The organism is Geomonas terrae, from assembly GCF_004791675.1.
Lineage (GTDB): Bacteria > Desulfobacterota > Desulfuromonadia > Geobacterales > Geobacteraceae > Geomonas > Geomonas edaphica.
On sequence record NZ_SRSC01000001.1, the window covers coordinates 634,387 to 692,057 of the forward strand.

Sequence of the window (57,671 nt, forward strand, 5' to 3'; positions counted from 1 at the left end):
GCGTCGAGCGTTGCGGTAACGGCCTGGGGGGAGCCGGGGGAGCCAAGAGCGACCACCTCTCCCCCCTCCACCCACTCACCGCTGCTATCGGCGATGATACGCACGAGCGGGTTGTCCCACTGCGCCGGGTCCTCGCTGTTGCCGACCACCACGGCCAGTTCGCCGGCGTCGAGCAGCAGGAGCGAGCCGACCGGGTGGATGCCGACGCAGCCGACGAAGAGTTTCAAGAGCGCCTGATCGTAGGATCTCCCGCTCTGGGAAAGCATCACCCTGAGCGCCTTGTGGGGTGGATAGGCGTTCCTGCCGCTCACCCGCGATGAGGTAAGGCCGTCGTAGCTGTCCGCGATGCTGATGATGCGCCCCAAAAGCCCCAGCTTCCGGTACCCGACCCGCGGGTAGCCCGAGAAATCCGCCATCAGGTGGTGCTCGAAGATCCCGGTGATGATGCGGGCGGAAAGATCGTCGAGCCCCTTCAGGTTCATCACCTTCCTCGCCCCGTACAGGGGATGCCGTTCCATCACCTCCCGCTCCTCGGCGGTAAGCTCCCCTGGCTTGTCCAGCAACTCCGGCGGCAGATCGCAGTACCCGATGTCATGGAAGAGCGCGGCAAGCCCCAGTTCGTAGAGATGGAACTTGTTCATGCCGAGGCGCTTGCCCATCACGAGGGAGAGGATGCAGACGTTGGCGGCGTGGTGCTGGGTGGAGCGGTCGTGGGAACGCATCGTGCTCAGCCCCAGGAGGTCGGCCTCGTGGGTGTAGAGGAGGTCGATCACCTGCTGCACCACGCGCTTCGATTCCCTAAGTCGCAGACGGCGCCCGGAAGCCACCTCCGCCGCGACCTCATCCATCGTCACCAGGAGTTTTCGGTACAACGGGCGAGCCGTGTGTCCACCGCCCCTCACCCGGCGCTGCCGCGTCGAGATGGTCAGCACCTCTTCCGCACGCAGGATATCGAACTCCAGCCCGGTGATCCCCCGCTCTTTGACGGCATCTAGGAACCGCTGGTGCGGGTCGTCGCCGGCTTCCGGCTCACGCAACAGGTACGCGAGATGCTGCACGTCCTCCGCGCTCACCTCGGGAGCGAAGGTGATTCTCCCGAGTTGGTGGCGCTGCATGAGCTCGATGATGTAGCGGGGCCCCTCGAAACTCGCGATGTCCGGCTTCAGCCGCAACTCGCCCAGGTACAGATGCGCTCCGGTCAGCTGGAGAGAGGCGTCCTCGCTTCTCCCGGCAATCTCCCGCACCACCGCAAGCAGGTTCGTCACCCGCTGCAGGACGGCCGCGTGCCCCGGGCTGTAGTTGGCGCAATTCTTCAAAAGGACGAAGAGGTGCGAGACCAGGGTTTTTCCCAGCCGCGCCATTTCAGCTCCCAGACGTTCCCGGTCTGTCTCGACGCTCACGACCACGCGCTCCCCCTCATCTCTTTCTCCCGGCCTTGGCCGCCCTTGCTTCGCTCACCGCCTGGTCGATAAGCTCGCGCAACTCCCCCCCTCTTTTCTGGCTGCGCGCCTCCTCCAGAAGGGGGAGGACAGCGGAACCGTTGACGCGCGCAAGCCCAGCCAGGGCGAGCTGCACCGCCTCCTTTTCGTTCCCTTTGTTGAACCAATAGCGTTTCATGAGCAGCTCGCGCAGCATCGGGATGGCACGCTCCTGCCCCAGCTCGCCAAGTGACTGGCATACCGCCATCCGCTCCGGGAAAGGACGCTCCTGGAAATCGTCGGCCGCGGCCAGGGCTACGATCGGTTTCAAGGCGAAGGGTAGCCGCTCACGCGCCAGCACCTGGAGCGCCTTGATGCGCAACGCGCTTGACTCGTCGCGCAGGTACTTGAGGATGTACGGCTTGGACTTTTCGTCGTCGGTGCGTTCAAGAAAACCAAGCACCTCGCGCCGGATGCGCGCCTCCCGGTTCGAGGTGAGCCCGAGGATCATCCTGAGCGCCTCGGGTGTCCCGATCAGGGAGAGGATCAAAACGAGGTTCCGTACCAGGTACCAGCGCGGGTCGCTCAAGAAGGGGCGGAAGACCGCGGGATCCTCGCGCCCGAGTTCGACCAGTACCTCGATCAGCAGCTTGCGCACCTTGAGCTTTTCCACCCTTCCGAGCAGTTCACAGATCGGCCCGAGGGCAGGGAGCCCAAGAATAAGGAGCAGCTCCTTCAGTTCGCCGTAACCGGTCCGGGCATCGGTGGTGTCCAGGGCGACCTGCAGCGTCTGGACCGTCGCGTCGGAGAGGACCGCGGCAAGCGCCGCTTCGAGCGGGGCCCGCTGTTCTTCTGTGATACCGCTGCGCTGCCGCATCCGATCGAGGAATCGAACCAGCTTCAGGGCATGCCCCATGTCGCCGCCCAGGAGCAAGGTGACGGCAAGGGTTTCCATCATGGAGATGAAGTCGCGGTAGAGTTCGGGGTCCCGGGTCCCCGCCACCGTCGCGGCCAGGACGCCGATGACGTCGTCAAGTCCGTTGCAACGCCCCTCGGCTTCCAGTGCCCCCTGCAGCCATTTCTCCTCGTCGGCGTTCAGCATGAGGAGATGCTTCGGTATCATCCTCGGTGCGGGAGGGGGCTGTTCCAGGAGCGCCTGGCGGATGCGCTCCAGGGCCTCGCGCTGGTCACCGGATGTGCCGGAATCCTCGGCCGGAGCACCCTCACGGAAATCCTCCTCGGTCAGGTAGCCTATGTGCTGGAGGTTACGCTCCCAGAGCCGGGTGACGATATCGTCGTCGTGACTCAGGCGGTCGAAGCCGGCGATCCCGAGGAAGGCGGTGAGCTCCGCACTCTGCACCCCCTGGTCGAAGAACAGGGCCCTTATGCCGTCGGCGTAGAGGCGACTCGCAATGCTCTCCTTGGGATCGGTGTTCTCGTACACCTTGGCGCCCTGGCAGCGAAGGGCGAAAGGGTCGACCTCCAGGCTCAGCTCGCCGTAACGCGCGAGATGCACCGTCATCCTGGTGCCGAGTTCGGAGATGAACCCGATGAGGACCGGGTTGTTCGGCAGATAGATCCTGAGCGCCTTGGAGGTCTTCACCATGGTCTGGATGATCTGCACCACCGAGGCGTGCTCCTCCTTGCCTATGGTGTCTTCTTGTTGCAGCGTCTCTTGCGTCATGCCCTTCCCCGGCGGCTGCCGTACCTCATGTGTGTCCGGCCTGAGTCGTTCTCATCTTTGCCCCGGGTAGTATACGCGGCGGGAGGGGGGCATGTAAAGACGACGTTCTCATGAAAAACGCGGAAAAGGTGCAAAGGGGAGGCTCCTGCTCGAAAGCGGGAGAGGGACCAGCCAGAGGCTGTCGTCGACCGGGTAAAAAAAAGGGGGGACAACCTTGCGGTCACCCCCCCCTTTACTGCCACGTTGCGGCTTTTATTACATCATGCCGCCCATGCCGCCCATACCGCCCATGCCGCCCGGCATCGCCGGCATTGCCGGCTCTTCCCTCGGCTTGTCGGCGATCATGGCCTCGGTGGTCATCATGAGACCGGCCACGGAAGCGGCGTTCTGCAGCGCGCTCCTGGAGACCTTGGTCGGGTCGATGATACCGGCCTGGATCATGTCGACGTAAACGTCTTCGGCCGCGTTGTAGCCGAATGCCTCCTGGCCGTTTTTAACCTTGTCGACCACGATGGAGCCGTCGACGCCCGCGTTCTGGGCGATCTGACGGATCGGCTCCTCGAGGGCACGCTTGATCACGTTCACGCCGAACTGCTGCTCGGGGGCGAGTTTGAGGTTGTCCAGCACCTTGAGGGCGCGCAGGTAAGCCACGCCGCCGCCAGGGACGATGCCCTCGTCGACTGCCGCGCGGGTCGCGTGAAGAGCGTCCTCGACGCGTGCCTTCTTCTCCTTCATCTCGATCTCGGTAGCCGCACCGACCTTGATCACGGCGACGCCGCCTACCAGTTTCGCCAGACGCTCCTGGAGCTTCTCGCGGTCGTAGTCGGAGGAGGTCTCCTCGATCTGGGCACGGATCATCTTCACGCGCCCCTGGATGTCCGCCTCGACACCGTAGCCGTCGATGATGGTGGTGTTGTCCTTGTCGACGGTGATCTTCTTAGCCTGGCCGAGCATGTCGAGGGTGGTGTTCTCGAGCCTGAAGCCGACTTCCTCGGAGATGACCTTGCCGCCGGTGAGGATGGCGATGTCTTCGAGCATCGCTTTCCTGCGGTCGCCGAAGCCCGGAGCCTTGACGGCGCAGACGTTCAGAACGCCGCGCAGCTTGTTGACCACCAGGGTGGCTAGCGCCTCGCCCTCGATGTCCTCGGCGATGATCAGCAGCGGACGGCCGGACTTGGCGGTCTGCTCGAGAACCGGGAGGAGATCCTTCATGTTGGAGATCTTCTTGTCGTGGATCAGGATCGCGACGTTGTCCATGGCCGCTTCCATGCGCTCCGGATCAGTCACGAAATACGGGGAGAGGTAGCCGCGGTCGAACTGCATGCCCTCGACGGTCTCAAGGGTGGTCTCCATCGCTTTGGCTTCCTCGACGGTGATGACCCCTTCCTTGCCGACCTTCTCCATGGCCTCGGCGATGATGTCGCCGATGGTCTTGTCGTTGTTGGCGGAGATGGTGCCGACCTGTGCGATTTCCTTGTGGTCCTTGATCGGCTTGGAGATGCTCTTCAGCTCGGCTACCAGCGCTTCCACGGCCTGGTCAAGACCGCGCTTGATCTCCATCGGGTTGTGGCCGGCAGCGACCAGCTTGGCGCCCTGGCGGTAGATGGCCTGGGCGAGAACGGTTGCGGTGGTGGTGCCGTCACCGGCGACGTCGGAGGTCTTGGAGGCGACTTCCTTCACCAGCTGCGCGCCCATGTTCTCGAACTTGTCTTCCAGCTCGATCTCTTTGGCGACGGTCACGCCGTCCTTGGTGATGAGCGGTGCACCGTAGGACTTCTCGATGACGACGTTGCGCCCCTTCGGGCCCAGGGTCACCTTAACGGCATCTGCCAGGGTGTTGACGCCTTTGAGGATGCAGTTGCGTGCTTCCTGGTCGAACTTGATGATCTTTGCTGCCATTGTATATATCCTCCTTGAATTTTATGAATCGCGATGCGCGTGATGGCGCGAGCTGGCAGGAATTACTTCTCGACGACGCCGAGGATGTCGTCCTCGCGCATGATTAGGAAATCCTCCCCCTCGAGCTTCACCTCGCTCCCTGCGTACTTGCCGAACAGCACCTTGTCGCCCACCTTGAGATCGATCGGGTACACCTTGCCGTCCTCGCCCCTCTTCCCGTTGCCGACTGCCACGACTTCGCCCTGCTGCGGCTTTTCCTTGGCGGTCTCCGGGATGTAAAGCCCACCGGCGGTCATGGTAGCTTCCTCAACCCTCTTCACGATGATACGGTCCTGCAGCGGTCTAAGATTCATGCTTTTCCTCTCCTTTCTTGAGATGCATATGATCTCTTGATATTGAAAAAAATATTAGCACTCAAAACTACTGAGTGCTAAAGACCTGCTAAATATAAACAGCATGCCCTCAAAAATCAAGGGCGCTCTCCAAATTATTTTTCCGCGTGTTATACCCGCGTCACCACTTCCTTTTCGCCAGTTCCTCCGCGTAAAACTTCTGGTACAGGATCTCCCATTCCCGGCTTCCGGGAACCTTGGCCTGGCTGTAGGAGGAGAGCTTCGCGCGCACCGCCTGGTCCACCTGTTCCATGATGGAGAAGAACCCCTCGATGGACCCCTTGATCGCTTCCAAGGCGCGCCGCTCGTCCGGGAAATCGGCCAGGTCGTCGTTGTAGAGCTTGTCGTATATCTTGTGGGCTATGTGCGAGATGCGGTCTTCAGAGATGTGCATGGTGAGCTCCTTGGTCTGCTTTACCTGCCGGGACGGTTATCACAGGACGATCTTCCTCTCCTTGGCCAGCTTGTCCTTGATCATCCTCAGCATCTTGTGCCGATCGATCCCCGCCCCTCCCGTCGCCTTCAGGGTCTGTTCGAGAAGCGCCTCCGCGTCGCGCTCCAGGTCCTCTTCCCGCTTCAGATCCTGCGCGATGGCCGCTTTGATGGCGGTGAGCACGGCGCTGCGCCCCTGCTTTTGCTCCACAAGTTGGGCTCGTTCCAAATCGCCCAGAACCTTCTCCGCCAGACGTGCGACCTGCTCCTCTTTTAGACGCATCTTCCCTCCCATTTATGAGGATATTTCGTTCGGCGCATTCTACGTCAACCGGGCAAAATTGCAACACTTTTGGGGCCCGAGGGTCAGCGATTCACATTAAAGAAAACAATGTTGATTTCACATTGGGGCAACGCTACAATACAGCCACTTACTCGCTCTCTCTGCGTTGTCCGTGAGGTTATTAACGCCCCTGCGGAATAATTTATTGTACGGGAGCCTGTTTCGGTCGTGGTGAGCTGCCCCATTGCGCGGGAATTGCCTAAAGCGACCTACAGGAGCCCACCTGAATGGGAACTCGCTGTGAGGCCCCCCCAACCAAACGACAAGGCGGAGAGAGCTGTAGCACTGAGGGGATCCGGAAACGGATCCCCTTTTTTCGTCTTGCACTAAGCCCCATATGGATATATAGCAGGAGTTGCTCCGCCTCCCGTCGTCGACAAAACGCAAAACGTAGAACGGCTGTTAAGGAGGCCGCATGACTCCCCACTTCCTCCCCAGGCTCGTCAACCCACCCTTTGGCGACCCCGGTGTCTACGTCGACTTCCAGTTCGCCCGGCGTGCACTCCTCTTCGACCTGGGCGAGATCGCCTCCCTCGGCGCCCGGAAGATTCTCCGGCTTACCGACGTCTGTATCTCCCACACCCACATCGACCACTTCATCGGCTTCGATCTGATGCTGCGCATCATGCTCGGCCGGGATATGAAGCTGCGCCTCTTCGGGCCGCCCGGCATCCTGAGCCAGGTCGAGCACCGGCTCGCCTCCTACAGTTGGAACCTGATCCAGAGTTACCCGACCGAGTTCGTCATCACCGTGATCGAACTGCATCCCGAAGGGCGGGCGCGACGCGCCCGCTTCAGCTCACGGCGCGTTTTCACGCGGGAAGAAGAGGAAGAGTTCACGTTCCGGGACGGAGTCGTCCACGAGGAGGAGAACCTGAGGCTCACCGTCACCTTTCTGGAGCACAGCATCCCCTGCCTCGGCTACGCCTTCGAGGAGAAGCTGCACGTGAACTTCATGAAGAACAAGCTTGCCGCACTCGGCCTGCCCGTGGGCGCGTGGCTCTCCGAGGTGAAGCGCGCCGTGTTGCGCGGCGCGCCGGACGATACCGTGTTCAAGGTGACGGGACCCGAAGGCAAGTTGCGCGAGCTCTCCCTCGACGAGTTGAAGGAGCAGGTACTGCAAGTAGTCCCGGGAGAGAAGATCGCCTACGTGACCGATACCGCATACACGCCGGAAAACCGGCGCCGCATCGTGAAACTGGCACGCAGGGCCGACTACTTTTTCATCGAGGCGGTTTTTCTCGATGCCGACCACGAAAGGGCACGCGAGCGGGCGCACCTGACCGCCAGGCAGGCCGGAACGCTCGCACGCGAGGCGGGTGCGGCACGCGTGATCCCCTTCCACTTCTCCCCGCGACACCTGGGCGCCGAAGAGCAACTGCGTCGGGAAGTGGCGGAGGCCTTCGGAAGCTGACCCGAACCCGCCCCCTCACCCCGGTCCTCGCGCCGAAACGCTTCGGTCCGCGAAGGCGGAAGAGAACCTGGGGGGGGTGAGAGTCGCACGCTGCGCCGAACAAAAAAGGGGGCCCCGGTACACCGGGTCCCCCTTTTTCTACTTATGAATAACGCGATACCTAATCGATCCTGAGAGCCACGAAGAGGGAGGCGTCGCCCCTTTTGAGCAGCATCTTCAGGTAACCACCCTTCTTCACGGCCGCAATAGCCTTGCTGTAATCCTTCACGCTGGTGACCTTGACGCCGTTGATCTCCCGGATCACGTCCCCCTCGGCGATGCCGGCACGCTCGGCGAGGCTATCCGCATCGACGTCGGTAACAAGCACCCCCTTCTCGCCCTGGAGCCTCAGCTGCTGTGCACGCTCCGCCGAGAGATCGGCCACCTTGAGGCCGAGACGGTCGCCGCTCACCGCGGCGTCTTCCTCCTCGCCGTCCTTCAACTTCTCGATGGTGACCTGCAACGGCACCTGCTTGCCGTCACGCAGCACCACGAGCTTCACCGTTCTCCCCACCGCCGTTGCGGCAACGCGGCGCGGCAGCTCGCTCATCTCCTTGATGTGGTGACCGTCGTACTCGAGGATGATGTCCCCACCCTTGACACCGGCCTTCTCGGCGGGGCTGTCCTTGATCACCTCGGCAACAAGCGCCCCCGCCTCCCCTTCCATACCGAAGGACTGGGCGAGATCCTGGGTCACCTGCTGCACCGACACGCCGAGCCATCCGCGGGTCACTTTGCCGCTCTCCTTCAACTGGGGCAGGATGTCCTTGGCCATGTTGATCGGGATGGCGAAACCGATCCCCTGGCCGCCCGAGACGATGGCGGTGTTGATCCCGATCACCTCGCCGTCGGTGTTGAAGAGGGGACCGCCGGAGTTGCCGGGGTTGATCGAGGCGTCGGTCTGGATGAAGTCGTCATAGGGCCCGCTGCCGATGACGCGCCCCTGCGCGCTGATGATCCCCGCGGTCACCGTCTGCGCGAGACCGAAGGGGTTGCCGATCGCCATGACCCAGTCGCCGACCTCGATCTTGTCGCTATCCCCCAAAGGTGCCACCGGCAGGTGTCCCTTGGCGGCGATCTTTATCAGTGCGAGGTCGAGCTTGTCGTCGCGTCCCTTAACCTCGCCCTTGAATTCGCGGCCATCAGAAAGCTTCACCTTGATCTCGTCGGCGTCTTTCACCACGTGGTTGTTGGTGATCAGGTAACCGTCGTCACTGATGATGAAGCCGGAGCCCATGCTCCTTTGTTTGTAGGGGTGCTGCCTGGGCGTCTCGAAGAACTTTTCGAAGTAGTCCTGGAAGGGGTCACCGCCTGGACCTACGTTCGGGTGCTTCTTCATGCCTACCGTTTTGGAAGTGCTGATGTTGACTACCGCCGGCTTTAGTTTCTTGGCCAGCTTGGCAAAGTCGGGGGTTAGGGTCGCGGCTCCCGCGACTGCGGAGAAAAGGGAAGAGAGGAATAAGCTTAACACCAGGAATCTTGCTACGATTGCTGCCTGCATGGCTACCTCCTGAGGGTTTGAGTAGGGTAAAGCTAATACCGCTCCCGGACTTTGTCAAGACTTCCGACACTCGACCGCTTCCAAAGAAAAAACGGACCCCTCCCGGTCGTGTTTCGACTGGAAAAGGTCCGTTTTATTCAGCAGGACAGGTGCCTTCGGCCTCTGCTTATTCTTCTTCTTTGAGGATGTAGCCTACGCCCCTCACGGTGTGGATGAGCTTCTTGTCGGCGTCGCGGTCGATCTTCTTACGCAGGTAGTTCACGTAGACGTCGATGATGTTGGTGAAGCTGTCGAAGGTGTAGTCCCAGACGTGCTCGGCGATCATGGTCCTGGTGAGCACCTGATGCGGATTGCGCATGAAGTACTCGAGCAGGCCGTACTCCTTCGCGGTAAGGTCGATCTCCTTGTCCTTGCGCCACACCTTGTGGGTTACCGGGTCGAGACGCAGGTCGGCGAAACGAATCTCGGCACCGCGGTCGAGCTCGCTCCTCCTCATCAGTGCACGGACGCGGGCGAGCAGCTCGGCGAACGCGAACGGCTTGGTCAGGTAGTCGTCGGAACCGGAATCAAGACCAGCCACGATATCTTCTACGGAGTCCTTTGCGGTCAGCATCAGGATCGGGGTGACGTTCTTCCGCTCCCTGAGCTCCTTCAGAACGGACAGGCCGTCCTTTTTCGGGAGCATCCAGTCGAGCACGATCAGGTCGAACGGCTTCTCCAGCGCAAGTTTCAGCCCCTCTTCACCGTCCGCCGCGGTGGTGACTTCGTACTGCTCTTCTTCGAGCCCGCGCTTTATGAAGCTGGCAACCTTCTTCTCGTCTTCAACCACCAGAATTTTCATGTTGTTTTCCCTCTCTTTGTTAAATATGTCGACCTCTAATCGTGCCTGATATCACCATGGAGCCGGCTCAGGATCTCTGCCGCGGACTCCTCAACGGATTTGTTGGTTACATCGATGACCAGCCATGCGGGGTGGTCCCGGTAAAAGCGCCGGCAGTACGCCAGCTCCTCTTCGACCAGCCTGAAATCCGCGTAACTGCCGCGCGGGCTCTGCCTGAGGTTTCTCAGGCGCGCCGAACGGATGTCTACCAGCCGCTGGGTGCTGATGATAAGGCCAACCACCCGCTCCGGCTCAACTTCTTCCAGCTCCGGCGGCGGTTCGATCCCCTGGATGATCGGGACGTTCGCCACTTTGTACCCTTTGTGCGCCAGGTACATGGAAAGTGGCGTTTTGGAGGAGCGGGACACCCCGACCAGAACGATGTCGGCCTTGTGCAGGTTGCGCGGCTCCTGGCCGTCGTCCTGCTTTACCGTGAAATCAACCGCCTCCATGCGGCGGTAGTACTCCGAGTTCATCTCGTACTGCAGGCCGGGAAGTTTCTGCGGCCTCATTTCCAGAAACTCGGCAAGCTTGAAGAGAAGCGGCGTGATGAGGTCCACCGCATCGAGCTGCCTTGCCTCGCATTCGTTTCTTACGAACTGCGCCAGTTCCGTGTTGACCAGGGTGTAGAAGATTATGCCGGGGGTCTTGGCGACCTCGTCCAGAGCCTTCAGGATGTCTTCCTGGTTCCTGATCTGCCCGACCCGGCGCAGCCGGACGTCCACGTCCTTGAATTGGGTCAGCGCGGCCCGCGCCACCCTCTCCACCGTCTCACCCGTTGCATCCGAAAGTAAATAGACGTGATACATCTTTAATCACCCAAAATCCGCGGCCTTGCGGGGTTCTTTCCGCCCGCCCAGCCAAATTCATTAGATATATACCATGTTTTTTCATTTTAGGCAAAACTAAAATTTAATGGGAAAAGCTTCTCGATTTTTCTTATCGACACATGCCCGAAAAATTTTAATTATAATTACGCCCGACTTTTTTTGGATGTCAAGGTTTTCATTGCCATTTCCTTTATTTCTCTGCTAGTTTAATCCGGCATTCGCAAACCCCAAAGGAGACAAAAACTCATTATGACCACGGACTGGGCCGAAATCGCCTGCGACGTCCCCGCCGAAATGGTGGACACATTAGCGGACTTCCTCGTCGAACTGACCGGCAACGGCGTCGGCATCGACAACATGCACCTCGATACCTTTTCCCTCGATTCCCTCGAGGATAGCAGCATCAAAACCGTCAAAGGGTACCTCCCTCTCGACGACTCCCTGGAGGACATGCGCATCAAGGTGGAGCAGTTCCTCGCCACGCGCGGACCCGAATTCGAGGGGTACGTCTACAAGCCCCCCGTCGTCACCGTCATCAAGAACGAAGACTGGGCCAACAACTGGAAGGTGCACTTCAAGCCGGTCCGTATCGGCAGGCGTCTGGTCATTAAACCGACCTGGGAGGAATATCAGGAGGTGGCAGGCGACTTGGTGATCCAGATCGACCCCGGCATGGCGTTCGGCACCGGTGCCCATCCCACGACCAAGATGTGCCTCGAGTCGATGGAGCGGATCGCCCTCGACCATTGCGGCGGCGTGCTCCCCTCCCCCGTTCTCGACGTCGGGACCGGCTCCGGCGTGCTCAGCATAGCCGCCGCCCTTCTCGGCGCCGGCGCCATTACCGCCGTCGACATCGACCCCGAGGCGGTGCGCGTCACCCAGGAAAATCTCGAACTGAACGGTGTGGCCGACCGGGTGGCAGCGTCCACCACGGACCTTGGCAAGCTCCCGGGCAGCTACCCCGTGGTGGTCGCCAACATCCTCGCCGAGGAACTCGTGCGCCTCTCCGACCAGCTCATCTCCCGCGTCGCTCCCAGCGGATGGCTCATCCTTTCCGGTATCCTGACCGAGAAGGAAGAGTTCGTCCTTGCCGGCTTTCCCTCGCTCACCCTCGTGGAAAACCCCAGGGAGGCCGAGTGGTCCTGCCTCACCCTGAGAAAATCTCAGTAGCGGATGCGCAGTTTTTTCCTGGGCGACAACGCCATCAGTGACGGTGAAGCCGTCGTCACCGGTGAGCTCTACCGGCACATGGCCCGCGTGCTGCGGCTCAAAGAAGGGGCCGAGGTTGAGCTCATCGATGCCGGCGGGGTGAGGCACTGCGGTACCATCGCGGAGGTGGGGGCAAAATCCCTCACCGTCCGCATCGCCGCGAGCGCCGCACTTGCCGAAGAAGAACCCGCCATCAGCATCACCCTCTACCAGGGGCTCCCGAAGGGGGAGAAGCTGGACCTCATCCTGCAAAAGTGCACCGAGCTCGGCATCTCCGAGGTGGTCACCTTCGACGGCGCGCGCTCCATTGTTAAATTTCGGGGCGAGAAGACGGCAGGAAAACTTGCGCGTTTCGAGAAAATCGTGCAGGAAGCGGCCCGGCAGTCGGGGCGTGGTACCGCACCGAGAATCGCGATAGGCGGAAATCTGAAGGAAGTGCTCAAGGAGTCGCGGCAGGATGTGAAGCTGCTCTTGTGGGAAGGGGAGGACGAGAACACGCTGAGGGAAACACTGGCCCGTCACACTGAGCCAAAGAGCGTGGCGATCGTCGTTGGCCCGGAGGGAGGGCTGAGCCCTGAGGAAGTAAAGGAGGCGCTCGCCTGCGGTTTCACCCCGGTCACCCTCGGCAAGCGGATCCTGCGCACCGAGACCGCGGGGCTTGCCATGGTCTCGATCCTGCAGTTCCACTGGGGCGACATCAGGTAAGAGAGATGGATAACCGTTGCAGCCAGCGATTCCGCTCTGCACCTCCTTCCCCCGGAGGGGGAGGGTCGGGGAGGGGGAAACTACCAGGAGGCTTGCTCAGCTGAGCGCCACCACCAACGCTGCAATGGCCAACACCAAAGAAACCGCCGTCGCAGCCATCAAAACTTTCTGACGGGCCAGCACCACCTTCAGCGTCTTAACGGCAAGTTGCAGGTGCCCGGAGGTCTCAAGAAGCGCCTTCTCCAGTTTGCGGTTCTCCTCGTGGAGCTGCTGCACCCTCGCCTCCAGATCGCTTGTCGCGCCTTCCCCCATGAAGCGCCCCTTGGCCCGGTTCGCCATCTCCACCACCACCGGGAGGTTCTCGAACACCCTCCCCCACGGGATCTTCGTCGCCGCGATCTTCGCCACGCTCCAGATACTCATCTGTACCTCCGTTATTTGCTTTCCGCGGGCCTGCACCGCCCTTGGTCTTGTCTTGGCCGTTATGAGGGGCGCGCTCGTTGCCTCGCCTTCCTCATCCACCCGTGACGATATCGAGAAACTGTCGCGCGAACAGCGGTCCCTTTGCCGCGTCCTCGTGCTTGAAGAAGACGAAGGCGTCACGCCACCCTTGCCTGTTGACCAGATCCACCCACTTCCCCAATTCCGCAGCCCCGTACTCCGGACGCCTGAGCCTCAGGTATCCCCACGCCGCAGTCGCCACCGCAGGCATCGCTTCGTCTTCCTCGCTGTCCACCAGACATAGCGCCGCATCGTTTCGCTGCATCAGGGAGAAGACCTCGTCGTCGAGCCAGGAGCGGTTGCGAAACTGAAGGGCGACCCGGCGACCTGGAGGGACCAGGGACAGAAAATCGTGCAGCAGGGGGACGTCCTTCTTAAGGCTTGGCGGTATCTGGAACAGCACCGCCCCCAGCCGCTCTCCAAGCACCCCGGCCACATCGAAGAAGTAAGAGACCGCGTCGTCGACCTCCCGCAGGCGCCGGACGTGAGTGATGCTCTGCGGCGCCTTGAGCGCGAAACGGAAAGCTTCCGGGACCTCACCGCGCCACCCTTCCAGCAGTGAGGGCTTCGGCATGCGGTGGAAGGTGTTGTTGATCTCGACACCGTTGAAGCTCGTCCCGTAAAAAGCGAGCATCTTTTGCCCTGCGAGGTGCTCTGGGTAGAAGCTCCCCTTCCATGCCGCGTACGAGAACCCGCTGGTGCCTACGTATAGAGCCATCTTCTCCTCCGCCCGGTCCCTTCCCGCTCCAGCTTCATATTTATACAACACCCCTTGCCCCGCACAAGGAGTTCTAATGGAAAACAGCGGGCGGCCAAGCTCATTTACGAAAAAAGGCGGGTTCACAGGAACCCGCCTTCTCAGCGCATCGATATGTACTGTCTTTTAGGAAATGAGCGTAGCGAGTTCGTCGCCGAACGCCTCGCGCTGCCAGCGCTTCAAAAGCGCGTTCTGCGAGGAACCGGGCTCAGCCAGGGCCTCCAGAAGCGTATTGTTGGCGACAAGACCGACGCCAAGGCCGAGCTGGGCCGACTTCGCCTCGCGCCAGACCTTGAGCTGCTTCACCTTTTCATCCTGGATCCGGTCCAGCACCGGACGACGCGACTGCTGGACCTGGGGGAGCTTATCCTGCGGCACCGCAAGGCCGGCGGCGATCGCCTGCAACAGGCCGCGACCCAGGCGTTCGATCAGCTTCGAGGACATGCTGTGGATGCCGACCAGCTCGAAGTTGTTCCTCGGCTGCTTCTCCGCCAGCTCGCGCAGCAGGTCGTTGCTCAGGATACGGAAGGGGGGGACGTCGGCGCTGCGCGCCTTCTCGTCGCGGAACTTCAAGAGCTCCTCGAGGACGGCAAGCTCGCGCGGCTTCATCTTGTTGGCACCCTTGAAGCGCAGACACATGAGCTCCCCTTCGCGCGAAGGGGAACGCACCCCGGCCACCAGCTCCGATTCCTCCTCCACCCAGGTGAGCCGCCCCTTGCCGACCAGCTCCTGCTCGAGCTGACGGTAAAGCGGGATGAGGAGGGAGGTGTCCTTCATGGCGTATTCCAGCATCTCCGGCGAGAAGGGACGCTTGCTCCAGTCTGCCTTCTGGTAACGCTTGTCCAACTCCACCCCGAAACGCTTCTTCAGCAGCGCCGCAAGGCCGAACTCGCTCTCGCCGAGGAACTGGCTGGCGATCATGGTGTCGAACAGGTTCACGACCTCGATGCCGAAGTCGCGGTACAGCGAGCGCATGTCGTAGTCTGCGCCGTGGAAGATCTTCTTGATGGCGGGGTTCGCGAAGATGGGGGCGAACACCCTCACATCGAGATCGGCCAGCGGATCGATCAGGCGGTTTTCCTGCTCGGAAGAGACCTGGATCAGGCAGACCTTCTCGGTGTAGTGGTGCAGCGAGTCGGCTTCGAGGTCGAAAGCCAGAACCGTCTCTTTCGCGAGCCGCTCGACGAGTTCATCCAGGGTCTTTTGGTCGGTGATGAGGTATGCCGCTGCGGGATTTGTAGCTTTATGTCTGTTCTGCAAAAGTCTCCGTCCGTTTCTGCATCTCTATATGCGGTCAAAATGGTTAGCTGGGCAGGATGCCGGCGGGCTGGGCCAGTCGACGCGCCAGCCGCAAAGATTACAACTTTTTCACCTTATACACAAGTGCCTGAATATCTTTTTTTGCGAAAAAACTTCTCGTTCAGGAAACGGTTTACCGCCCCGGGCCGATCTCGACCAGGGCCTGCACGGTGCGCTCCATCTCCTCTTTCGTTCCGATGCTGATACGCAGGCCGTGGCTGAGCTTCGGGTCGGTGAAGTGCCGCACCAGGATCTTTCTGTCGTAGAGCCCCTGGTAGACGCGGGTGCCGTCTCGGTCGGGAGGGGAAGCGAAGACGTAGTTCCCGCTGGACGGAATCACGTGGTAGCCGATCTTTTCAAGTTCGGCGCTGAACCAGGCGCGCGTCTCCTTGATCTTCGCTACGCATCCGCGGAAATACTCCTGGTCGCTCAGCGCGGCGGCCGCTGCGGTCTGGGCCAGGCGGTCCAGGTTGTAGTGGTCGCGGATCTTGTTGAGCGCAGCGATCACCTCGGGACGGGCGATGGCGAGACCGAGCCTCATGCCGGCGAGCGAATAGCTCTTGGAGAAGGTCCGGGTGACCACGACGTTGTCGAGCGAGCGCACGAGCTCGAGCGAGGTCTCCTCGGCAAAATCGGCGTACGCCTCGTCCACGACGAGTACCCCGGAGAGCCGGCCGGCCAGATCCGCTATGTAGTTTTGGCTGTAGGTGAAGCCAAGGGGCGCGTTCGGGTTGGTGAGGAAGAAGAGCTTCGCGTCGTAGCGCTCCGGAATCCCCTGCGGCTCGAACGCCTCGGAGAGCCCGAAGGTGCGCACCTTGGCACCCTGGATCTCGGCAAGCGTCCCGTAATAGGAATAGGAGGGATGGATGTAGGCGACCTCCTCCCCCTCCCCGGCAAAGGCGCGGATCAGGTTGTTCAGCACCTCGTCCGAACCGTTGGCCATGATGATCCATGAGGGATCAAAACCGTACAGCCGGCCGGCTTCCTCGCGGGCCTGGCGGCTCGCGGCGTCCGGGTAACGGCGCAGCCCCTCGCCGACCTCGGCGGTGATCGCCTCGATCACCCGCGGTGACGGCGGATAGGGGTTCTCGTTCGTGTTCAGCTTGATGTAGGAGGCCGCATCTTCGGGCTGGAAGCCGGGGACATAGCCTGCCATATCTGCGATGTTTTTTCGCAGGGCACTCATGGCAACTCCTTTGCTGGCAGATTCAGGGTGTGAATATAACCAAATTTCAGCGGGAAAGTCAAAGATCGCCGCGTTTAGTAGCGCTCGAGTTCCCGGTAGAGGGTGGTGCGTCGGACCGGCGTGAAGCCGGCGCCCTTGATCAGTTCAATCATCTGCTGCTGCGACATGCGGAAGCGACATCCCGCCGCGGCGACCACGTTCTCCTCGAGCATGGTCCCCCCGACGTCGTTCGCGCCGAAGAAGAGGGCGACCTGGGCCATCTTGGCCCCCTGGGTCACCCAGCTTGCCTGGATGTTTTTGATGTTGCGCAGCACGATGCGGGAGAGCGCCAGCACCTTCAGGTATTCGACGCCGCTCGCCGTCTCGCCGCCAAGCTCGGTGTTCCCCGGCTGATAGGTCCAGGGGATGAAGGCGGTGAAACTGCCACCCTCGGCCTGCAGGTCACGCACTCGGAACAGGTGCTCGACGACGTCCTCGATGCGCTCCTTGCTGCCGAACATCATGGTCGCCGTGGTGGACATCCCGAGTTTCGCCGCCTCGTGCATCACCGTCGCCCATCCCTGCCACCCTATCTTCTTCGGGGAGATTTCGGCGCGCACGCTGTCCACGAGGATCTCGGCGCCGCCGCCCGGGACTGAATCAAGCCCCGCCTCCTTGAGGCGTGCGAGCGTCTCGGGGACGGAGAGTCCGGAGAGCCTTGCGGTGTGGGTGATCTCCGCTGGAGAGAGCGAGTGGTTCTGCACGCCGGGGAAGCGACGCTTGATCTCGCGGAAGAGCTTCTCGAAATAGGTGACGTCGAGGGAGGGGTGCAGCCCACCCTGCATCAGGAGCTGGGTGCCGCCCTGGTCCACGAGTTCCTGGATCTTCGCCATGATCTCGCCGTTCTCCAGCAGGTAGGCGTCCGAGGCGTCGGCGTTTCTGTAGAACGCGCAGAACTTGCACTGCGACTCGCAGACGTTGGTGTAATTAACGTTGCGGTCGACCACGAAGCTCACGCACCCATCCGGGTGCATGCTGCGGCGGATAGTGTCGGCGATGCGACCGACGGCGACGAGGTCCCCCTCGGTGAGGCACCAGAGGGCCTCTTCACGGGTCAGTTCGGCGCCGGAGGCTACTTTTTCATTTATTGTTTTGAGCATGGTGAACCTGCCATTTTCTTTCGGCTCGCGGCAACGGGGTTGTGGACCCGGTGGACCTGGTGAGGCCGTGGAGCCGGTGGACCGTCCGTGGACGGGGATACTAGTAAACGTGCAGTTCGCGGTAGAGCGTGTCGCGCTCTACCGGGATACGCCCCGCCTTGCGGATCATGGCGACGATGGCGTCGCGGCTCATCGCCTGCGGCGTCTCGGCGCCGGCATCGTGGCCGATGCGCTCCTCTACCACGGTTCCATCGAGATCGTTGACGCCGAAGCAGAGCGAGACCTGCGCGATCTTCTCCCCGAGCATGACCCAGTAGGCCTTCACGTTGGCGAAGTTGTCGAGATAGATGCGCCCGACCGCGAGGGTCCGCAGATCGTCGACGCCGCTCGTGCCGCTGCCGCCGATCTTAAGCTCCGAGTGCTCGGGCTGGAAGGCAAGCGGGATGAAAACCTGGAAGCCACCGGTCAGGTCTTGCAGCTCCCTTAACTGACGCATGTGGTCGACGCGGTCGGCAACGCTCTCCAGGTGCCCGTAGAGCATGGTGGCGTTCGATTTCAACCCGGCCTCGTGCACCTGTTTCATGATCGAGAGCCACTCTGCGCCGCTTATCTTCTCGGGGCAGAGCTGGTTGCGGATTTCCGGGGCGAAGATCTCGGCGCCGCCGCCGGGAAGCGAACCGAGCCCGGCCTCTTTGAGCTTCTCGAGGGTCTGCGGGATGGTGAGCTTGGCAAGGTCGGCCAGGTAAGCGATCTCGACCGCGGTGAAGGCCTTCACGTGCAGGTCGGGAGAGACCGCCTTGATGGTAGCGAGCAGTTCCAAGTAGAACTCGAAGGGGAGATCGGGGTGCAGCCCGCCGACTACGTGGATCTCGGTTGCCCCCTGCTGCAGCGCCTCCTCGGCCCGGGCACGCACCTCGTCCAGGGACATCAGGTAAGCGCCCTTCTCGCCGGGCCTTCTGAAGAAGGCGCAGAAGCGGCAGCGGTTCACACAGATGTTGGTGTGGTTGATGTGGCGGTTGACGTTGAAGAAGACCTTGCGGCCGTTACGCCGCTCGTTCACGGTCTGGGCCAGTTCACCAAGCGCCAGGAGGTCGGGGTACTCAAAGAGAAAGAGCGCCTCGGCTTCGTCGATGCGCACTCCGGAATTCACTTTTTCTGCTATCGCTGCAAAGTTCATTGCTGCTTTTTCCTTTCTTGTCGGACGTCAGACCAGCCGGACCAGCCGGACCAGCCGGACCAGCCGGACCAGCCGGACCAGCCGGACCAGCCGGACCAGCCGGACCAGCCGGACCAGCCGGACCAGTCGGACCAGTCGGACCAGTCGGACAGGTCAGACGGGTCGGAAGTGGCGGACCGGCAAACTCACATGCCCGCCTATGCTTCGGCACCCCAGCGTTTGAAGAGATTGTGCTCGACCTGCACGCTGTCCAGCACCTTCCCCACCACGAAGTCCACCAGATCCTCAAGGCTTTGCGGCTTGTGGTAGAAGCCGGGCATCGCGGGGACGATACGCACACCCAACCGGGAGAGCTTCAGCATGTGCTCCAGGTGTATCGCGTTGAAGGGGGTCTCACGAGGCACCAGCACGAGCGGGCGCACCTCCTTGAGCATCACGTCGGCCGCACGCTCGAGCAGGTTTCCAGCGTTGCCGCAACTGATGCGGGAGAGCGTCCCCATGGAACAGGGAACCACGATCATGGCATCCGGCGCGGAAGAACCGCTGGCGATGGGGGCGAAAAGGTCGTCGCTGGCGTAGTAACGTAACCCGTCACCCTCATACCCAAGCCAGCCGCTCAACGGTTCCTGCACCTCTGTGTCCGTCCCGCCCCAGGAAAGCCCGCACTCCTCGCGCAGAACGGTGAACCCCGCCGCGGTGATCAGGACGCTGACCCGGGCCCCACACTTGAGCAGTTCCTCAACAACCCTCAGCCCGTACACACTGCCGGAGGCACCGGTTATGGCGACTACGAAATGCCGCTTGCTCACAGCGCACCTGCGGTCATCGTGTCCAGTAAAGTGGCGAAGAAGAGGGTCACGCTGATGTAACCGTTCATGTTGAAGAAGGCGGCATCGAGACAGGCGAGGTCCCCGCCGCGCAACAGGTAATGCTCATACAGCAGCATTCCGCAGGTGGCGACCACACCGGCCAAGAAGAAATGTCCGAGCCCGAGATGGAAGTACAGGCCGATCAGGAAGAGACAGGAAACGACGTGGAAGATGCGCGAGGTCCAGAGCGACCCGTTGACGCCTAGCCTCGCAGGAATGGAGTGCAGCCCGCTTTCACGATCGAAGTCCATGTCCTGCAGCGCGTAGAGGATGTCGAACCCGGCCACCCAGAACAGCACGGCGAAGGCAAGCAGGAAGGCGGGGAGGTCGGCGCTGCCGCGAATGGCGATCCATGCACCGAGCGGTGCACCGGCAAGACAAATGCCCAGGACCACATGGGCCAGCGAGGTAAAGCGCTTGCAATACGAGTAGAGCAGGATGAAACCGAGTGCCACCGGTGAAAGGTAGAGGCAGAGCGGGTTCAGCATGCGCGCCGCGAAGAGCATGAGCAGCACGGAAATGGCGATGAAGAGGAGCACGGCGCCGCGCCCCAGAAGGCCCGCCGGAATGGCACGCCCCGCGGTGCGCGGGTTTCTGCCGTCGATCTCGGCATCGATCACACGGTTGAGCCCCATGGCTGCAGTACGCGCCCCGACCATGGCGAGGATGATCCAACCGGCCTGGGCCAGCGTCGGCACCCCACGGGCGGCCAGTACGGCACCGGTGAAGGCGAAGGGAAGCGCGAAAATGGTGTGGCTGAACTTTATCATCTCCAGGAAAATTCTTACCCTGGCGTATATCGTCATCTCTACTCCTGCGTGACTGCTCATGAACTACCTTTCCCGCCCGTCGCTGTCGAAGAAGCCGTACTCACGCCACCTCTTCTCCACACGGGCGCTTACCGATGCATCCTGCCGTACTTTAACCGAAACAAGCCCCCCTTCCTCCGGAAGCTTGCCTGTCGCATCGACCCCGAGGCAGCCGTCGGGCGTCACCACCAGGTCGCGCGGAAATTGAACCGAGTTCAGGGCCTGCCAGAACCCTTCCGCAAGGGTCAGCTCCCCTTCGGGCCGATCCACGACCACCAGGAGTTTTCCCCGTTTCAGCCATCCCTCGCTGCGCAGCCTTTCCAGGACCCGTCGTCCGTCCCCCGGCGCCTTCTTTTCGATGGCGACGATGGCGCAGCCGTGAAAGATCCCCTCCAAAGGCATGACCAGGTCGGCTATCTCGGGACAGTCGCGCCGCAAAAACGGAAGCAGCAGCCGCTCTCCGGCCTTGGCGAGGTAGCAGTCTTCCATGGGCGGAGGACCGACCACGGTGGCCTGGCAGATGGGATCTTTTCTGTGGGTGATGCAGGTTACCCGCAGCAGCGGGACCTCTTCCCCCGGATCGTATGCGCCGGTGTGGTTCCCGAAAGGCCCCTCCCCCCGGGTCGCGCCCGGTTCGATGACCCCTTCGATCACCATCTCGGCGAAAGCCGGAATCAGGAGATCCGAATCGAGGCAGCGCGTCATCTCCACCGGCGCCCCTTCGAGGTAACCGGCAAAAGCGGCCTCGTCCACTCCTTGCGGCAGGGGAAGTGCGGCAGCCAGGGTCAATGCAGGGGACGCGCCCACCGCGATGGCGACCGGCATTGGTTTGCCCGCATCGCGGTACTGGCCCCAGTGCGCATGGCCACCGCTTCCCGACTTCCAGCGAATCCCCGCGGTCCGATCGTCGAAGATGCGCACCCGGTACATGCCGCAGTTGACGGCACCGGTGGCGTGGTCGCGCGTGAAGACTAGGGGAAGGGTGATGAAGCGCCCTTTTTCGCCGGGCCAGCTCTTCAGGAAAGGGTAACGTCCCAAGTCCGGAGTACGACAGACCACTTCCTGGCAGGAAGGGTCCCGCACCAAACGCGGCGCCGGGGCCAGGTCCGGAGACTCAAGCAGGTGTTCCATCTTGCCGGTCAGTTGGGAGAGGTTCTCAACCTGGAGCGCGAGCGCCATCCGCAGGGGTGAGCCGAAGAGGTTGGTTGCCAGCGGGTGTGAACTTCCCTTCACGCTCTCAAAGAGAAGCGCCTTGCCGCCGTTGGGGAGCTTGCTCTGGCGGTCCGTGATGCAGGCGATCTCCAGTTCGGGATCGACCTCCGCATCCACCCGCTGCAGTTCTCCCGCCGCGTCCAGCTCGGCAAGAAACCCGCGTAAGTCCCTGATGGCCATGCACACTCCGCAAATAACCTGAACTGCAAGTTTTTAACACTTCCACCGGGCGATGACAACGTTTTTCTTCCCCCAGACCAGGGCGCCCAAAGCATCCCGCGCAGCCCCCAGTCTCAGTCTCCGGAATGCGCAGCTGTTCATGAGCCTTCGCCCCGGACTTGGCAGACCGTGCTGCTAGCCAAGTTTGGTACAGCACCCCCCAAAGCTGCGCAAACGCTGAACATCAACTTTTTGAAAACAGCGAGCAAAATTTCTCCAGTTCAGAAGAATTAATGCCGATAAGTGAACTACATACGACGATTCTTTCACATGAGAAAATTCTGGCACCGTGTGTGTAATAGAGGTAGCAACCAGGTAAAAAAGGGGGGCTTCCATGAACACCTACACCACCACGAACTACGCATCCCGCAAAAGCTCATTCAGCGCAAGAACCAGGGCGCTTCTTCTCTCGATTTCCTTGGTGGTCATCGCCGGCTGCGGCGGTGGCGGAGGCGGCAGCGCCCCTGCAGGCGTCGACACGACTCCGACCGCACCGAGCAACTCCTACACCATCACGAGCGACGGCTACGGGCTGGCGAAGGTGACCTACCTCTCCTCCAGCAAATCCGATCTCGGGATCGTGTTCCGCGCCGCCATCGCGACGAGCCTTACCGATCCGGACTACAAGACGGTCACCCGCATCGACATCCACCCCGGTGCTGCGATCACGCCGCAGGTGGTGTACTCCTTGGGGAGCGGTGGAGCGGCCCCTGCTTTCCCCGGCAGCGTCTACTTCCTCAACGGTCAACCTTCCACCCTGATCAGAACGATCGGTGGCACGATCAGCTTCACCCGTTACGGCAGCAACACCGGGGACAGGGTGAGCGGCAGCTACAACGCGATAATAGAAGACGACAACAACCCGGCCAAGCCCACCTACACGGTCGCCGCGAGCTTTGACTTCGTGATCGACAGCTACGGCCCGGCACCGGCCCCTTAACCAAACATAAAAAGCCTGATAAACCACCGCCGTCGGCAGCAACACTGCCGGCGGCGGTTTCTTTTTTCCTCTCCTGTCTGCCCCCCCTGATCGAAAGCCGACTCATGAATGAAGCAAGGTGTCACCTGCCGCAGCGGCAAGACAGATGCGCCGACGCACCCGCTCCACCTCTCATTGGAAAAATAACTTTATATTTTTCAAGCAATTTGGTATTGTGGCGCGATTTTGTAGGACATAAGATGGCGGACATCTAAGCACACTCGGAAGTGCCGCTGGAGATCGACTCCGTAACCGCTCGACAATATTGGTATAACCAGTTTCCAACTGATCAAGGGAAGGCATGGTTTCATAGCTCACTCAGAGACATAGCTTACTCCGATAACGGCAAACCCGGAGCAATCCGGCGACGCAAAGCCACGGGTCCACTGCGAGAGGCAGGGGATAGCCGGGTTACCGAAGAGCATCTGGAGTCAGGCCCGCAAGGGGAGAGCTGCGCTTTCCAACGGTCAGAGATGCCCGTCTCCATTTATATGCAGACGGGTATTTTTGTATCAGAAGCATCAAAGTGTGGAAGCTGCCGTATAAGCAGCACTTATGCACACAACAAACGTAAACATAAGCATCACAAAGAGCATCAAGCGCCACAACAAGGAGAAAAAATGAAAAGAACGAGCAGTTTGTTGGCAGGCACCGTCGGTCTCCTGCTGGCGGCAATGCCGCTGTCGGCATGGGCACAGCCCAAGGTGGCCATCACCATCAAGGCTGAGAAAGAGGTGAGCGTAACCGCCAAGGGGAAACAGGTGAAGAAGCGGATCGCCGCGAAGGGCGTTCAGCCGGGCGAGGAGATCATCTACACCCTCAACTACGTCAACTCCGGCACCGATGCCGCCAAAGACGTGATCATCAGTGATCCGATCCCTGCCGGCACCTCGTACATTCCCGGCAGCGCGAGCGAAACCGGCGACCTCTCCTTCTCCATCGACAAGGGGAAAACCTTCAGGAAACCGACGCTGCTCACCTACGAGGTGAAGGGAAGCACCGGGAAACCTGAGAAAAAGGTGGCGTCCCCGGATGATTACACCGACGTGCGCTGGACCATCCCCCAGGTGCCTGCAGGCGGCAAGGGATCGGTCAACTTCAAAGTAAAAGTGAAATAGTTATCAACACAGAACGACTAGAGACAGACAAAACTTCAAGTTACGTACGAAGGAGGCATATGACACAAGACTAAACCGAAGCCCCACAAAATCAGAAGCACCAGCAGTAACAGCAGTAACAGCAGGACCTTTTATTTTTTTATTGAAATGATGCAGTACAAAAAGGAGACCTTATGAAACGCAACCTCTTTGCCGTCCTGGCGCTCAGCGCCGTGGCGGCAGCCGCCGTTCCCGCCACGGCACTCGCCAACACTTCTGCCGGCGCTAAAGTGGTCAACGTAGTTGAAGTCACCTACAGCGACACCAGCGGCAACAACAAATTCACCGCAGCAGCCTCCACCACCACCACGGTAAACCTGGTTAAATCCGCGCTCAACGCGACCACCGCACCCTCCGACGGCACGGTAGGCGGCCTTGGCTGCCTGGCCTCCGTCGACACCGTGTCCGGTGGTACGTTTTCCGCGATCTACGCCCTTAGCGCAACTGCCAACGGCGCGGACAACTACACCTTCACCATGGGTGACAACACCCCCAGCACCACAGCCAACGTGAGCCTAGCGGACATCACCAGGACCTACACCACCCTGACCTACAATGGCGGCATCGAAGCGGTTAACCCCAACTCTAGGTTCCTCGGCAGCGCCATCCCCGTCGGCGTGAGCGCGGCTGACACCCTCCTCTTCCCGGGCGGCTCGCTGAGCGGCTTTGAGCAAAACGACATAGTCCTCGTGGAAGTGGCAGAAGGCAGCAGCAAGGTGAAACGCGCCTACAAGGTCCTTGAAGTTACCCCTGGATCCCCGGCCACCCACGACAACAACGACGGAGTCACCGGCTACACCACCGGCGCGTTATCCGACGCAAAACCTGAGGTGAAAGGCTCCCTGAAACTGGGTGCTTACGAAAACACCACCGTGACACTCAACGGTTCTCCGTTCACCTTCGGCGGCAAAAGCATCGCACCGGCCTTCACCACCCCGGCCACCGCCCCCACCATGGGAGTGCCTGTCGGAGAAATGGTGCTGGTAAAGGTCGACGTCAAAGCCAGCGCGTCGAGCGTTACCGCTGACGGATTCGTGGGCTACACCCTCAACGCCACTAACGGCACCGACATCACCCCCCTCACCTGCACCGCCGGTTTCTACAAGCGCAGCCAGCTCTCGATCCAGAAACAGGTGCGCAACACCGCCGGAGGCCCTTGGGGCGGAACCGCTAACGGCAACCCGGGTGACATCCTTGAGTACAAGATCACCGTCCAGAACGTCGGCGGACAGGCGGCGAAGGTCAGCATCAAGGACGCAGTGCCGGCCTACACCACCCTTGTCACCAACGGTAATAACTTCGCAACCATCACCGATTCCCTCGGCAAAAGCGTGACGGTCACCACGGCCGTGGACGCTGAGGGGCAGCCGACTTCCATCAACACCGGCTTCGGCGATGCGGTCCCGACCGATCCAAACAGGGCCATAAACTTCTACCTGGGCGATACCTCCAGTCAGTCCGCTGGCGGAACCGTGCCTTCCTGCAGCACCGCCACTGCGGCAACGCAGAACGAGTGCAAGACCAAAGGCGGCACTTGGCTTGATACCTACACCATCCTCTATCAGGTCAAGATCGACTAACCGTCCGGCGTCCCGGTCGCTTGAGTGACCGGGACGCCGCAGGAGGCATCCCATGAAGTTTTTCGGCAAGAAGTGGCTAGCGCCTGCGCTGGCCGCTACGGTGGTGTTGTGCGCCCAGGCTGCGTTCGCCAGCACAGCCGCCAATACCGCCATCGTGAACAAGGCGGTCCTCTCCTATAACGGGGGGCTCACCGCCGAGAGCTCGGTCACAGTCAAGGTCGACCTGGTGCCGTCGCTCCCCAACGTCACCATCACCAGCGGCAGCGGCGCCTACCAGGGCCCCGACACCCCCGCAATCTCGAACACGGTCACGGTGACCTCGTCCGCTAACGGCCCGGCCGACTACACGGTTACCCCGTCCGTGGCTGCTGCAAGCAACACCACCGGTGCGACCGTTACCGGCGGCACGAGCATCAAGCTCGGAGCGACCATCACCGCCGGCACCGGCACCACCACCTCCATCGTGGTCCCGGCCCCGATCGGGGGTGCCATCACCGCCGACGCCGAGGTGAACGGCATCGCCGTGAACGACATCATCGTCTTCACGGTGAATAACCACACCTACACCCCGAAGGTGACGTCGACTCAGTACAACTCGGCCAACAACACCTTCACCATCAACTGGGCCAACACCCAGGCGATCGCCTCGAGCGATGTCCTCGGCGCCGGCGTGCAGGTCGGTGAGCGCCAGGAAGTGACCCTCACCGCGAAGCCCGGCACCATCGCCACACTCGGCCTGGACATCACCACCACGGTGAAGGCGGAGGTCACCGCGACCAACTTCCCGACCAACTCCGCCACCACCGCACCGGCAAACAAGTGGACCTCCACGCCGCCGACCATCACCTTCCAGAAGTACTCCAGGAACGTGTCGTCGCCGGTCACCGGCAGCGGCACCCCGCACTACAACTCCTCCATCGAGGGGAACACCGGCGCGGGTTCGCTTCCCTACTTCACCGGCGGGGTCACCGGGAAACCGGACGACGTGATCGAGTACGTCATCGAGGTATCCAACAGCGGGTCCAGCACCTTCGACCTCACCACGTGCGCCGTCTCGGACCACATCCCGACCGCCTACGTAACCGACCCGCTGCCGGCCTACACCGGCTCCCGTTCGATCTTCTACATCGACACCAACGCCGCTGCCTCCACGATCGCCGCCGGCGCCATTGGCGCCAACCAGGCGAGCTACGTAGCCGGCAACTCCCCGAACCTGATCGTCAACGTCGGAGATGGCGCCAACGCCACCACCGCCGGGACCATCCCGATCGGCAAAGGGGTCGCCGTGGCTTACCGCGTGAAGATCAAGTAGGGAGCATAACGGCAGCGTGATGATGAAACGGATCTGCAACATCTTGAGCAGTCCCTCCGGCCTTCGGGCCGGGGAACTTGCCGGCACCAGTGGTAGCCGGCCTGGCCGCGGTGCGTCTGCACCGCGGGCTGCGCTCGAGTTGCGTCCGAAGCGGCGCTACGCCCCTGTCTCGCTTACACTTCTCATCCTCTCCCTTCTCCTGCTGTTCGGGGGAAGGGAGGGCATGGCCGCCGTGAACGGCGACCGGATCGTGAACCGCGCCACCTTCAGTTGCAGCCAGCTTCCGGAAGTCGCGACCCAGGTAACGGTGACGATGATGGCGCGCACCAGCTCGACCGCGGAGTTTCTCAAGTACTCGCCGGGCGTGACCGGGGCAAGCAGCGTCACCGTCCCTGCCACCTCCTTCTACGACGCGACCGGCACGCTCGCCAAGCTCGCCGCACCCGTCACGTCTGGAACCGAGAGCACCATCGACCTCTCCACGCCGGTGCAGCTATACGCTTCCGACACCTTCCACGCCGGCGAACCCCTCTTCGTCAGGATCACCGATCCGGACCAGAACCTGGATAGGGAAAGCGCCGAAAGTGTGAAGGTGACGATTACCGATCCCGCGACCGGCGACAGCGAGAACCTGCTGCTCACGGAAACCGGTCCTGATACCGGCATCTTCGTCGGCTACATCCAGACCACGTCCCAGACGGGCGTCGCAGGCAACGGCGTGCTCAGCGTGGCCGAGGCCTCCGACATAAGGGCACGGTATGTCGACAAGGTGGACGGCAGTGACAGCTCCGCAGCCGCCGCCATCGTCGACCCCTTCGGTATCGTCTTCGATTCAGTGACCGGACGACCGGTCGACGGTGTCACCGTAGAACTCATCGACGCCAGCACCGGGCTTGGCGCCACCGTCCTGGGCGACAACGGCGTCGCCGGCAACCTCTTCCCGAACAAAGTCGTATCCGGCGGTATCGCCCACGACAGCGAGGGGAGAACCTACGCTTTCAGCCCGGGTGGGTACCGCTTCCCGTACGTCGCTCCGGGCAACTACATCCTCAAGGTGACGACGCCGGACCGCTATACCGCCCCCTCAAGCGTCGACACCGCGAAGCTGCAAACCCTCTCAGGGGCACCGTACAAGATCCTGGAGCCCGGTTCGCGCGGTGAGGTCTTCGTGGTACCGGCAGGCCCCGCGATCCGTGTAGACCTCCCGATCGATCCGAAGATCGGCACCCTCTGGCTTAAGAAGAGTGCCGGCAAGAGCATCGTTTCCACCGGCGAATACCTGAGCTACGACGTCGCGGTGCAGAATACCGATTCGGTCGGCACCGTCTTCAACACCATGATTACCGACAAGCTCCCTGCCGGGTTCCGCTATCAGAAAGGGTCCATCCGTCTGAACGGCGCCGCCGTTGCAGATCCCGCGATCTCCGCCGACGGCAGCACGCTGACCTTCAGGATCGGGGACCTCGCTCCGAAAACCACCGCACTTCTGCGCTATGTCGTCGTGGTCGGGACAAGCGCGCGCCCCGGCACCGCGGTGAACACCGCTTCGGCCACGAGCACCCCCGCCGTCAGCGCGACACCGGCCACCGCTTCCGTAACGGTTCAGGAGCCGTTCATGCAGAGCCGCAACATCATCATGGGGCGCGTCTTCGTGGGCGCCTGCGGCGAGAACCCCGAGGACAACAAGAAGGGGATGGAAGGAGTCGGGATCTACCTTGAGGACGGCACCTTCGTGGTGAGTGACAAGCGCGGCATGTTCCACTTCGAGGGAGTGGCCTCGGGCACGCACGTAGTGCAGCTCGACATCGACTCCCTCCCCGAGGGTTACCAGGTGCAGCAGTGCGAGAAGAACAGCCGGTTCGCCGGGCGCGCCTACTCGCAGTTTGCCGAGCTGCAAGGCGGCACCATGTGGCGCACCGACTTCTACCTCTCCCGGCTGGGCGACAAGGCCGCCACCGCAGACGCAGTGCCGGCCGTAACCGCCGCGAAAACCACCGTGGTCGTCCCAGCCACCGCGTCCGCAGTTACCACGTCTGCGACAAGCACGCCGACGGCATCCACGGCATCCACGGCATCCACGGCATCCACGGCATCCACGGCATCCACGGCATCCACGGCATCCACGGCATCCACGGCATCCACCGGGCCCACTGCAGCAGCACAGCCCTTGGAAGACCCGAGATACCAAGGCGAAGTTGCCCTGGAGATGATCAGCGCCCAAAGCGGTGAAGTAATCGAGTACCGGGTACCGATGCAGGCTGCCGGCGTGCCCCTCCAGAAGCTGCGCCTCGCCGTTATCCTGCCACAGGGAGTGAGCTACCGCAAGGGAAGCAGCAGCCTGGGCGGCCTCCCGCACCTCGACCCCGAGAGCACCGGGAACCGTCTCATTTTCGATCTCGGTGCTGCCGACGCGGCCTGGGTCAAAGAACTCCGTTTCAAGGCAGGCATCGACGGCGCAGCGCAAGGTGCCCTGCAGACGAGGGCGACCCTCACCTTCGACGCCCCGGACGCGAAAGGTGTCGCCGCCCCTGAGGCAGACAACGTCCTATCTCTGGTGCGCGAAGAAAGTCGCGTTTCGCTTCCGCCGATGGTGCTGCGCCCGCATTTCCCGACCTTCGGCGCCGACCTGAACGAAGAGGACCGGAAGCAGCTTGCCTCGCTGGCCGACCTCCTCAAGCAATACAATATCGACCGAATCGACGTGACCGGGCACACAGACCAGGTGCGCATCTCCCCGCGCAGCCGCACCGTCTATGCGGACAACACCGCCCTCTCCTTCGCCCGTGCGAAGAACGTCGGGCGTTACCTGACCGCCGCGCTGCACCTCCCGCCTGAGGCGCTTTATCTTGCCGGCCGGGGCGAGAAGGAGCCGGTAGCGAGCAACAGGAGCGAAGCCGGGCGCGCGCAGAACCGTCGCGTGGAGGTGAAGGTGTCGCTCTCCCGACAGGTGCAGACAAGTCGGGTGACCATGGTGAAAGACAGAAGCGGCGTGAAGAAGCAGCCCTTGGCCGGGAGCAAGCCCGCACCCGCACCGACGGTGGCATCCGCGGCTGCACCAGCACCCGCATTAGCGCCTGCGCCGACGCCCGCTCCGGCTAATGTTTCGGCAGCCCAGGCAGCTGCCGCCAGTCCGACCAGTCCGACAGCTCCGACGCCGCCAGCTGCCACGGCCACGGCCACGGCCACGGCCACTGCAAACACCGCAGCCGCAGCCGCAGCCCTTAAGGCCGAGCACGTCGAGCTCTACTCAGCCCTCAACGAGGGAGTGGTGCACCACCGCATCAAGCTGGCCGGCATGAACCAGGCGCTCAAAAACGTAACGGTGAACATCGCGCTCCCGAAGAGCCTCCTCTACATGAACGGCACCTCCCGCCTGTGCGCGAGCGAAACCGCCGACCCGAAGGTCACCGACACAGAACTTGTGTACCACTTCGACAAGCTACCGGAGGACGGCAAATTCGACCTGCGCCTGCAGTCGCTCCTCGACCCGGACGTCAAGGAGGAGAACTCCAACACCAACGTCACCGTCCGGATCTGCGACGCCGACGGAAAGGCGATGAAGACTTTCAGCGCCACCGCGGAACTCTCCGACAGCATGGAAGAGATCAACCGCCCCGATGTCGCGCCGCAGCCCCAGGCGGCACCGACGCAGGCTAAAACGAACGAGGAGACCAGCGTCGAGTTCGAGGAAAAAGTCGCCAAAGGTAAGGCCGACGCCGGGCAGGAGAAGTCGAACGACCTGCACGTAACCGAGAAGGAAGGGATCCTGTCTCTCGCCGACGGCACCGTGCTCGCTTCTCAGATCAATGCGGTTCAGGTCGTGCTCAATTCAGCCCTCACCCCGGTACTCATCCTGGACGGCCAAACCGTCCCGGCAGAGAAAATCGGCTTCAAGCTGAAAGACAGGGAGAGCGACAAGAGCCTCTACACCTTCATCGGCCTGGACTTCGGTGACAAGGGGGAGCACGTCCTCCAGCTCAAGGGGATGGACACTTTCGGCGCGGTCCGTTTCGACCAGAGCGTGAAAGTGGTCAGGACCGGTGAGATCGCCGCCCTGCGCCTCGTCTCGGCGGACGGTAACGTTGCTGACGGCAGGACCCCCGTCATGGTGCGTATCGAACTCATGGACCAGGACGGCAAGCCGGTTCCGGCAAACGCCCAGCTCGCGCTGAAGGGTGGGGAGTTGCGCCCCTACATCGAGCCCGGCACCATCGCGGTCAGCACAGGCAGCGGCCTCGCCTCGGTGGATGCCCAGGGGTGGATCAAGTTCCAGCCGGTTACCGCAAGCGGCGCTTATCGCACCCAACTCTCCTACAACAAGGCGACCCTGGACGTAGAGACCTACGTGAAGCCTAAGATGCGCGACTGGATCCTGGTCGGCCTCGCTGAAGGAACCGTCGGCTACAACACCGTGACCGGCCACATGCAGAACCTCAAGGACGCCGGGGCGGACGAGCACCTCTACGACGACGAGCGACTCGCCTTCTACGCCAAGGGGAGCGTCAAGGGGGAGTGGCTCCTCACCATGTCCTACGACAGCGCCAAAAAGAGCACCGGCCCGAACGGGAATTCGCTGTTCCAGAACATCGACCCGAACGCCTTCTACACGCTCTACGGTGACGCCACGGCCCAGGCCTACGACGCCTCCAGCCAGAGGAAACTCTTCCTGAAGGTGGAGCGCGACCAGTTCAGCGCGGTCTTTGGCGACTTCGACACAGGCCTGTCGGTCACCGAGCTCACCCGCTACAGCCGCAGGCTGAACGGCGTCAAGACCGAATACCGCTCCAAGGAATTCGAGGTGACGGCCTTCGGTAGCGAGACCGGCCAGTCCTTCGTGAAGGACGAATTGCGTGGCGATGGCACCTCCGGCCTTTATCGCCTGAGCCGCAAAGGAGTGACGATCAACTCCGAGCAGATCACCATCGAGTCCCGTGATCGCTTCCACAGCGAACGCGTGGTCGACAGCCGTCCCCTGACCCGCTTCATCGACTACAGCATCGATTACGAAGCGGGAACCATCTTCTTCAAGAGCCCGGTCTTCAGCAAGGACGACCAGTTGAACCCGGTCTACATCGTCGTCGACTACGAGGTGAGCGATGCCGGCGGCGAGGCACTCACCTACGGCGGGCGCGCCGGCGTGAAGCTCATGGACGGCAACCTGCGCATCGGTGGGAGCTACATCCGCGAGGGGCACATAAGCGGGGACAGCACCCTCTACGGCGCCGACGCCAGCATGAACGTAGGGCCCGGTACCAAGGCGCGCGCCGAAATAGCGACTTCCAGGCGGGACACTCCGCTGGAGAAGGACAGCGGCAACGCCTACCTGGCCGAGATCACCCACATCGACCAGAAGCTCGAGGGAAAGGCGTACTACCGTGAACAGCAGGAAGGGTTCGGCCTGGGACAGCAGAAAGGGACCGAGTCCGGCACCCGCAAGTTCGGCGCCGAGGGAAGCTACCGGCTGAGCGAGAGGTTCACCCTGGAAAGCCAGTTCTACCGCCAGTACAACCTGATCGGCGACAGCGTCAGGGATTTTGTCGAGGCGCAGGCAGGCTATGCCGATAAGGAGTTCACCGGGAAAGCCGGATTGCGCTACGCCAACGACACCCTGGCAGGCGGCAACAACGCCACCTCGGTGCTTGGTACCGTGGGGGGAAGCTGGAAGACCTTGAACCAGCGCCTGACCCTGCGTGCCGAGCATGAGCAGGCACTGCTTAGCAAGAACAACAACGCCGACTATCCGACCCGCACCGTGTTAGGCGCAGACTTCCAGGTCATACCGTCGCTGCTGCTCTTCGCCCAGCAGGAGCTCACCAGCGGCGATGCCGCGGACACCAACACCACCAGGGTCGGGATGAAATCCACCCCCTGGACCGGCGGAACCTTCTCGAGTTCGGTCGGCAGCGACCGCAAAGAGAACGACCAGAGGACCTTCGCGACCGTAGGCCTTGCCCAGAAGTGGCAGGTGAACAGCTTCTGGTCCGTCGACGGCGGGCTCGACCGCAACCAGACCATCCGCAGGAACACCGGATACCAGTTCGACGCTAAGGTCCCCAGCGCCTCGGGCGGCGAGGACTTCAGCGCCGTATCGCTCGGCGCCACCTACCAGGAGAAGAGACTCCTGTGGTCCAACCGGATCGAGTACCGCGACGGGGAGAGCGAAGACAAATGGGGGCTCATCTCGGGACTTACCAACGAACAGGGGCTCTACTGGGGCTGGACCGGAAGGCTGCAGGTGCTGCAGACCAGAGGCATCGACGGTTCCCGTACCACCGATGCCGATCTGCGGCTGGGGATGGCGTACCGGCCGCCGGTCACCCGCTGGATCGTGCTCGACCGTCTCAACCTGACCTTCAAGGACGCCAAGAGCAGCGGTAGCTCGACCCAGGGCAAAAGGATAATCAACAACCTGAACGCCAACTTCCGCCCGGACAAGCGCAACCAGCTTTCGCTGCAGTACGGCGCGAAGTACGTTTTGGAACAACTGGACGATGACGATTTCAGCGGCTACACCGATCTTATCGGCATCGAGGGACGCCACGACCTGAGCGACACCTGGGACCTCGGGATACGCAGCTCGGTGCTGCACAGCTGGCAGGCACGCCAGGCGAATTACAGCCTGGGCGCGTCGGTCGGCTGCAACGTCATGCAGAACGCGTGGCTCAGCCTGGGCTACAACCTGATCGGTTTCCGCGATGCCGATTTCTCGGCCGCAAATTACACCGCCCAGGGCCCCTTCGTCCAGTTCCGCTTCAAGTTCGACCAGAACAGCGTGAAGGAAGGGCTGGCCGCGCTGAACCGCGGCGAGTAACACCAGCAGACCGTTGTTAATCCCTCGCCCTCTTGCGCCGCACAGAAACGCTGTGGCGCGGAATCGCGCGAGGGCGGCCGCAGGCCGGGTGAGAGTCTCACCCTCGCGGCTTCACCTGTAGGAGAAGTAGATGCCCAAAGGTTTCAACAAACAAAAAAGCCGTCCCGGGTTCCGATCATGGCGTCGCGCCTCCCTTGCCGCTCTTTTCTGCGTCATGGCCGCGCCCTCCCTCGGCCAGGCTCTCACCACCAGCGCGTGGCAGGACCAGACCTGCGTCGGCTACCGCACCGGCGGCCTGAACTGCACGGCGGGGGAATTCACTATAGCCCCCGTGTTCACCGCGCAGGCCAACACCCCACCATTTTGCACACTGGGGAGCGACTTCCGTTTCAAGGTGGAGCTCGGACTCTCCGGCACCAACACCGACCGCTACGATGTCGGCTTCTTCGTGGGTCAGCAGGGGAACGATCCCCGCGACACCACCCCCGGCAACATCTGTTCCGTAGCCACCTTCCCGACCAGCCCGAGCCCGTGGCTCAATCTGGACGGGGACGGTTGCGGCGACTTCAAGGGAGGGGCGAACTTCACCACGACCGTCGACGAGATAAAGGTCCTCTGTACCGGGGATAGCTCCGGCGCCCTCAAGATCCCCTACGTCGTCACCTACTGGCAAAACCCCGGCAACGCCTGCACCGGCCCCGGCGACGTCAGCAATGGCTCCCCCGCCAAGTGCAACTCCGGAATCGCCACGGTCGCGGGCAACGTCTCGGTTTACAGCGGCGCTTTTGTCGACGTGACAAAGCAAACCCTTCCGGACGGCAGCGCCCAGCCCTTCACCTTCACGGCAACCGGCCCGGCAGGCTCAAAGGTGATCGTTCTCACCGGAGCCACCCTGTCGGGGACCTCCGCCACCGGGGGGACCTACTCTCCGGCGACCATCGCCACCGCAAGCAACAGCGTAAGCTTCACCCTGCGCGACAACGAGACGGCACGCGTCTTCATAACCGCCCTCGCGACCGACCAGACCCTCACCATAACCGAGACGGCCGCCGGTGGCGACTGGGACAGCACCTCGGCGATCAGTTGCGCGCCGGTCGCCGGGAGCCCGGCCCTCAGCACGAGCCCAGCCGACCGCAGCATCAGCGCCACGCTGAACACCACGAACAGTGGCGCGGCCTGCACCGTCACCAACACGAAGCGTCCGCGCATCACCTTGGTGAAAAACGTTGCCGGTCGCATCAGCACCGGGGACCAGTTCACGGTAAGTGCAACCGGCGGCGGCACCCTTTCCGGCACAGCCTCGGCCACCACATCAGGGACCCTCAGCAGCGTCAGCACCTTGTTCAACTCTTCCCCGGATACCGCACTCACCCTGAACGACGTGAAGAGTGCGGGGACCACCGCAGCTTCAAAATACGCGGCGACCCTCACCTGCAGCAACGCGTACACCGGCACGGGTGCCACCCCCGCAGCAAGCCTTCCGAACCGGCTTTTCGCCGCCAGCTACACCTTCGCGCCGAAGGCTGGGGATGAACTCACCTGCACCTTCACGAACACGCCGCGCCCGACGCTCACGAAAAGCTACACAAGCGGCAACATCGCGATAGGGGGCAGCAGCACGCTGACCTTCAACGTGGTGAACGAGCCGACGACAAAACCGGCCCAGTCTACCCTCGCCTTCACGGATACCTTCCCCGCAGGGCTGACGGTAACCGGCATCACCGGCATATCCGGCACCGGTTGCAGCGGTACGCCCTCCTACACAGCCTCGTCCGTCGCCCTCTCATCCGGATCGATGACCCTGGGCACCTCGACCTGCAGTTTCAGCGCGACGGTCCGGGGCGATGCGGCGGCCTCCTACCTGAACAACAGTACGAGGTTCAGCGGCCAAGGAGGAGGGCTCGACACGAGCAGCACCAGCGCCACGCTTAACGTTTTCACCCCTCCGGCAACGGCTAAATCCTTCGGGTCCGCCAACGTCGCCCCCGGCACACCGGTCGGTCTCACGCTCGTTCTCACCAACCCGGCGGCCAACGCCGCCCCCCTGACCGGCGTCAGCGTCACCGACAGCTTCCCCGCAGGAATGGTGCTGCGCGACACGAGCACAACCTTCATCCCCGCCGGCTGCGGCAGCGTAACCAACAGCTCCGGCGGCCAGATTGCCGCAAACGACGCCGGGGTCCGCTTCTCCGCGGCATCGCTCGCACCCGGTGCCAGCTGCCAAGTCACCATGAACGTAACGGCATCCGGCACGGGAACGCTGACCAACACCACCGCCGCTCCTCTCGCCACCGGTCCCGTCTCCCTCACAGGAACCAGTGCCTCGGCCGCGGTGAGCCTTTCGACGATGCCGCTCATCTCCATCCTCAAGACCGCCAACCGCGCCACCGTAAATTCCGGAGAGGATGTCATCTACACGATTCAACTGGTCAACAGCGGTGCCGGTGCCGGGAGCAACGTTGTCCTGACCGATGACCTCGGTCCCTACACCTCACTCTACCTGGGTGGCGGTACCCCCTTCGCCTTCACCGACAGTGCCCCCGCCTCCGGGGTCTCCCTCGGGGCACCTCAGTACTCGAACGACAAGGGGGCGAGCTGGACCTACGTCCCGGCGACCGGCGCAGGCGGCGCACCGCTCGGGTACGACGGCAACGTCACCGGCTGGCGTCTCCCGATGACCGGCAACATCAGATCCGGCGGCAGCTTCACCCTGCAATACCGGGTGAAAGTGAAGTAACAACGACGCGATTCCAAGGGATTGGCAGAGTCAGAGATAGAAAAACGTGAATAAACGCTCCTACCCCTTTCAAAGTGCTTGACATAGAGATGGGAAAGCTGATATATCTCTCCTCCTGATTGACCCGTCAGAGTTTCAGAACCGGAATGTAGCGCAGCCTGGTAGCGCACCTGCTTCGGGAGCAGGGGGTCGGAGGTTCGAATCCTCTCATTCCGACCATCTATTGAAAAGGCCCTTGGAGAAATCCAAGGGCCTTTTTCGTTGCCGCTCATCCTGATTGCAAATCGCACTTCCGTACCATCAGGCTGCCGCCGTGCACCGGCACCTTGTGCCATCGCTATGGCGCTCCGTGCATCCCTGCAGGCCGATCCCGCTGACCGTACCTTACCGGATATTTAGCGATGCTCGCTGTGCTCCGGGAAAAGCTGGACGTGAAGTTCCGTCTGATCCAGGTCCCAGGCGCCTGCCCCCATGATGCCGATGGCGGGGACGAGGAACACGGCTGCGCCTACCACGTCCAGCTTGCCGGTCGCGTTCAAATGGTGGTCGATCAGCCGGGTGTAGGTTTCAAACCCTTTTTTCTCCGCCTCGACCTCGATTGTCTTGTTGCGCAGCACCTCGATGCTGGCGGGACAGTTGTGCCTGTTCCCGTTAACCCTGAGGACCGTACCCTTTTCATTGCACGTGATGTTCAACGTTTGCGTTTCGGACCTGAATACGGAGCACCCCGTGGTGCAAAGCATCAACCATGTGACCATAAAAAGAAGACAGCTGCGCAAAAGTTCCTCCTAGCTCCATTACATGAAAAATTTTCCATTGAATACATCTCGCCGACACTATATGTCAAGAACAAGATGTAACAGAAGGGGCTGCGGGCTGAGGCACTTCGCGTTTCGTCGTTCTCTCTCCTGTTCCTGGTTTCGTTCCTTTAAAACGCATCGGATTTCAACGGCGCACATGCGCCCTGCACGTACTGATAGCCTGGCAGAGGTATCCGGTACTGGTTGTTTTCGAAATCCCACGACCCGATCGGAGAGCTTGACATGATCCCTCCATTGTTACCGGTACAACTGCCAGTGGTCCCCAGAAACGCCGTATCCTCCACCTGGCACCGACAGCTCAACGGCCTCTGCGGATCGGATGGATTCTGGACTTCCGTGCATGGCGCGCCGTCGCAAATAGCCCAATTCAAATCCCCGCTGTAGTCGGGCGCGCTTTGATCGCAACCGACCGGCTTCACCTTCAAAAGTTCGCACCACCCGCGATAGGAAAAAGTAGAGACCCAGTCATACCTGACGTTGTCCACCTCGTACAGTCCCTCCCTGATGGCTTTGCAGACAGGGGCCTCGTCGGTATCGCAACGATGCCTCGTGGTGCATTGGGCAAGGGTCAGGTGTTTCACCGCGGCATCCTGGATATTCGATGTTTCAACGATATGAGGCTCGTTCACCCTCATGCAGTCGCAGTAAGCCTTGTCGCCGTTCATTATGCAGTCGGGGGATGCCGTACAGAGGGCGTGCCACCCGGTACACACGACAAATGCCTGGGGCTGGTTGCGTTGCGGTACGTCCTGAGCGTACGCATTGGCGCAAATGAAACCGGCCATCGCAAGGAACGCGAGCGGTTTGAGCACTAAACGTCCAATCCTTTTCATTGTTCCACCTCCTGCGAGACTCGCCGTTATCGCACCTTCATGCAGGCTTGCCAGCCGCCGTGCATAAAGGTCGCTTTATCGCACCAGACGGCGACCGGGTAGTAATCGCCCATCGCGTCCTGGGAGCATGGCCCCTTTTCATCCAGAACGTTTCGCTCAGGAAGGCTCTTGAAATCCAGATCGAACGCGCAGCGGGCCCATGCCTCCTTGACTGCATAGGGGAAATCGTCCGATACCAGCGTGTGGCGCAAAACCATGAACTTGGGATACCGCTCGTCACCATACGGCAGCCAGTTGATGTTGGGGCTCAACCAATCCGGGCGCTGCCGATCGTCCGATATGACGATCGTATAATAGCCCCCTTCGAGACGTGTCGTCAGATCGGTTGCGCAACCAACGAGCGACAGCGGCACGGCGAAGTCCTGCTCACAAAGGGCCCAGTAGCGCATGTCGACGCTCCGGAAGCCGCGCGACGGCTCCCAGATCGGCGCACCGTTGAACGTGTCGGGAACCCCCGGCGCCTTGCCGCGTATGACGATGATCCGCCCCGGTTGGTAATCGTCCCCCGGCCACATCATCATGTATTTGCCGTCCGGATTGGGCCACAGGATCGACGGCGGGTTTGCCGGTGAAGCGAACCAGAGCCGATCGGTGGCCGGCGTGCCTTCAATGACCTTCGGGTCGAAGTTCAGCGGGAAGAGCAGTTGGGCCAGGGCACTGATCTCGCCCCACTTGTTGACCGTCGGGCAGGTGTCCAGCTGCTTGCCGGCCCCGGTTCCGTCCGTCAGCGTTATGGTGGGAAGCGGCACCCCGCCCATCAGGGCTTTGCCGCTCAAGGACGGATCCGCGTTCGGTACGTACATGCGCAGGACCACCCAGACAAGGTCCGATGAAACCTTGATGGTATTCCCAGAGCTAGGGTCGGAGCGCGAGATCACGACCGTGTAGGTGCCGCTGCGACCGCCCGGCTGGACGAACGGGTTGCTGCTGCCCGGATCGGGGGTGATCTGGGCATCGTACAGATGCTGCTCTACGAGGTGGAAGCCCTGGTTGGTGTTGTGTTCAGGGTCGTAACCGAGAGTCTCGTAAGCGGTGATGGCAAAATACCGGATTTTGGGATAGGTGCCCTTGATGGTCATCTTTTCGTACCGCGTGTCGAAGGGCATGATCCAGTAACGGGCAGCACCGTCGGGGCCCTGCACGTTACCGGAGCCTTCGGGCGAGAATACGAGCGGCCACCCACAGCCTCGAGCGTTGAACTCCGCGGCGCGTGCGTCACCGGGATGCATCAGGAACGCGAGCGCAATGAGACAGCCGAACATAGCGATCCAGGCAGATACTTTCATCGTTTCCTCCCTTGCGGGCCGGAAGGCGAAACCGGCCCGCCCCCCGGTCCGTTGTGCATGCTCAGTCGCTTTACGGACGCGGCGAAAACTTGATGATGCGGTCGTAAAGCATCTCCTGCGTGGCGGCTCCCACCTTGGTCGCAGGTTCAAGGTACATGCGGAAGTACACCCCCAGAATCGTGTCGTCATCGAGTTTCACGCGCTCGCAGGGGGCGGACAACGGCACGCAGCCGGCTTCGTTGCCGCAGTTGCGCGACGCCTTGTACATGTACATCAGATGCGCATCTGGATCCCCGGCGGAGAGGTAGCTGTCGGCCGAGCCCACCGGAAGATCGTCGTCGAAAAATCCGCCTAAAAACGCATTCCATTTCTGATGCGGGCCGTCCTCTTCCATGTATCCGGTGGCATAAAAATTGACGTTCATGTACGTAGTTTTCCGGGTGGCGACGTGATTGGCGCCATAAATCACGAGATACTCGTCGTCGGCCAGCGTGAGAACGTCATTGAGATTGGATTGCGGCATCATCCAACCAGCATCCAGAACAAATCCATCCCGGGTGCCGCCATCTGCCCATGTTTTGCGTTGCAGGTTGTCATAGTCCTCGTAACAGGCTACCGCGGAGAGAAAGTCGGTAGCATACATGCCGGGATTGGCAGCGATGATGCCCGCGCGGAGCTCCGCCAGCTTGTTCATCAGGTGCATCTCGCTTTCTCCCGTTCCGCGGACACGCAGAGGGGGCATAGGGAAGGGTTTGGCGATTGCCGACGCGCCTGGCGTCACCCGAAAGAGATGGAGGTTCTCCGGCGAGCTCTCGATGTAACGCGTGCCGGCTACCGGATCTTCGAACCTCGCCGTGCGCAGCGTGATCTGGAAGTCATCGGCGGTGTCGCCATGTCCGAGCTTCAGCATCGATGCGGGGAGCACGAGGGTGTTGAAGATCGCCTCCGGGTAGCCGGCGCGCCTGAGCGCCGCACGAATCGCGGCATCGGTACCCTGGTCCGGGGTCAGAATCAGCACAAAGGGAGTGTTGAAAGGGGTAGGTCCGGCGGTTTTGATGGTGGCGTTGTTGACGGCATCTCCCACGGTGCCGAAGATGTCCGTTTTTTTCAGGCCGCCTTCCTTGTCGGGGTAGAACCTGCTGTAGATATGCGCGTAGAAGGCGAAATATTTTGCCGATGGCGGGGTCTTTCCTATCAGCACGATCGCTTCGTCATGCCGGACTTTGAATTTTTGTGTCAGCACCGGCGCCTCTCCCGGTTTCGCGGCCTCTTTGGGGACGCTTGGGATGAGATAGAGACCGGAGTTCGACATCACGGCGTCCTGGAGGTTGCCGGCGCAAAATTCCCCCAGCGGGTTATAGACCGTCGCGACACCGGGGGTCACTGCAAAGCCATTTTGCTTGAGTGTTTCTTCGAAGGTAACCAGGGCGCGCTCCGGTGCCTCTTTCGAGAACGCACAGGGCGCCGGCAGCAACAAAGCTGCCACCATCAAGGATAAGAATATTTTTCCTCTCATACCCTTTACTCCTTCCTTTGGCCACAGAATGTGTTTTTCTCTCCTCTTTTTCGGCGCTCTGCCGGATTTCACAGCGTTTTCCTGCAGCATCTGACTATCTGCTATTCACCATTCAGCGAATATTCGACCGCGGCCTCCGAATGTATTTGAGTCGTGTCGAAAACCGGTATGGAAACATCCTCCTGTTTGATAAGCAACGGAATCTCCGTGCAGCCTAAAACGACCCCTTCCGCACCTTCTTCTTTCCGGAGGCGATCGATGATTTTCTTGAATCCCTCCCTGGATTCCCGTTGCACCTTATTGGCGCACAGCTCGTCAAAGATCACGGTGTTTATGTAATCCCGCTCTTTCTTGCTGGGAATGACGACCTTGATCCCGTACTTCGTGAGACGATCCCGATAAAAGGGTTGTTCCATCGTGTACGTTGTGCCAAGTAGGGCGACGGTACGCACCCCTTTTTTGGCGACCGCTTTTCCCGTTGCGTCGGCAATATGGAGCACAGGCAGCCCGACTTGCTGTTCGACGGTGCCCGCAAGCGAGTTGAGCGTGTTGGACGCGATGACGATGAAATCCGCGCCGCCTCGTTTCAGCCTCTGAGCGGCATCGACGATGGTTTTCGTCATCAAGGTCCAGTCGCCTTTATCGGCCAGTTTTTCCTGCTTGGAAAATTCGCCGAACTCGATGGAGTACATCAGTAACTGCGCGGAACTCACCCCACCCAACCGGTCGCGGACCTGTTCGTTCATGATGCGATAGTATTCTATCGATGACGCCCAACTGACCCCTCCTATGATACCGATGGTTTTGATGGGACGTTTTTCCGAAGCGATTGCAGCGGGTGTATTTTGTTTTTCGCTACCGTTTTTCTGTACATCCTGCGCGTAAGCTGCGGAAAATCCGCTGACGATCATCATCAGAAGAACCAGGAAAGAGCAACAGCGCGTCAAGGTGATTTTCATAGCTGCCTCCTTTTCCGGCCAATGCCGGGCCAACCATCCTGTCCCTTTTCTCAATCATCTGCACGTAATCCCCGGCACCTCACCTCAGATAAAGCGGCATCAGCGTGAACTTGCCGTCCAGGCTGTCGGGCACATCACGCAAGGGTTGCCAGGTCCACGGCGACTCGCTCCAGATGAACGGCTTCCCCTGCACATGGGGAGTACCGTAGAGCATCCAGAAACCGGTGCTCGTGGCTGAAGCATCGAGGACGCCGGCCAACGCCATAAAAGAACGCACCATTTCCGTCGATCCCACCTTGGCGTCGAGCGCCCCGTCCGGAATCTGCTTGGGATAGTCGGTCACCCCATACCCCAGGTCCCAGCGCCCGAAGACTGAGAGGGGGTTGTTCGGATCGGTATAGGTGATGACGTTTCGTGCCGTCTGCAGATTAGTCACCCCGGGCAACCATCTGTTGAACTGCACCCGCCTTTCGGGGCGATTGTCGGTGGATTGGAGATCCTCCCGCACCTGCAGCGAGGCCGGGTAATTAATCCCCATCAGGTAGTCGGAGGTGACCATCTCCGCGTCGTAATCGGTCGAGCAAACGCCGCCGTCCGTCGAGCGGCTCGTGACCGCGTAGGGGCCGCCGGTCGAGCGGTAGTAAACGAAGCAGCGGTAGGACATCTCCACCAGCCCGGTCTCACCGGTGTTGGCGTCCGCCAGCATGTAACCGTTCAGATAGCTGCCGGTGTTGTCGAGGGAGATTGCGTCGAAGAACGTGGTGATGGAATCCGAAAACTGCTCTGCAAGGGCCGCCCGCCAGAAGATCCAGAGCCCCAGGGGCTTGATCTGGCTGTGGGACATCCGATGGGTTGTCTCGTTGAACATGAGCCCCTTGTTGTTATAGCCGAAATCGGTGGTCGAGCCGATCAGGCCGGGGGTCGCCGCGTTGAAGGTGATCATGTCGTTGTTGACGACGAGGGTCTGCGCCATCGACTGGGAAAGAAACCCCGACCAGGTGTTGTGGGTGAGGATGATCTCGCCCCCCGCGCGCTTCAGGAAGGCGGAACATCGGTCCGGGAAAGAGCCCGTTCTCGTCCCCCCCGGGGGGAGATCGAGGAAAGAGATCACGTCCATCAGGTCGCAGAAGGCGTTCACGAAGTAGACGTCCATGAAGGTGGGGCCGGCGGTCTCATAGCCTAGGAGAAGCTCCGACGCCTGAAAGTAGTTGCCGTCGGGGAGCCAGTTGCCGGAAAAGTCGAGGCCGGCCGGCTCCTCGACGGTGGCGCCGTGATAGATGCCGAGCATCCGGAAGAGAAGCCTCTTCAGCCGGTGGGCCGTATCCGCATCGGTCGCCGGGTCTTCGAGGTACTGCAAGAAGGCGGCGTAGTTGGCGTTCAGCAGATCACCAGCCTTGTCCAGCTCCGCCTGCGCGGGACCGTGCTGCTTCGGAAACGTGTGGTCCGGATTGATCAGGTAGGCGTTGTCCCAGCAGTTGTCCCGGGCCGAGACGATCATCGACCCCTGCAACTTCCCCTGGATGAATCCGGCCCGGTACTCCGCCTTCAGGTCGTTCGCGTCCCTCGACACCACCGTGAGGTTGACGATGTTGTTGATGGTCTGGATCGCGCCTGAGGCGCTCGCGTCCAGCGCGTAGCTCGTGAGTGCGGGCGCTCTCCCCGGCGCCATGTATGACTTGCCGGGGGTGAATTCCCCGGCGGCTGCCGTTGTGGAGATACCAAGGACAGCGGCCCATAGCAGAAGGATGTACCGTCCGACTTTCATGATGGTTCCTCCTTTCAGACCTCCTTATTTCTTCTGTCGCCGCTCTTGGAAGGTAATCCCGTGATCCTTCAGGCTTTTATCCACGTACAGGACGGCAGCATCGACCTCTGCCTTGTAATCGTCGCAGATCACCATCGCGCTGAACATGGCCGCTTTGAGGATGTCGACGGAAACGGAGAACCCGAGTTCGGAGAGCACCCCCGTAAGCTGCACGGCGAGCAGTTGCACCGCAACCGGTTCGGGCTGGGAGATGGCCTGTCCCAGGAAGATCATGTCCTTTCGGTGCCCTTTCTCGGCAGCGGTCAACGCAGCGGCTGCGGCCGAGGAGTCGCCGCCGAAGCAGTAGGCCGCGTAATCCTCCGCAAAGGCCTTCACGAAAAGGGGCTGGAACCCCTTCGTGTCGCTCCGGGCCGCTGCGGCCAACCGCCGGCCGAGCAGAGGGGCCACTTCGTTACCGAGCCTTATGTCTATCGCTTCTTCCACGATCGCGTGGGCGGTCAGGAGCGCCATGTCGGGGTCCATGCCGAGACTCGCGAATGCCTTGCCGAACGTCTGCTCCGGGTCGGCGGGGTTTATCGGAGCGTTCAGCAGTAGCCTCGCCTTCACGATGATGTACCCGTCGTTCTCCCCGCATGTCTGGCAGGAGGTATGGGCTACGTGATCGGCCCCCCATTGCTGGTTGTGGCTTACGAACCCGAAAGCAAGGGGCTCTTCGGTTTTTGTCTCCGCCGCGTCCCAGACCTTCAGGAAGGTGTCGGCGTAAGTACCCTGGGTCTGATCCCCTATCCAGCCGGGGCACAAGTCCGGGTCGAACACGAAGTTGTACATGTCCGGCGCGACGCTCCCCCACATCTCTTTCAGGTCGTCATGCCCCGCATGGTTACCTAGCCGGTCGACAATGTAGGCATGGGTCGCCTGGTTCCAAGAAAACGCCACTGTCGGCAGCACGAGGAACAGGCAGCACAACAATCCCAATGCCATGATAGGTTTCTTAGCACCCTTTCTTTTCATCTCGCTATTCCTCCGTGGTCATCTCCCCTCAACCGATCAAAAGTGCGACACCCGGCGGCGAAAACATCGGTTGACCGGCCGAGGGGATCTGCATGGACCAATGTCCTTGGCTATTTCTTGAAGTGGATCGCACGGTCCCACAATATTTCGAACCAGTACGGCCCTACACCAGTCTCAGGTTCGACATAGGCACGAAAACCCAGGAACAGATCATCATCCAGGCTACCCCTTGGGCAACAATCCCCGAACGGGCAGTTTCCTACCGGAATCTGCTTGACCTCCAAGCATTCCGTCGCAGGAAGTCCGCCACAATCGCGCGCCACTTTGAAGGCATAGAGATGTTTGGACATCGCCTGATATTTGCCGAGATCGTAACGATCTGCAGTTCCGTTGATTTCTCGGCTGTTTTTCCCCGCAACCCCCAATTCCATCGCCGCATGGTACAGGGTGAAGTTGGAATACGTCGCTTTCCCGGTAGCTTCATGATTCACCCCGAATACCACCAGGTAGTCTTCAGGGTTGCTGCCAAGCTTGAAATCGGCCGTTTTCAGGTACACGGTGTCCCTGCACTCGCCGATGAGGTTCGTCCCTCTTTGGAAACCGTCCAGCCATTCAAGCAGCCAAATACCGCTTTGGAGTTTGTCGGCCTGATAACCGGGGTTAGCCGTAACAATTGCCGATTCCAGACGGTCAAGGGCAGGCATAAGGTCGGCTTCCGTTTTCCCTGTCCCCCGCACCAGCATTTGCGGTGCGGGGTAAGGGTCCAGCTTTGCGGGCTTCTCCGGATAGGTCACGTACAACACGCTGGCCCACTGGCTTGAGGTATCCATGTAGTTGTTGAGGTCGTCCTGGTTGGCAGGCAGATACATCCTTTCGACGAAAATCAGGGTGTCGGCCTTTTCATCCTTACCCAATTTCACGACGGATGAGGGAACCACCATGGTGTTCATGATCGATTGCGGAAACCCTGCTCGCATCGCCGCGTGTAGAACGCTCGCGTTGGTGCCCTGGTCCGCTGTCATGACGATGATTACGTCTTTATCGAAAGGATGTTTCTTATCAACCGTGTTGATTCGGGAGTGGTTTATGGTGTCGCCGATACTTGAGAAAATTTGCTTTCTGCCTTTGCCCTCTCCGTTGTAACGACTGTACACAAAGCCCGTATAGCTGAAGTAAGCAACGGGCGGAGGCGTCTTTCCAATAAATATGACCGCATCATAAGGCTCAAGCTGCATTTCCCGCCCCACCCGCACCCCCTCATACGGCTCGCTTATCACCTGGTACGGGGCCGCAGCATTGTTGCCGAACGCCGTATCGGTGAGTCCGTTGCATACCCAACAAGCGAGGTTAACGGGTCCGAAGGCATCTTCCCAACGGGTCACTTTAAATCCTTGCTGCTCCAATTGCTTCTGGAATACATCGACTCTTTTGTCGATTCCAGGAAACTTCCCATCTCCCTGAGCAAAGGCGTGATTTGCAGCAACTAATCCTGCAAGCATTATTGCGAACAGCATTATTTTCGCCTTCATGTCGGTTCTCCTGTTTTTCTGAGCGCCCCTCACTGCGCCGGACGCATCCCCTTTGTGCCATCGAACTGGATGGAAAACGGGGTGAGAACCTTCAACGGGTCCGGTCCGCGCGTTGAACCGGGGGTCATGTAGTTCCGCTGCAAGATTTTGATGGTGCCACCGGCAGGAACAAGCTGCCTCGGGACTTCCTCACAGAACGGATAGAGCCCGCTGCAGTCCCGCGCGTAATAGTAGACGTAGAATTTTTTGTACAGCTGCGGATCTGACAGTGCGCCTTTAAACTTCTCCGCACTCGCTTCGAGAACAGGGTCGTCACTGTTCAGGACGCCGACGAGCTGCGGGAACCAGTTGACCGCAAGGCTCGTGTAGGTGGCGTTGCCGGTTTTCGTGCCCAGCGTCCCGACCACCGCGATCACCTGCCCGTCATCGAGCGGGTAGGTTCCGGCACTGATCTGGGGCTCGTCATCCATGTTGTCGCCCAGGCAGTTCATCGGGCCGCGCGGCAGCGCGATGTTTTCCGCCGGGTCCGTGGGGGGAGGACCGTCATATCCCAAACAGTGCTGGCCGACGAGGTCGACCCAGCCGGTAAGGCTCTTGAACTGGGCTGCCGGCGCGTTCGGCCGCTGCCCGGCGCCGTCCTGGCGCCAGTAGCTCTTGACCGCCGCCACGAGGCTATTGAGATCGCCCTGCAAGGCCGACTCGTCGAAGTTCCAGCTCTTCGCCTCGTATTGCTGAATCTTGTAAGGCTTCTGAGCCTGGCCGCCGTTCGGGGCCCGGACCCGGAGTATCGTCAGTGGCAGTTCCTCGCGCCACTTCTCGCCCAGAACGGTGTCGTTCGGCATCGAGTAGCGAATGTACGTGATGAAATCGTCCGCTTCAGGGCCATATCCCAGACGAAGCAATTGCGGTTTGGCCGCGTTGTCCGGGTTGATGAAACCTGCCGGCTCCGTGAAAACCAAGCTCTTGTCGACCCCCGCTTTCTGGAGCGCCTCGGTCATCGCCGTGGCCATCTGCTCGTCGGCCGTGATCACGAAATAACGGGGCTCTCCCCAGACCCCGGCACTCTGGTTGTCGATCATGACGTTGTTGATGGTGTCGCCGAAGCTCGCGATCATCATCATGCGGGTGGGATCGGGTGACGCACCGAAGATGATGTACAGCAGATCCAGTGTTGAGGGTGTATCCAGCTTCGCATAGACCGGGTCACTCTTGTTGAGCTCGGTCTGCCGGGTAAAGACGTTCGTCCCCATGCCGAAGTAGCGGGCCGGCGGGGGCATCTGGGCAAGAATCACCAACGCTTCCCTTTCACCCAGCCGGTAGTTTGCCGCCATCCCCCTTTGCCCTTGAACGAGCGCATGCTGCAGGCTGCGGTCGACGAATTCGTCCTTCCACGGGGGGACGATGGCCAACACGTACGGAGCGGTCGGATTATTGCCGTAGCAGAAGCCGACCGACTGCAGCGGCATCTTGCAGTCATCGGCTCCCCACAGCCTCCAGTACCCCCGCGCCACCTCGTACCCCTCCTGCAAGACCGCGCCCTGGAAACCCTGCACCGTCATCTCGAGGGACGCCGGCAACCGGTTCGCCTTGCTTAGCGGGTCCGTCGCAGCGCCTTGGCTGCCGGAGACGGTAATGAGCAGCGTGAAAATACATAGCCAAAACAATTTCGATGCACTCATCTGTATCCTCCTTTGCCGCAGAGGCGCCCGGAGCCATATTGGGACGCCCCTGCCCTTGAGAAGCGCGGCTGATCTCCAGCCCCAAGTGCTACCGTGTCACGGTCTGTATCGTGGACCGCCGATGTTGCGCTGCGGGTATTGAAGCGGCAAAATTCACGGCCGCGAAAACTTGATCATCCGGTGATAGACGACTTCGGTGAAGGCCGGGCCGATGCTCGTCCCCGGCTCGAGATAGGAACGGGTGCCGAAGGCTAACGGCGTGTTTGCCCGGTCGGCCGCGTGCTCGGGACCGTCGAGCTGCAATCTCGAGCAATCGCCGCTCGACATTTGCAGGCAGAAATCCTCGCCGCCGCACTGCCATGAGACCTTGTAGGCGAACATCGAAGAAGCTGCTGGATCGCCTGCGTCAAGATACGCATCGGCGCTGTGCACAAAGTCGGCATCGAAGACGCTGCCTATCGCCAGCTGCGACGGCTTCGCATAGGCATTCAGGTTCATGTACGAGGCTTTGCCGGTGGCGGTGTGGTTGACACCGTACACGACCATGAATTCGTCGTCGGTCAACCTGATATCGTAGCGGTCGGGAAATGATTCGGCGCCGGCACCGACGTAGATCGTGTCGCGGCAATCGAGAAAGGCGCGCTTCATCTGCTGGATGAAATCGTAACCGTCGTAGCTGCCCGGCGCCGACGTGTATTCGGCGGCCACGACGTAACCCATTTCGGTGTATTTGCCGATCACGCTTTCGCGGATCTCGTCAAGTTTCCCCATCAGGCTCATTTCCGTTTTTCCTGTTCCGCGGACGCGCAGCTCCGGGGCAGGGAATGGATCGAGGCCTGCCGCTGAGAATGTCTTCGGGGTCACTCGGAAGACGGATATCGGCGAATTTGCAGTGTTCAAACTGGCGAGATAAGCAAGCCCCGCGGCTTCGCCGGCCGCGCCGTTCAGCCACATCGCGTTTCGCCCGAGAAGCATGAGTACGTCGTGCCCTGGTCCGATTCCCAGATTCGCCAACGAGACGGGGATGACGATGGTATTGAGGATTGACGCGGGATAGCCCGCCTTCAGAAGCGCCGAGCGAACGCGCGCATCGGTGCCCTTATCGGGAGTGAAAATCAGCACCATCGGCGCGTTGTACGGCCCGGGGCCCAGCGTCTTGATGGTAGCGACGTTCACGGTATCCCCCAGGCTGGACCCCACGTCCAGACAGTGCGGATCTCCCCCGCATCCCTGGATCGGCGCGGTAAGGAGCTCGGCAGGCACGGGCTGGGCGTAAAACTTATTGGTAAGGAAAGGCTGGTAGGAGAAGTAGGTCTCGGGAGGAGGCGTTACGCCGATCAGGACCATCGCCTCATCGGGACGTAGTTGGAAAGCATACGGAATCACCGTGGTATCGCCAGGAAGATGCGGAACCGCTGCTGTCAGATACGGCGCGCCCTTGTTGTTGTATTTGGCGCTGGAGGTCACTCCGTTACAGTACTGCTGCCACATGTCGAGGGACATGCTCTGGCCTGTCCGGACGTCGAATCCGTCCTGATCGAGCGCGTTTCGAAAGCTCGCCAGCGCACGGGAGTCGTGTCCGGTTGGTTGGGCGGATGCACACGGCAGCAGCGACAACACCGCATACGAGATTGCGAGGAGCAGTAATTTTGCCTTCATAACCGTTTCTCCTTTCCTGTTTTCGGTCATTTCGCCTGGTTCTCCCGGGGGCTAGGGTGATCCGCCTCGTAGTGCGCCTTTCCTGTATGGCATCCTGACGCGCTGCCATGCCGGCAGCCCCTGCGTTGTCGTTACGCTCCGTGCCGGCACAAAAAAAGGCCGAGCGCGCTAGGGGAAATTTCCCTTGGCAGCTCGGCCATCTTCGAACGAAGATCCGCCGCTTTCCGTCCCCTCCTCGCGAAGGGGTTGGCCTTTCAGGATGAAGTTAGTTTTTTGGTATTTTCCCCACGGCCGCCCCGTGTAAGGGCGGCCAGGGTTTGCTTAACTCTGGGCCTCGCTCACTCATTGACCTGATTAGTGTGCTTCACTTTCGGTCCGTTTTTTTCGTGGCTGAGTTCTTTGGAAGACTAATGATAAAGGGTATCCCGGGCTCTTAATTTTTCAAGATGATACACAGTTTTCCCAGCGCGACTCGAGGTGGGGCAGAAAGTCTCCGCAGGAGCGGTTCTCACCACATTCCGACACGTTTTCGAAACAAATCGGAGCCAAAACTCGAGGTAGTTGAAGATAAACTTTTCGGGAAAGAATTTTCGCATCGCTCAGAAGAGTTTTCGAAAAAAACGGAGCGACAACGTGGGCCGGCGGAAGATAAACTCTCCAAAAAAAAATCTCGCAGCACCCCGAAGAGTTTTCGAAAAAAAACGAAGCGACAACGCGAGCCGGCGGAAGATAAACTCTTCGAAAAAAAATCTCGCAGCACCCCTAAGAGTTTTCGAAAAAAAACGGAGCGACAACGCGAACTGGTGAGAGATAAACTCTGCCTTCGCCTTACAAAAGTGGACAAGAAAGGCCCTTGGAAAAATCCAAGGGCCTTTCTTCTTGCGGTGGAGAGCTGTCCCAAATGCTGCCCCTCACTCAAACCGGCCGCATTCCCTTGTGCATCTGGGTAAGCAGACGATCGAGCGACGAGGCGAAACGCTGACGGTCGGTGAGGCTGAACTGGGCCGGTCCTCCCTGTACGAGCCCCCCGTCCCTCAACTCCATCATGAAGTCCCTCATGGCGAGACGCTCGCCTACGTTCTCCTCGGTGAGCAGCTCGCCGCGCGGATCAATGGCGACGGCACCCTTGGCGACAACCCTCGCAGCCAACGGTATGTCCGCGGTGATGACCACGTCGTCCGGACCCACGTGTTCGGCGATATAGTCGTCGGCGACGTCGAACCCTTTGCCGACCACGACGGATCTCACCAGCTTGGTTTCATGCTTGGAGAGGCTTTGATTGGCAACCAGGTAGACCGGCATCTGTAAGCGCTCCGAAGCCCTGAAGACAATTTCCTTTATCACACGAGGACACGCATCCGCGTCGATCCATATCGTTACCTTGCTTTCCGCCAAGAGTCTTCTCCTTTAACGCCAACACTCGAATGATGCGGATTATACGCAACAGGTGTTAATCCTCCAAGACATTCCGGGCCGAAGAACCGGCTTCCAACAGAGCGTGACGAAAAAAGGCCTCACCACAGGCAAGGCCTTTTCTCTTTTAGCTTCTGGTTCGAAGTAACAACTACAGCACGCGCGGCCGGTTCCTATTCATGAACATGCGCACGGCGAGATAGACCACCGGCAGGATCCCTATGATGAAAAGGGTGTCACCCGGCAGGCGCAGCCACTCGAACAGGCGCACCATGGGATCGGTGAAAAATTCCGGCTGCCGCCCCTCCCAATAGGAGGTGGCAAGGATCTTTCTCAACTGGAGCAGCCCCACCGGGAAGAGGTTCAAAAAGAGCATACAGGCGAGCCCCAGGTTGGTGCACCAGAAGGCGATGGCCATGGCGCGGTTGCTGGCGCGGTCAAGAGGAACGAAGTAGCGCGCCACGAACATGAAAAAGCCCAGGGATAGCATGCCGTACACCCCCATCATGGCGCCGTGCCCGTGATTGGCGGTCCACTGGGTGCCGATCTCGTAGTAGCTCACGATGGGAAGGTTGATCAGGAAGCCGAACACCCCCGCTCCCAGGAAGTTCCAGAACCCGACCGCGATCAGGAACATCACGGCCCATTTGTGCGGGAACATGTCGGCCGCGGTACTGAGCATGGAAGTACCGGCAGGAGCACCAAGGCCCATGAACTTCCACGCTTCGTAGGTCAAAAGCAGCAGGGGTATGACCTCCATGGCGGAGAAAAACGCGCCGAACGCCATGTGCACTTCGGGCTGCCCGCTGAAGTAAAGATGGTGCATGGTGCCGAGCACCCCGCCTATGGAGTAGAGGATGATGTCCAGATAGATGATGGTGGTGGCGACCCGCACGCGCACCACACCCATGAGCATGAAGACGTAGGCCACCATTATGGTGGTAAAGAGTTCCAGGAAGTCCTCCACCCACAGGTGCACGACCCAGAAGCGCCAGAACTCCACCTGGTTGAAGTGGGTTGTCTTGCCGTACAACATGCCGGCGGCATAGAAAAGGGGGATGGAGACCGCGCTGTAGACGAAAAGCCACGGCATGTTGCCCGGGTGCTCCCCACGCAGCCTTTCCCTCATGCCGCGCACCAGGATCACGAGCCAGATCAGCATTCCGACCGTTAGCAGTATCTGCCACAGCCGCCCGAGATCGAGGTACTCCCACCCCTGGGATCCCACGTAGAACCAGGGGCCGCCGGTGGACAGGAGCCCTTTGAGGCTCATCGCTTCACCGGTGAGGCTCCCAACGACCACTACCACCAGCGCGCCGAGAAGGACAAGCGCCAGCTTCTCCTGATGCGGCGGTTCCTTTCCGGCGATCATGGGTGTCAGGAAGATCCCCATGGCTAGAAAGCTCGAGGCCACAAAGAAGAGTGCGAGCTGCACGTGCCACATGCGCGAGAGGTTGTAAGGCAGGATGTCACCCAGCGAGAACCCGTAGAACCCGGCAGGCTCAACGTGGTAGTGGGCGTTAACGCCGCCCAGAAGCCCCTGCAGGAGAAAGAGCCCGGAGACCACCAGGAAGTACCAGGCCACCGTGCGCTGCGACGGGGTGAGCTGCATCTTATCCGGGGCCTCCATCTTCGACGAATATTCGTCCGCCGCATGCCAGCCAAGGAATTCGTAGCGACCGAACAAAAAGAGGGTGGCGCCGGTGCCGCAGAGCAGTGCGATCAGGCTCAGCACGCTCCAAAGCAATGCTCCCGAGGTGGGCCGGTTACCCGCAAGATTGTCCGGCGGCCAGTTGTTGGTGTAGGAGTGTTCGGTACCCGGGCGCTGTGCGGTGGTGGTCCAGGCGGCCCAGGAGAAATAGGCGGTGAGCTTCCTGATCTCCTCCGGGTCGTTCAGGTACGGCCGCTTCAAACCCTGCTGCGTCTGCAGCGGTCCGAACCAGCCGCGGTAGTAGTCGATGAGTTCCGCGTGCGCGCGCGCCCTGTCCGGAGAAAAGGTGAGCTGGCCGCTCTCCGGGCGGTAGCTGTTTTCCCTGAACTCGGTGCGCACCTTGGCTGCCGCGTCGGCGGGGGAAAGTCCTCGCCCCGCATAATACCCCGTCTGCTTTTCGCCACTTAGGTGCAGGTATTGGGCGGTAAAGTCCGGGCCGAGGTAGGCGCCGTGGCCGAAGATGGTCCCGTACTGCATGAGTCCCAGCTTCTGGAAGATCTGCTGCCCGGCAATGACGTCATCTCCGGTGTAGAGCACCGTACCGTCCGTCACCCTCACCTCCTGCGGGACCGGCGGCCCCTCATAGGCGTTGCGGTAGGTCAGGTAGCCCATTACCGAAAATCCGAACAGGAAGGTGATCACTGCAGTCACCAACCACCGGGGTGAGAGAACCAAGTTCTTATCGCGCACGTTCATGGAAACCTCCATTACTAGGTTTTGACGACAACCGGTTCAACACTTCATAACTCTGCATGAGGCTTTACTATTGGGAGATTCGGAGGAGGGATTTTCGAATTGCCACAAGTGAAGAATGTAACAGCCTCTCTTCGTGTGTCAAACATGGCGGGAAGAAGTGCCCATTACCCGGAACTCGTCATCCACGATCACGGCATTGGGTGAGCGTGGCGCGTGGCGCCGGGCATGGGCATTCATCTGCATGATCAGTAAGCATTTACGCTCGGGATAAGCTCCTGCTGTCCCATATGCTCAATCCCGCTCCAGTAGATGGGCCAATTTTTATCAGTGATCGGGTTGACGAGCGTATCACTCACTGAAGCCGGCGCATTATGGCCCGAGTAGTAGTGCCCCCGGTAAAGCGCCTGGTCGGCGCTGTTCGTTACCAAGGCCGGAGTGAGCCTTGCCAGGGAAGCGTCGAGATCTCCGGTCAGAGAGTACGCACCGGAGAAGGTGTAGTAGCGCGAGAAGGTCGAAGAAGCGGCGGCAAGGTCGCAGTTGAAGGAGCTGTAATCGACCGGCTTTAGGCTGCGACCGGAAATAGTGAAGACCTTGAATGCCGGGTTGTTCCCGAAGTACGGCGCTATGGCGGGAGTTATCTCCACCGTGTCCGAAGAGGGGAGCACGCGATATTCATCCATGTGGGTATGCCCCGCAAGGGTAAGCGAGATCACTCCCGGGTAGTTGGCAAGTATCTGCAGAAACCTTGTCTGATACTGGGGCACCCACATCATGGTGGCGGTGGAAATATGGCCGTCGGCGTCCAGATTGGCAGGCTGCGCCGTCGTGCCGAGATCAGCGCCAGGAGGAGCGTGCATCAGCAGCCACACTTTTTTGCCCGCGACCGTGGCGGCGGCAAGCCTTGAGTCGAGCCAATCCAACTGCTCCGCCACCGCGTCGTCATTCGCGCCGGGAATCGGCGCTACCAGCGGAGAAAAAATGATGGTGTTCATCCCGATCACCATAAGATCGGTTCCGGGCGGTTCCACGGAGTAATATCCGCCGGATGTGAAGGTCCTCTGGAATGCCTGACGGTCGCCGATGCCGGTAAGAAACGTCGTGTAGAAGAGGTCCTGCGTATTGGAAAGAAAGGTGACCGCCTTATCGGTAAAGGCCTGCATCGCCGCAGTGTCCGACGCATCGCGGGGATTCGTGGTCCCGTTCAGATGGTAATAAAACAGCTGCGGCAGACCGTGCCCAAGAATGTCCCCTGTGAAAATCACGAAGGGGCTCGCCTCGAGAGCTGCCTTCAGGCTTGCCAGGGCGACCTCGAGCAAGGGATAGTTGGAATCCTTGCCCCAGGCCGATGGGGATGTGATGACCGATGTCTTGAAGACCGCATCCCATCCGCCCGCATCCGCTGCGACGAGCGCCTGGAAAAGCGTTCCGTCGTACAGAGGGTTGAAGTGCACGTCGGAGAAGACGACTACCGGGAAATCGCTGTTGCGGGTCGAGCTGCCGCAGGCGGTGGTTAATGCCCCGAGGTACAGGCACGCAACGGTCCCCGTCGTGTATTTCACGAAGTCCCGTCTGCTGATGCCGTACCTCGCTGAACTATTGCCCCCATTTTCTGCCATGCCATCCTCCAGGATGATTAAATTGTAAAGCTGTACCTCCAGCCGGCGTCGCCGTGCCGGTCGTGCATTCGCTCCCGGCGCTAGTTGAGCGCCACGGTGTAGCGGGACAGCAGCTCCTTGCGGTTGTGCCGCAGGTTCTTCCCTGTGGGCTTCGCAGGATAGGGGCGTTCACCCATCAACCCCTTCCAGAGGACGCGGTTGTACCGGGCGAAGTTGAACTTGTCTTCCGAGGAGAAATCCATCCCCTTCGTCACCTTCGCCCAGTACTTGGCGTCGTGCGTCGGTTTCGGCACCTTTGCCGTCTTGCTTAGCGGCGAAAGACCGACGAAAGGCGGCAAGGTGGTGCCGTAGAGGATCGGTGCGGGCTTGGCGGTAAAGCTCCAGGGAGCCGGGGCCGTGGTAAAGATGTCGGTCATCGGCCGGGCAAGCGCGTCGTTCAGGTTCATCGGCTGGAGCCCCAGAACCTCCTCTATGGTGCGCAGGAAATTTACCGTGTTGTAGTGGGAAGAGACGAGCGCCCCCCGCTTCACGTAGGCACCCGCCACAAACGCGATGCTGCGGTGGGAATCGACGTGGTCCCCGCCGTCCTGTGAGTCGTCCTCGATGACGAAGATGAGCGTGTTGTCCTTGTACTTGGGGCTTTTCGAGATCTTCTCCAGAAGGAGCCCGACGGCATAGTCGTTGTCGGCCTGCTGTATCTCGGGGGTGTTCACCCCGTCGATCGCCGTGTTGAAGTTGCCGGTGTGGTCGTGCATGAAACGGACGAGGCTCAGCGACGGGAGATTGCCGTCCGTCTCATAGGCGTCGAATTCCCGCTCCCATTCCTTGAACCGGTAATAGTCCGGGAACGAATTGTCGAAGCCGCGGAAGTAGATATCGGTGCACGGGGCAAGCGCGGCACTGGAGGGGTACGCCACCTGAACATTGACGGAGGCGGGGTCCTTCAAGAGGGCGATGCCCCCTGCGGCCAGTGGGACGTTGTAGCGTGTCGTATCCAGGAAGAAACCGTAGTTTCTGACCGAGAGCCCTTTGCGCAGTGCCGCGTCCCAGAGGTACCCCTTGTTCACTTCGTTGCCGGGGCCGTCCGGCGCGGCCACGTCGGTCTGTCCGGGGAGCAGGTCGTCGTCATCCGGAGTGAGCGGGTTGGCAGCCCTGCGTTCGGCAAGCGTCGCATAAGCCACATTCACGCTGCGGTTGGTCCCCTCCGTATCGAGGCTGAGCCCCCTCCCCGCGTATGCGACGGCATACTGGCGTTCGACCACGTCCGGCGCGCGCCCCGACGTGGTCCACGCCCAGCCGTCGTTGCTCACCTCGGCCGTATCGTAAAAGTTGTCGAGCGTCACGAAGGTCCGAGCCACGGCGTGCTGGTTCGGCGTGTATCGCTCGCCGAACTCCGCCAGTGCGGGATCGCCGTTGCCCACCTCCAGGTCGCCGAGGATCTGGTCGTAGGTCCTGTTCTCCTTGATGATGAAGATGACGTGCTTCACGTTGGCCTGGAGAACGCTCATCACCTCCCGGTCCTTCGCGCCATCCGCATAGGAGAAGCGGTTGTTGGAGATCACCTGGGCCGTCAAAGGTGGCAATTGGGCAGCAGCGGGAAGCGGAAAGCTTTGGAGCCCGGCCTTGGTCAACTGGGGGTTGTAATGGTTCGTAAGAAAACCGTTCGGGCGGGAAGGAGGTCCGTAGCTGTAGCGGAAATCTGGATTCGCCCCCGTCGCGGATTTCCCGTTGATCACGTAGAGCCAATTGCCGTCAGCACTGATGCTGACCGAGTTGGGATACCACCCGGTGGGAATGAGCCCGACTACCGCACCGCTTGCACGGGTGTCGTTCAGGTCGACTACCGCTACGCTGTTCAGGTTCCCGTTCGTCACGAAGAGCCTTTTCTCGTCAGGCGACAAGGTGACGCTGTTGGGGTTTGCACCCCTGAGCTCCGCCAGCGAAGCGGGCAGTACCGACGCCGGTGCGATGACCGGGATGGTGCCGACGATCGCGTTGTCGGCGGTGCGGATCACGTCTACCGTGTCCGTCTGGTCTTCGACCACGTAAAGCAGCGACTGGTCCTTGTTGAGCGTCATCTTGTTGGGCTGGCCGACGACCTTGATCCGCCCAGTCACGGCCGGCGCACCGTTCAGCCTGACGACGACTATTTCCCGGTCACGGATGCTCGACACGTACGCCGTCGCGGTCCCGTCCGACTCGTTCCCCTTCACTGCCACCCAGAAGGGATATTCACCGCCCGCAACGCCTTTGGTCCCGCCGCTTTTGCCCGGACGCAGATCCAGTTCCGCTGCCGGCATCCAGTTGTTCAGCCCTCCCCTGAAGACGGTTATGGAGTCGTTGTAGTAGTTCGTGACCACGAGCGTCTTGCCGTCGCCGGAAATGGCCACACCGGCGGCGCACGGCTTCACTCCGATCTGAAGGTTTATCGAGCCGTTCCCGAAGTTGGCGTTCCAGGGAAGACCGTTCCCGGTACTGTTGTGTCCCAGGGCAAGCGGCGCATCGACCTCTCCCCAGGCCCCGTCGGCGATACGGGTAAAGACGTGCACGTTGTCGCTCACCCCGCCGCTCACATAGAAGGCCTTGCCCGACGGATCGAAGACGATCCCGTTGTAGCTGTTGGGAAT

39 protein-coding genes, 1 tRNA gene, 1 other RNA gene, 1 pseudogene and 2 riboswitches (2 of these 44 only partly in view) are annotated in these 57,671 nt (G+C 60.9%); of the genes and pseudogenes, 11 read left to right on the top strand and 31 right to left on the bottom strand.

What is annotated here, in order from left to right; translation table 11 throughout:
* The 5 genes and pseudogenes from E4633_RS02675 to E4633_RS20965 all read right to left on the bottom strand — a co-directional run.
* A protein-coding gene (locus E4633_RS02675; RefSeq protein ID WP_135868720.1) for an HD-GYP domain-containing protein crosses the window boundary here: on the bottom strand, positions 1–1,400 show its 5' portion. It extends 37 nt beyond the left edge of the window; only the first 1,400 of its 1,437 coding nucleotides appear in the window; it begins with the start codon at positions 1,398–1,400; its stop codon lies beyond the left edge, outside the window.
* Between the two features lie 16 nt (positions 1,401–1,416).
* Positions 1,417–3,102, bottom strand: a complete 1,686-nt coding sequence (locus E4633_RS02680; protein ID WP_135868721.1) for a HEAT repeat domain-containing protein — start codon at positions 3,100–3,102, stop codon at positions 1,417–1,419.
* Between the two features lie 255 nt (positions 3,103–3,357).
* Positions 3,358–5,001, bottom strand: a complete 1,644-nt coding sequence (groL, locus tag E4633_RS02685; protein ID WP_135868722.1) for a chaperonin GroEL — start codon at positions 4,999–5,001, stop codon at positions 3,358–3,360.
* Positions 5,002–5,063: 62 nt separating this feature from the next.
* Positions 5,064–5,354, bottom strand: a complete 291-nt coding sequence (groES, locus tag E4633_RS02690; protein WP_012528687.1) for a co-chaperone GroES — start codon at positions 5,352–5,354, stop codon at positions 5,064–5,066.
* 160 nt (positions 5,355–5,514) lie between these two features.
* A pseudogene (locus E4633_RS20965) lies at positions 5,515–6,108 on the bottom strand (DUF507 family protein).
* Positions 6,109–6,263: 155 nt separating this feature from the next.
* Between E4633_RS20965 and ssrS the strand changes: the two are divergent.
* Together ssrS and E4633_RS02710 are read left to right on the top strand one after the other, a co-directional pair.
* Positions 6,264–6,446: non-coding RNA, 6S RNA (gene ssrS / locus E4633_RS02705), on the top strand.
* 137 nt (positions 6,447–6,583) lie between these two features.
* Positions 6,584–7,582, top strand: a complete 999-nt coding sequence (locus E4633_RS02710; protein WP_135868725.1) for a ribonuclease Z — start codon at positions 6,584–6,586, stop codon at positions 7,580–7,582.
* 160 nt (positions 7,583–7,742) lie between these two features.
* On the opposite strand, the gene E4633_RS02715 is transcribed toward E4633_RS02710, so the two are convergent.
* From E4633_RS02715 to E4633_RS02725, 3 genes are all read right to left on the bottom strand, one after another.
* Positions 7,743–9,122 carry a DegQ family serine endoprotease gene (locus E4633_RS02715; protein WP_135868726.1) on the bottom strand — a complete coding sequence of 460 codons (1,380 nt, stop codon included), beginning with the start codon at positions 9,120–9,122 and terminating at the stop codon, positions 7,743–7,745.
* Between the two features lie 166 nt (positions 9,123–9,288).
* Positions 9,289–9,963, bottom strand: a complete 675-nt coding sequence (locus E4633_RS02720; RefSeq protein ID WP_129125324.1) for a response regulator transcription factor — start codon at positions 9,961–9,963, stop codon at positions 9,289–9,291.
* A 35-nt stretch (positions 9,964–9,998) separates the two neighbouring features.
* Positions 9,999–10,811 (bottom strand): pyruvate, water dikinase regulatory protein, encoded by an 813-nt coding sequence (locus E4633_RS02725; protein ID WP_135868727.1) that lies wholly within the window; start codon positions 10,809–10,811, stop codon positions 9,999–10,001.
* Between the two features lie 270 nt (positions 10,812–11,081).
* Here E4633_RS02725 and prmA point away from each other — a divergent pair, with 270 nt between their 5' ends.
* The gene (gene prmA, locus E4633_RS02730) at positions 11,082–12,002 is read left to right on the top strand and encodes a 50S ribosomal protein L11 methyltransferase (protein ID WP_135868728.1); all 921 of its coding nucleotides are present in this window, start codon (positions 11,082–11,084) and stop codon (positions 12,000–12,002) included.
* Positions 12,003–12,005: 3 nt separating this feature from the next.
* A complete protein-coding gene (locus tag E4633_RS02735; protein WP_135868729.1) occupies positions 12,006–12,746 on the top strand; it encodes a 16S rRNA (uracil(1498)-N(3))-methyltransferase in 741 nt (246 codons plus the stop codon).
* Positions 12,747–12,842: 96 nt separating this feature from the next.
* On the opposite strand, the gene E4633_RS02740 is transcribed toward E4633_RS02735, so the two are convergent.
* From E4633_RS02740 to E4633_RS02785, 9 genes are all read right to left on the bottom strand, one after another.
* A complete protein-coding gene (locus tag E4633_RS02740; RefSeq protein ID WP_135868730.1) occupies positions 12,843–13,169 on the bottom strand; it encodes a hypothetical protein in 327 nt (108 codons plus the stop codon).
* 91 nt (positions 13,170–13,260) lie between these two features.
* Entirely contained in the window at positions 13,261–13,965 is a 705-nt protein-coding gene (locus E4633_RS02745) for a DUF72 domain-containing protein (RefSeq protein WP_135868731.1), read from the bottom strand.
* A 165-nt stretch (positions 13,966–14,130) separates the two neighbouring features.
* The gene (locus E4633_RS02750; RefSeq protein WP_135868732.1) at positions 14,131–15,264 is read right to left on the bottom strand and encodes a ribonuclease D; all 1,134 of its coding nucleotides are present in this window, start codon (positions 15,262–15,264) and stop codon (positions 14,131–14,133) included.
* A 172-nt stretch (positions 15,265–15,436) separates the two neighbouring features.
* Complete coding sequence (gene hisC, locus E4633_RS02755) at positions 15,437–16,489, bottom strand: histidinol-phosphate transaminase (RefSeq protein WP_135868733.1); 1,053 nt, start codon at positions 16,487–16,489, stop codon at positions 15,437–15,439.
* 74 nt (positions 16,490–16,563) lie between these two features.
* Entirely contained in the window at positions 16,564–17,628 is a 1,065-nt protein-coding gene (mqnC, locus tag E4633_RS02760) for a cyclic dehypoxanthinyl futalosine synthase (RefSeq protein ID WP_135868734.1), read from the bottom strand.
* 100 nt (positions 17,629–17,728) lie between these two features.
* Positions 17,729–18,805 (bottom strand): aminofutalosine synthase MqnE, encoded by a 1,077-nt coding sequence (mqnE, locus tag E4633_RS02765; protein WP_135868735.1) that lies wholly within the window; start codon positions 18,803–18,805, stop codon positions 17,729–17,731.
* Between the two features lie 197 nt (positions 18,806–19,002).
* The gene (locus tag E4633_RS02775) at positions 19,003–19,614 is read right to left on the bottom strand and encodes a UbiX family flavin prenyltransferase (protein ID WP_135868736.1); all 612 of its coding nucleotides are present in this window, start codon (positions 19,612–19,614) and stop codon (positions 19,003–19,005) included.
* Positions 19,611–20,480 (bottom strand): 4-hydroxybenzoate octaprenyltransferase, encoded by an 870-nt coding sequence (locus E4633_RS02780; protein ID WP_135868737.1) that lies wholly within the window; start codon positions 20,478–20,480, stop codon positions 19,611–19,613. Before E4633_RS02780 ends, E4633_RS02775 begins: the two co-directional genes overlap by 4 nt.
* 27 nt (positions 20,481–20,507) lie before the next feature.
* Positions 20,508–21,875 (bottom strand): UbiD family decarboxylase, encoded by a 1,368-nt coding sequence (locus E4633_RS02785; protein WP_135868738.1) that lies wholly within the window; start codon positions 21,873–21,875, stop codon positions 20,508–20,510.
* Positions 21,876–22,248: 373 nt separating this feature from the next.
* Between E4633_RS02785 and E4633_RS02790 the strand changes: the two genes are divergently transcribed.
* From E4633_RS02790 to E4633_RS02820, 7 genes are all read left to right on the top strand, one after another.
* Complete coding sequence (locus E4633_RS02790; RefSeq protein WP_135868739.1) at positions 22,249–22,854, top strand: hypothetical protein; 606 nt, start codon at positions 22,249–22,251, stop codon at positions 22,852–22,854.
* A 373-nt stretch (positions 22,855–23,227) separates the two neighbouring features.
* Positions 23,228–23,312, top strand: a riboswitch (cyclic di-GMP riboswitch).
* A gap of 201 nt (positions 23,313–23,513) precedes the next feature.
* The gene (locus E4633_RS02795) at positions 23,514–24,011 is read left to right on the top strand and encodes a DUF11 domain-containing protein (protein ID WP_162604927.1); all 498 of its coding nucleotides are present in this window, start codon (positions 23,514–23,516) and stop codon (positions 24,009–24,011) included.
* A gap of 173 nt (positions 24,012–24,184) precedes the next feature.
* A complete protein-coding gene (locus E4633_RS02800; protein WP_135868741.1) occupies positions 24,185–25,630 on the top strand; it encodes a DUF11 domain-containing protein in 1,446 nt (481 codons plus the stop codon).
* A 52-nt stretch (positions 25,631–25,682) separates the two neighbouring features.
* Positions 25,683–26,942 carry a hypothetical protein gene (locus tag E4633_RS02805; RefSeq protein ID WP_135868742.1) on the top strand — a complete coding sequence of 420 codons (1,260 nt, stop codon included), beginning with the start codon at positions 25,683–25,685 and terminating at the stop codon, positions 26,940–26,942.
* 19 nt (positions 26,943–26,961) lie between these two features.
* The gene (locus tag E4633_RS02810; protein WP_135868743.1) at positions 26,962–33,753 is read left to right on the top strand and encodes an OmpA family protein; all 6,792 of its coding nucleotides are present in this window, start codon (positions 26,962–26,964) and stop codon (positions 33,751–33,753) included.
* Between the two features lie 130 nt (positions 33,754–33,883).
* Complete coding sequence (locus E4633_RS02815; protein WP_135868744.1) at positions 33,884–36,490, top strand: beta strand repeat-containing protein; 2,607 nt, start codon at positions 33,884–33,886, stop codon at positions 36,488–36,490.
* 142 nt (positions 36,491–36,632) lie between these two features.
* A tRNA-Pro gene (locus tag E4633_RS02820) sits at positions 36,633–36,709 on the top strand.
* A gap of 176 nt (positions 36,710–36,885) precedes the next feature.
* On the opposite strand, the gene E4633_RS02825 is transcribed toward E4633_RS02820, so the two are convergent.
* The 14 genes from E4633_RS02825 to E4633_RS02890 form a co-directional block, all read right to left on the bottom strand.
* The gene (locus E4633_RS02825) at positions 36,886–37,185 is read right to left on the bottom strand and encodes a hypothetical protein (protein ID WP_135868745.1); all 300 of its coding nucleotides are present in this window, start codon (positions 37,183–37,185) and stop codon (positions 36,886–36,888) included.
* Positions 37,186–37,418: 233 nt separating this feature from the next.
* On the bottom strand, positions 37,419–38,144 hold the full coding sequence (locus tag E4633_RS02830; RefSeq protein WP_135868746.1) for a hypothetical protein: 726 nt from the start codon (positions 38,142–38,144) through the stop codon (positions 37,419–37,421).
* 26 nt (positions 38,145–38,170) lie between these two features.
* Entirely contained in the window at positions 38,171–39,490 is a 1,320-nt protein-coding gene (locus tag E4633_RS02835; protein WP_135868747.1) for a hypothetical protein, read from the bottom strand.
* 70 nt (positions 39,491–39,560) lie between these two features.
* A complete protein-coding gene (locus tag E4633_RS02840) occupies positions 39,561–41,006 on the bottom strand; it encodes a hypothetical protein (RefSeq protein ID WP_135868748.1) in 1,446 nt (481 codons plus the stop codon).
* 101 nt (positions 41,007–41,107) lie between these two features.
* Positions 41,108–41,965, bottom strand: a complete 858-nt coding sequence (locus tag E4633_RS02845; RefSeq protein WP_135868749.1) for an aspartate/glutamate racemase family protein — start codon at positions 41,963–41,965, stop codon at positions 41,108–41,110.
* 79 nt (positions 41,966–42,044) lie between these two features.
* Positions 42,045–43,730 (bottom strand): phospholipase B family protein, encoded by a 1,686-nt coding sequence (locus tag E4633_RS02850; RefSeq protein WP_135868750.1) that lies wholly within the window; start codon positions 43,728–43,730, stop codon positions 42,045–42,047.
* A 24-nt stretch (positions 43,731–43,754) separates the two neighbouring features.
* A complete protein-coding gene (locus E4633_RS02855; protein WP_135868751.1) occupies positions 43,755–44,741 on the bottom strand; it encodes a hypothetical protein in 987 nt (328 codons plus the stop codon).
* 110 nt (positions 44,742–44,851) lie between these two features.
* On the bottom strand, positions 44,852–46,270 hold the full coding sequence (locus E4633_RS02860; RefSeq protein WP_135868752.1) for a hypothetical protein: 1,419 nt from the start codon (positions 46,268–46,270) through the stop codon (positions 44,852–44,854).
* A 29-nt stretch (positions 46,271–46,299) separates the two neighbouring features.
* Positions 46,300–47,949: a hypothetical protein gene (locus tag E4633_RS02865; protein ID WP_135868753.1), complete on the bottom strand. Its 1,650-nt coding sequence runs from the start codon at positions 47,947–47,949 to the stop codon at positions 46,300–46,302.
* A gap of 153 nt (positions 47,950–48,102) precedes the next feature.
* Positions 48,103–49,608, bottom strand: coding sequence for a hypothetical protein (locus E4633_RS02870; RefSeq protein WP_135868754.1), 1,506 nt, complete (start codon positions 49,606–49,608; stop codon positions 48,103–48,105).
* Positions 49,609–49,791: 183 nt separating this feature from the next.
* Positions 49,792–49,869: riboswitch (cyclic di-GMP riboswitch) on the bottom strand.
* 654 nt (positions 49,870–50,523) lie between these two features.
* A complete protein-coding gene (locus E4633_RS02875; protein WP_135868755.1) occupies positions 50,524–51,003 on the bottom strand; it encodes a YaiI/YqxD family protein in 480 nt (159 codons plus the stop codon).
* Between the two features lie 169 nt (positions 51,004–51,172).
* Positions 51,173–53,428, bottom strand: a complete 2,256-nt coding sequence (locus tag E4633_RS02880) for a nitric-oxide reductase large subunit (RefSeq protein WP_135868756.1) — start codon at positions 53,426–53,428, stop codon at positions 51,173–51,175.
* A gap of 245 nt (positions 53,429–53,673) precedes the next feature.
* Positions 53,674–55,044 carry a metallophosphoesterase family protein gene (locus tag E4633_RS02885; protein ID WP_135868757.1) on the bottom strand — a complete coding sequence of 457 codons (1,371 nt, stop codon included), beginning with the start codon at positions 55,042–55,044 and terminating at the stop codon, positions 53,674–53,676.
* Positions 55,045–55,124: 80 nt separating this feature from the next.
* A protein-coding gene (locus E4633_RS02890) for a beta-propeller fold lactonase family protein (RefSeq protein ID WP_198419377.1) crosses the window boundary here: on the bottom strand, positions 55,125–57,671 show its 3' portion. Its footprint extends 381 nt past the window's final position; only the last 2,547 of its 2,928 coding nucleotides appear in the window; its start codon lies beyond the right edge, outside the window — the gene reads right to left on this strand; the stop codon is at positions 55,125–55,127.

Coding starts and splice junctions, on each gene's coding strand:
- E4633_RS02680 (WP_135868721.1), bottom strand. CDS start 3,102: ATGACGCAAGAGACGCTGCAACAAGAAGACACCATAGGCAAGGAGGAG.
- groL (WP_135868722.1), bottom strand. CDS start 5,001: ATGGCAGCAAAGATCATCAAGTTCGACCAGGAAGCACGCAACTGCATC.
- groES (WP_012528687.1), bottom strand. CDS start 5,354: ATGAATCTTAGACCGCTGCAGGACCGTATCATCGTGAAGAGGGTTGAG.
- E4633_RS02710 (WP_135868725.1), top strand. CDS start 6,584: ATGACTCCCCACTTCCTCCCCAGGCTCGTCAACCCACCCTTTGGCGAC.
- E4633_RS02715 (WP_135868726.1), bottom strand. CDS start 9,122: ATGCAGGCAGCAATCGTAGCAAGATTCCTGGTGTTAAGCTTATTCCTC.
- E4633_RS02720 (WP_129125324.1), bottom strand. CDS start 9,963: ATGAAAATTCTGGTGGTTGAAGACGAGAAGAAGGTTGCCAGCTTCATA.
- E4633_RS02725 (WP_135868727.1), bottom strand. CDS start 10,811: ATGTATCACGTCTATTTACTTTCGGATGCAACGGGTGAGACGGTGGAG.
- prmA (WP_135868728.1), top strand. CDS start 11,082: ATGACCACGGACTGGGCCGAAATCGCCTGCGACGTCCCCGCCGAAATG.
- E4633_RS02735 (WP_135868729.1), top strand. CDS start 12,006: ATGCGCAGTTTTTTCCTGGGCGACAACGCCATCAGTGACGGTGAAGCC.
- E4633_RS02740 (WP_135868730.1), bottom strand. CDS start 13,169: ATGAGTATCTGGAGCGTGGCGAAGATCGCGGCGACGAAGATCCCGTGG.
- E4633_RS02745 (WP_135868731.1), bottom strand. CDS start 13,965: ATGGCTCTATACGTAGGCACCAGCGGGTTCTCGTACGCGGCATGGAAG.
- hisC (WP_135868733.1), bottom strand. CDS start 16,489: ATGAGTGCCCTGCGAAAAAACATCGCAGATATGGCAGGCTATGTCCCC.
- mqnC (WP_135868734.1), bottom strand. CDS start 17,628: ATGCTCAAAACAATAAATGAAAAAGTAGCCTCCGGCGCCGAACTGACC.
- mqnE (WP_135868735.1), bottom strand. CDS start 18,805: ATGAACTTTGCAGCGATAGCAGAAAAAGTGAATTCCGGAGTGCGCATC.
- E4633_RS02780 (WP_135868737.1), bottom strand. CDS start 20,480: ATGACGATATACGCCAGGGTAAGAATTTTCCTGGAGATGATAAAGTTC.
- E4633_RS02785 (WP_135868738.1), bottom strand. CDS start 21,875: ATGGCCATCAGGGACTTACGCGGGTTTCTTGCCGAGCTGGACGCGGCG.
- E4633_RS02790 (WP_135868739.1), top strand. CDS start 22,249: ATGAACACCTACACCACCACGAACTACGCATCCCGCAAAAGCTCATTC.
- E4633_RS02795 (WP_162604927.1), top strand. CDS start 23,514: ATGAAAAGAACGAGCAGTTTGTTGGCAGGCACCGTCGGTCTCCTGCTG.
- E4633_RS02800 (WP_135868741.1), top strand. CDS start 24,185: ATGAAACGCAACCTCTTTGCCGTCCTGGCGCTCAGCGCCGTGGCGGCA.
- E4633_RS02805 (WP_135868742.1), top strand. CDS start 25,683: ATGAAGTTTTTCGGCAAGAAGTGGCTAGCGCCTGCGCTGGCCGCTACG.
- E4633_RS02810 (WP_135868743.1), top strand. CDS start 26,962: ATGATGAAACGGATCTGCAACATCTTGAGCAGTCCCTCCGGCCTTCGG.
- E4633_RS02815 (WP_135868744.1), top strand. CDS start 33,884: ATGCCCAAAGGTTTCAACAAACAAAAAAGCCGTCCCGGGTTCCGATCA.
- E4633_RS02830 (WP_135868746.1), bottom strand. CDS start 38,144: ATGAAAAGGATTGGACGTTTAGTGCTCAAACCGCTCGCGTTCCTTGCG.
- E4633_RS02835 (WP_135868747.1), bottom strand. CDS start 39,490: ATGAAAGTATCTGCCTGGATCGCTATGTTCGGCTGTCTCATTGCGCTC.
- E4633_RS02840 (WP_135868748.1), bottom strand. CDS start 41,006: ATGAGAGGAAAAATATTCTTATCCTTGATGGTGGCAGCTTTGTTGCTG.
- E4633_RS02845 (WP_135868749.1), bottom strand. CDS start 41,965: ATGAAAATCACCTTGACGCGCTGTTGCTCTTTCCTGGTTCTTCTGATG.
- E4633_RS02850 (WP_135868750.1), bottom strand. CDS start 43,730: ATGAAAGTCGGACGGTACATCCTTCTGCTATGGGCCGCTGTCCTTGGT.
- E4633_RS02855 (WP_135868751.1), bottom strand. CDS start 44,741: ATGAAAAGAAAGGGTGCTAAGAAACCTATCATGGCATTGGGATTGTTG.
- E4633_RS02860 (WP_135868752.1), bottom strand. CDS start 46,270: ATGAAGGCGAAAATAATGCTGTTCGCAATAATGCTTGCAGGATTAGTT.
- E4633_RS02865 (WP_135868753.1), bottom strand. CDS start 47,949: ATGAGTGCATCGAAATTGTTTTGGCTATGTATTTTCACGCTGCTCATT.
- E4633_RS02870 (WP_135868754.1), bottom strand. CDS start 49,608: ATGAAGGCAAAATTACTGCTCCTCGCAATCTCGTATGCGGTGTTGTCG.
- E4633_RS02880 (WP_135868756.1), bottom strand. CDS start 53,428: ATGAACGTGCGCGATAAGAACTTGGTTCTCTCACCCCGGTGGTTGGTG.
- E4633_RS02885 (WP_135868757.1), bottom strand. CDS start 55,044: ATGGCAGAAAATGGGGGCAATAGTTCAGCGAGGTACGGCATCAGCAGA.